The 57671-nt window shown below is 57.4% G+C and carries 48 protein-coding genes and 1 other RNA gene (1 of these 49 only partly in view); 23 read left to right on the top strand and 26 right to left on the bottom strand.

Annotation, left to right across the window (positions count from 1 at the left end; translation table 11 throughout):
* From tpiA to rlmE, 5 genes are all read right to left on the bottom strand, one after another.
* A protein-coding gene (tpiA, locus tag AC0IXA_RS20985; RefSeq protein WP_007915248.1) for a triose-phosphate isomerase crosses the window boundary here: on the bottom strand, positions 1–95 show its 5' end (the start). Its footprint begins 661 nt before the window's first position; 95 of the gene's 756 nt are visible here — the first part of the coding sequence; it begins with the start codon at positions 93–95; its stop codon lies off the left edge, out of view.
* Between the two features lie 65 nt (positions 96–160).
* On the bottom strand, positions 161–1498 hold the full coding sequence (gene glmM, locus AC0IXA_RS20990; RefSeq protein WP_073473855.1) for a phosphoglucosamine mutase: 1338 nt from the start codon (positions 1496–1498) through the stop codon (positions 161–163).
* A gap of 16 nt (positions 1499–1514) precedes the next feature.
* Positions 1515–2366 (bottom strand): dihydropteroate synthase, encoded by an 852-nt coding sequence (folP, locus tag AC0IXA_RS20995; RefSeq protein ID WP_341639058.1) that lies wholly within the window; start codon positions 2364–2366, stop codon positions 1515–1517.
* 8 nt (positions 2367–2374) lie between these two features.
* Entirely contained in the window at positions 2375–4282 is a 1908-nt protein-coding gene (gene ftsH / locus AC0IXA_RS21000; RefSeq protein WP_016771759.1) for an ATP-dependent zinc metalloprotease FtsH, read from the bottom strand.
* Positions 4283–4484: 202 nt separating this feature from the next.
* Positions 4485–5114, bottom strand: coding sequence for a 23S rRNA (uridine(2552)-2'-O)-methyltransferase RlmE (gene rlmE / locus AC0IXA_RS21005; RefSeq protein ID WP_016771760.1), 630 nt, complete (start codon positions 5112–5114; stop codon positions 4485–4487).
* A 101-nt stretch (positions 5115–5215) separates the two neighbouring features.
* Here rlmE and AC0IXA_RS21010 point away from each other — a divergent pair, with 101 nt between their 5' ends.
* Positions 5216–5524, top strand: coding sequence for a YhbY family RNA-binding protein (locus tag AC0IXA_RS21010; protein WP_016771761.1), 309 nt, complete (start codon positions 5216–5218; stop codon positions 5522–5524).
* A 9-nt stretch (positions 5525–5533) separates the two neighbouring features.
* Here AC0IXA_RS21010 and AC0IXA_RS21015 read toward each other — a convergent pair whose 3' ends face one another.
* From AC0IXA_RS21015 to grpE, 8 genes are all read right to left on the bottom strand, one after another.
* Positions 5534–5938, bottom strand: a complete 405-nt coding sequence (locus AC0IXA_RS21015) for an MFS transporter (RefSeq protein WP_130927366.1) — start codon at positions 5936–5938, stop codon at positions 5534–5536.
* 28 nt (positions 5939–5966) lie between these two features.
* Positions 5967–6443, bottom strand: a complete 477-nt coding sequence (gene greA, locus AC0IXA_RS21020; RefSeq protein ID WP_038861135.1) for a transcription elongation factor GreA — start codon at positions 6441–6443, stop codon at positions 5967–5969.
* A gap of 2 nt (positions 6444–6445) precedes the next feature.
* Positions 6446–9667, bottom strand: a complete 3222-nt coding sequence (carB, locus tag AC0IXA_RS21025; RefSeq protein ID WP_016771764.1) for a carbamoyl-phosphate synthase large subunit — start codon at positions 9665–9667, stop codon at positions 6446–6448.
* A gap of 124 nt (positions 9668–9791) precedes the next feature.
* Positions 9792–10928, bottom strand: a complete 1137-nt coding sequence (gene carA / locus AC0IXA_RS21030) for a glutamine-hydrolyzing carbamoyl-phosphate synthase small subunit (protein ID WP_016771765.1) — start codon at positions 10926–10928, stop codon at positions 9792–9794.
* 258 nt (positions 10929–11186) lie between these two features.
* The gene (gene dapB / locus AC0IXA_RS21035) at positions 11187–11990 is read right to left on the bottom strand and encodes a 4-hydroxy-tetrahydrodipicolinate reductase (protein ID WP_016771766.1); all 804 of its coding nucleotides are present in this window, start codon (positions 11988–11990) and stop codon (positions 11187–11189) included.
* A gap of 9 nt (positions 11991–11999) precedes the next feature.
* Positions 12000–13124: a molecular chaperone DnaJ gene (gene dnaJ / locus AC0IXA_RS21040; RefSeq protein ID WP_016771767.1), complete on the bottom strand. Its 1125-nt coding sequence runs from the start codon at positions 13122–13124 to the stop codon at positions 12000–12002.
* Positions 13125–13421: 297 nt separating this feature from the next.
* Complete coding sequence (gene dnaK / locus AC0IXA_RS21045; RefSeq protein WP_024011565.1) at positions 13422–15338, bottom strand: molecular chaperone DnaK; 1917 nt, start codon at positions 15336–15338, stop codon at positions 13422–13424.
* A gap of 102 nt (positions 15339–15440) precedes the next feature.
* On the bottom strand, positions 15441–16007 hold the full coding sequence (gene grpE / locus AC0IXA_RS21050; protein WP_039759570.1) for a nucleotide exchange factor GrpE: 567 nt from the start codon (positions 16005–16007) through the stop codon (positions 15441–15443).
* 240 nt (positions 16008–16247) lie between these two features.
* On the opposite strand from grpE, the gene recN reads away from it, so the two are divergent.
* On the top strand, positions 16248–17921 hold the full coding sequence (gene recN / locus AC0IXA_RS21055) for a DNA repair protein RecN (RefSeq protein ID WP_016771769.1): 1674 nt from the start codon (positions 16248–16250) through the stop codon (positions 17919–17921).
* A gap of 76 nt (positions 17922–17997) precedes the next feature.
* Here the strand turns inward: recN and fur are convergent, their stop codons facing one another.
* Positions 17998–18402 carry a ferric iron uptake transcriptional regulator gene (fur, locus tag AC0IXA_RS21060; RefSeq protein WP_016771770.1) on the bottom strand — a complete coding sequence of 135 codons (405 nt, stop codon included), beginning with the start codon at positions 18400–18402 and terminating at the stop codon, positions 17998–18000.
* A gap of 97 nt (positions 18403–18499) precedes the next feature.
* Between fur and AC0IXA_RS21065 the strand changes: the two genes are divergently transcribed.
* Entirely contained in the window at positions 18500–19027 is a 528-nt protein-coding gene (locus AC0IXA_RS21065; protein ID WP_110603496.1) for an outer membrane protein assembly factor BamE, read from the top strand.
* A gap of 61 nt (positions 19028–19088) precedes the next feature.
* Here the strand turns inward: AC0IXA_RS21065 and AC0IXA_RS21070 are convergent, their stop codons facing one another.
* From AC0IXA_RS21070 to AC0IXA_RS21080, 3 genes are read right to left on the bottom strand one after another with little or no spacing between them, the layout of a single operon-like run.
* Entirely contained in the window at positions 19089–19403 is a 315-nt protein-coding gene (locus AC0IXA_RS21070) for an RnfH family protein (RefSeq protein ID WP_471814467.1), read from the bottom strand.
* Positions 19396–19830, bottom strand: a complete 435-nt coding sequence (locus tag AC0IXA_RS21075; RefSeq protein ID WP_016771773.1) for a type II toxin-antitoxin system RatA family toxin — start codon at positions 19828–19830, stop codon at positions 19396–19398. The genes AC0IXA_RS21070 and AC0IXA_RS21075 overlap by 8 nt, the downstream gene beginning before the upstream one ends.
* Before the next feature lie 7 nt (positions 19831–19837).
* A complete protein-coding gene (locus AC0IXA_RS21080; RefSeq protein WP_016771774.1) occupies positions 19838–21241 on the bottom strand; it encodes a sodium-dependent transporter in 1404 nt (467 codons plus the stop codon).
* A gap of 119 nt (positions 21242–21360) precedes the next feature.
* On the opposite strand from AC0IXA_RS21080, the gene smpB reads away from it, so the two are divergent.
* Positions 21361–21843, top strand: a complete 483-nt coding sequence (gene smpB, locus AC0IXA_RS21085) for an SsrA-binding protein SmpB (protein WP_007953781.1) — start codon at positions 21361–21363, stop codon at positions 21841–21843.
* A gap of 117 nt (positions 21844–21960) precedes the next feature.
* Here smpB and AC0IXA_RS21090 read toward each other — a convergent pair whose 3' ends face one another.
* Positions 21961–22728: a GntR family transcriptional regulator gene (locus tag AC0IXA_RS21090; protein WP_110646639.1), complete on the bottom strand. Its 768-nt coding sequence runs from the start codon at positions 22726–22728 to the stop codon at positions 21961–21963.
* A gap of 263 nt (positions 22729–22991) precedes the next feature.
* Between AC0IXA_RS21090 and AC0IXA_RS21095 the strand changes: the two genes are divergently transcribed.
* The 10 genes from AC0IXA_RS21095 to AC0IXA_RS21140 all read left to right on the top strand — a co-directional run bounded on the left by AC0IXA_RS21095 (position 22992) and on the right by AC0IXA_RS21140 (position 35133).
* A complete protein-coding gene (locus AC0IXA_RS21095) occupies positions 22992–24686 on the top strand; it encodes a lactate permease LctP family transporter (protein ID WP_016771776.1) in 1695 nt (564 codons plus the stop codon).
* Positions 24687–24835: 149 nt separating this feature from the next.
* Positions 24836–25660 carry a (Fe-S)-binding protein gene (locus AC0IXA_RS21100; protein ID WP_016771777.1) on the top strand — a complete coding sequence of 275 codons (825 nt, stop codon included), beginning with the start codon at positions 24836–24838 and terminating at the stop codon, positions 25658–25660.
* Positions 25657–27114: a LutB/LldF family L-lactate oxidation iron-sulfur protein gene (locus tag AC0IXA_RS21105; RefSeq protein ID WP_471814431.1), complete on the top strand. Its 1458-nt coding sequence runs from the start codon at positions 25657–25659 to the stop codon at positions 27112–27114. Before AC0IXA_RS21100 ends, AC0IXA_RS21105 begins: the two co-directional genes overlap by 4 nt.
* Positions 27111–27782 carry a LutC/YkgG family protein gene (locus tag AC0IXA_RS21110; protein WP_212615288.1) on the top strand — a complete coding sequence of 224 codons (672 nt, stop codon included), beginning with the start codon at positions 27111–27113 and terminating at the stop codon, positions 27780–27782. Before AC0IXA_RS21105 ends, AC0IXA_RS21110 begins: the two co-directional genes overlap by 4 nt.
* Positions 27779–30589 carry an FAD-binding and (Fe-S)-binding domain-containing protein gene (locus AC0IXA_RS21115; protein ID WP_471814432.1) on the top strand — a complete coding sequence of 937 codons (2811 nt, stop codon included), beginning with the start codon at positions 27779–27781 and terminating at the stop codon, positions 30587–30589. Before AC0IXA_RS21110 ends, AC0IXA_RS21115 begins: the two co-directional genes overlap by 4 nt.
* 129 nt (positions 30590–30718) lie before the next feature.
* Positions 30719–30997, top strand: coding sequence for a hypothetical protein (locus AC0IXA_RS21120; RefSeq protein WP_076565773.1), 279 nt, complete (start codon positions 30719–30721; stop codon positions 30995–30997).
* Positions 30998–31095: 98 nt separating this feature from the next.
* Positions 31096–31484: a transfer-messenger RNA gene (ssrA, locus tag AC0IXA_RS21125) on the top strand.
* Between the two features lie 187 nt (positions 31485–31671).
* Complete coding sequence (locus AC0IXA_RS21130) at positions 31672–32928, top strand: integrase domain-containing protein (protein WP_471814433.1); 1257 nt, start codon at positions 31672–31674, stop codon at positions 32926–32928.
* A 952-nt stretch (positions 32929–33880) separates the two neighbouring features.
* On the top strand, positions 33881–34861 hold the full coding sequence (locus AC0IXA_RS21135) for an integrase domain-containing protein (RefSeq protein ID WP_471814434.1): 981 nt from the start codon (positions 33881–33883) through the stop codon (positions 34859–34861).
* Complete coding sequence (locus tag AC0IXA_RS21140; protein ID WP_471814435.1) at positions 34858–35133, top strand: hypothetical protein; 276 nt, start codon at positions 34858–34860, stop codon at positions 35131–35133. Before AC0IXA_RS21135 ends, AC0IXA_RS21140 begins: the two co-directional genes overlap by 4 nt.
* 327 nt (positions 35134–35460) lie before the next feature.
* Here AC0IXA_RS21140 and AC0IXA_RS21145 read toward each other — a convergent pair whose 3' ends face one another.
* The 8 genes from AC0IXA_RS21145 to AC0IXA_RS21180 all read right to left on the bottom strand — a co-directional run bounded on the left by AC0IXA_RS21145 (position 35461) and on the right by AC0IXA_RS21180 (position 44221).
* Positions 35461–36021, bottom strand: coding sequence for a hypothetical protein (locus AC0IXA_RS21145; RefSeq protein WP_471814436.1), 561 nt, complete (start codon positions 36019–36021; stop codon positions 35461–35463).
* A 14-nt stretch (positions 36022–36035) separates the two neighbouring features.
* Positions 36036–37109 (bottom strand): patatin-like phospholipase family protein, encoded by a 1074-nt coding sequence (locus AC0IXA_RS21150; RefSeq protein ID WP_471814437.1) that lies wholly within the window; start codon positions 37107–37109, stop codon positions 36036–36038.
* Between the two features lie 11 nt (positions 37110–37120).
* Positions 37121–38038 carry a diguanylate cyclase regulator RdcB family protein gene (locus tag AC0IXA_RS21155; protein WP_471814438.1) on the bottom strand — a complete coding sequence of 306 codons (918 nt, stop codon included), beginning with the start codon at positions 38036–38038 and terminating at the stop codon, positions 37121–37123.
* Positions 38035–40548: a dynamin family protein gene (locus AC0IXA_RS21160; protein WP_471814439.1), complete on the bottom strand. Its 2514-nt coding sequence runs from the start codon at positions 40546–40548 to the stop codon at positions 38035–38037. The genes AC0IXA_RS21155 and AC0IXA_RS21160 overlap by 4 nt, the downstream gene beginning before the upstream one ends.
* A 39-nt stretch (positions 40549–40587) precedes the next feature.
* Positions 40588–41904 carry a hypothetical protein gene (locus tag AC0IXA_RS21165; protein WP_471814440.1) on the bottom strand — a complete coding sequence of 439 codons (1317 nt, stop codon included), beginning with the start codon at positions 41902–41904 and terminating at the stop codon, positions 40588–40590.
* A 234-nt stretch (positions 41905–42138) separates the two neighbouring features.
* The gene (locus AC0IXA_RS21170; protein ID WP_471814441.1) at positions 42139–42426 is read right to left on the bottom strand and encodes a hypothetical protein; all 288 of its coding nucleotides are present in this window, start codon (positions 42424–42426) and stop codon (positions 42139–42141) included.
* Between the two features lie 477 nt (positions 42427–42903).
* A complete protein-coding gene (locus AC0IXA_RS21175) occupies positions 42904–43956 on the bottom strand; it encodes an ADP-ribosylglycohydrolase family protein (RefSeq protein ID WP_471814442.1) in 1053 nt (350 codons plus the stop codon).
* A 10-nt stretch (positions 43957–43966) separates the two neighbouring features.
* On the bottom strand, positions 43967–44221 hold the full coding sequence (locus AC0IXA_RS21180) for a hypothetical protein (RefSeq protein ID WP_471814443.1): 255 nt from the start codon (positions 44219–44221) through the stop codon (positions 43967–43969).
* Between the two features lie 119 nt (positions 44222–44340).
* On the opposite strand from AC0IXA_RS21180, the gene AC0IXA_RS21185 reads away from it, so the two are divergent.
* The 9 genes from AC0IXA_RS21185 to AC0IXA_RS21225 all read left to right on the top strand — a co-directional run bounded on the left by AC0IXA_RS21185 (position 44341) and on the right by AC0IXA_RS21225 (position 57500).
* Positions 44341–45213, top strand: a complete 873-nt coding sequence (locus AC0IXA_RS21185) for a BrxR family helix-turn-helix transcriptional regulator (RefSeq protein WP_471814444.1) — start codon at positions 44341–44343, stop codon at positions 45211–45213.
* Between the two features lie 406 nt (positions 45214–45619).
* The gene (gene hsdR, locus AC0IXA_RS21190) at positions 45620–49093 is read left to right on the top strand and encodes a type I restriction-modification system endonuclease (RefSeq protein ID WP_471814445.1); all 3474 of its coding nucleotides are present in this window, start codon (positions 45620–45622) and stop codon (positions 49091–49093) included.
* A 290-nt stretch (positions 49094–49383) separates the two neighbouring features.
* A complete protein-coding gene (locus AC0IXA_RS21195) occupies positions 49384–50922 on the top strand; it encodes a class I SAM-dependent DNA methyltransferase (RefSeq protein ID WP_471814446.1) in 1539 nt (512 codons plus the stop codon).
* Positions 50919–52277 carry a restriction endonuclease subunit S gene (locus AC0IXA_RS21200; protein ID WP_471814447.1) on the top strand — a complete coding sequence of 453 codons (1359 nt, stop codon included), beginning with the start codon at positions 50919–50921 and terminating at the stop codon, positions 52275–52277. The genes AC0IXA_RS21195 and AC0IXA_RS21200 overlap by 4 nt, the downstream gene beginning before the upstream one ends.
* Positions 52278–52380: 103 nt before the next feature.
* The gene (locus AC0IXA_RS21205) at positions 52381–54063 is read left to right on the top strand and encodes an AAA family ATPase (protein WP_471814448.1); all 1683 of its coding nucleotides are present in this window, start codon (positions 52381–52383) and stop codon (positions 54061–54063) included.
* 404 nt (positions 54064–54467) lie between these two features.
* Positions 54468–55157 carry a hypothetical protein gene (locus AC0IXA_RS21210; RefSeq protein WP_471814449.1) on the top strand — a complete coding sequence of 230 codons (690 nt, stop codon included), beginning with the start codon at positions 54468–54470 and terminating at the stop codon, positions 55155–55157.
* Positions 55158–55846: 689 nt separating this feature from the next.
* Positions 55847–56044: an ATP-binding protein gene (locus AC0IXA_RS21215; RefSeq protein WP_471814450.1), complete on the top strand. Its 198-nt coding sequence runs from the start codon at positions 55847–55849 to the stop codon at positions 56042–56044.
* A gap of 221 nt (positions 56045–56265) precedes the next feature.
* The gene (locus AC0IXA_RS21220; RefSeq protein ID WP_471814468.1) at positions 56266–56523 is read left to right on the top strand and encodes a Fic family protein; all 258 of its coding nucleotides are present in this window, start codon (positions 56266–56268) and stop codon (positions 56521–56523) included.
* A gap of 41 nt (positions 56524–56564) precedes the next feature.
* Positions 56565–57500, top strand: a complete 936-nt coding sequence (locus AC0IXA_RS21225; RefSeq protein WP_471814451.1) for a restriction endonuclease — start codon at positions 56565–56567, stop codon at positions 57498–57500.
* Positions 57501–57671 lie beyond the last annotated feature (171 nt).

Below are 57671 nucleotides of genomic sequence, written 5' to 3' on the forward strand. Positions count from 1 at the left end.
GGCAAGGCCAGATGACGAAGGCCGTTAATCAGCTCAGCGACGCTGGCGCGGGTACCGTGCATCTTCCAGTTACCAGCTACCATAGGGCGACGCATGCTGTACCTCGTCGGTCAAAGTGGGCGCAGATGTTACCCAACACAATCATGGCTTGCAAGCCGTATCAGGCAGAAACTTCGGTTACCAGTTTTGCCAGCTCTTCGGCATAGCCGCGGACCTGGTTTTCGTCCTCGCCTTCGACCATTACGCGCACCAAAGGCTCTGTGCCGGACTTGCGCAGAAGCACGCGACCGCGCCCCGCCATCGCCTGAGTGACACGGGCACTGGCCTCCTTGACAGCCGGATGCTCCAGCGGGCTTTCACCGCCGCCAAAGCGAACGTTGATCAGCACCTGAGGGCACTTGCGCAACGCCTGGCGCGTTTGTGCCAGACCTTCATTGCGGGATTTCAGAGCCATCAACACCTGTAGGGCAGCGATGATCGCGTCGCCCGTAGTGGTGTGATTGAAGCACACCACATGCCCGGAGTTTTCCCCGCCAACGAGCCAGTTGCGCTCTTGCAGTTCGGCAATCACGTAGCGGTCACCAACATTGGCGCGAACGAACGGGATCGACAGATCCGCCAAGGCCAGCTCGAGACCAAGATTGCTCATCAATGTACCGACGACGCCACCCTGCAACTTGCCACGCTCATGCAGATCGCGAGCAATGATGAACAGCAGGTCATCACCATCAACGATGGTGCCGGTGTGATCGACCATCAATACCCGATCACCATCACCATCGAAGGCGATACCCAGGTCCGCATGCTCAGCCAGAACGGCGGCCTGCAACGGCCCCATATGCGTGGAACCGCAGTTATCGTTGATGTTCAGCCCGTTCGGCTGGGCGGAAAGCACGACAACTTCAGCGCCCAACTCACGGAAGACGCTCGGTGCAACCTTGTAAGTCGCACCATGCGCGCAGTCGATAACGATCTTCAGACCGGCGAAATTGGTCCCGGTAGGCACGCTGCTTTTGCAGAACTCAATGTAGCGACCCGATGCGTCATTGATTCGCGACACTTTACCGATCTTGCTCGACTCGACGACGGTCATCGGCGTATCGAGCAACTCTTCGATCATCAGTTCCAATTCATCGGGCAGCTTGGTGCCTTTGCCGGAGAAGAACTTGATGCCGTTGTCATCATGCGGGTTGTGCGAAGCACTGATCACGATGCCGGCTTCAGCCTGGAACGTACGCGACAGATAAGCGATGGCAGGCGTCGGCATCGGGCCGAGCAGCATCACATCGGCACCCGCCGAGGTCAGCCCGGCCTCGAGTGCCGACTCGAACATATAGCCGGAGATCCGCGTGTCCTTGCCGACCAGCACCTTACAGGCACCCATCTTGCGAAAAGCCATACCAGCAGCCCAGCCGAGCTTGAGCATGAAGTCAGGCGTGATCGGGTATTCACCTACACGACCGCGAATGCCGTCGGTACCAAAATATTTCTTGCTCATAAGTGCTCCATCATTCTTATTCGGCTGATTCTACGGCCGCGATCATTCGCACTACATCGACAGTTTCCGCCACGTCGTGGACGCGCAATATCCGCGCGCCCTTGACCGACGCCAGCGCTGCCAGCGCCAGGCCGCCATGCAGACGCTCGCCTACGGGACGGTTCAAAGCGTGGCCAATCATACTCTTGCGCGAAACACCTACCAGCAATGGCCGCCCCAGCGCATGCAAGGCCTCCATGTGCTTGAACAAGCTTAGGTTGTGCTGCAAGGTTTTGGCGAAGCCGAAGCCGGGATCAAGAATGATCCGCTCGGCAGGAATGCCCGCCTGGGCACAATGATCCATGCGTTCGGCGAGAAACTCACCGACCTCGCGAGTGACATCCTGATACTGCGGATTGTCCTGCATATCCCCCGGCTCGCCGAGCATGTGCATGAGGCAGACCGGCAATCCGGTGGCCGCCGCCGCATCCAGCGCGCCATCGCGACGCAACGAACGCACATCATTGATCAGTCCGGCACCGAGCCGGGCGGTTTCGCGCATGACTGCGGGGGTCGAAGTATCGACCGAGATGATCACATCCAGCTCGCGATTGATCAGCTCGACAATCGGCGCGACGCGCTCGAGCTCCTCCAGAGGAGAAACCGCTCGCGCGCCTGGCCGGGTCGATTCGCCGCCGACATCAATCAGCGTCGCGCCAGCCAGCACCATGGCTTCGGCGTGGCGCAAAGCCGCATCGAGCTGGCTATAGCGACCACCATCGGAGAAAGAATCAGGAGTGACATTGAGAATACCCATGACATGCGTCTGGGCCAAATCAAGAACCCGGTTGCCGCAAGGCAACCGGGTCAGGGACTGAACAGAAGTCATTTCAAGCCTTAAACGTCAGCAGCCGGACCGCCAATCGGTTTTTCCGGACGCTCGTCCTGCACGACAGGCGGCGGAGGCGTACCGGTGCCACCCGACCAGTCGCGAGGTTCGCGAGGTGTGCGGCCAGCCATGATGTCGTCGATCTGCTCGGCATCGATGGTTTCGTACTTCATCAGCGCATCAGCCATGGCATCCAGCTTGTCACGGTTATCCGTGAGGATCTGCTTGGCGGTGCCGTAGCACTGATCAATGATGCTGCGTACTTCGGAGTCGATCAGCTTGGCTGTCTCACCGGAGAAGCTGGCAGCCTGGCCGCCACCGCCGCGACCAAGGAACACTTCGCCCTCTTCTTCGGCATACATCAGCGGACCGAGTTTTTCCGACAGGCCCCATTTCGTCACCATGTTCCGGGCAATCTGACTTGCACGCATGATGTCGTTGGACGCACCGGTGGTTACACCGTCAAAGCCCAGAGTCATTTCTTCTGCGATACGGCCACCGTACAACGAGCAGATCTGGCTGATCAGCGCACGTTTGGACAGGCTGTAACGATCTTCTTCCGGCAGGAACATGGTCACACCCAGCGCACGACCGCGCGGGATGATCGACACCTTGTAGACCGGATCATGCTCAGGCACGACGCGACCAACGATGGCGTGGCCGGCTTCGTGGTAAGCAGTGTTCTGCTTTTCTTTCTCGGACATGACCATGGATTTGCGCTCGGCGCCCATCATGATCTTGTCTTTGGCCAGTTCGAACTCTTTCATCTCGACGATGCGTTTGCCGCTACGGGCAGCGAACAACGACGCTTCGTTGACCAGGTTGGCCAGGTCAGCACCGGAGAAGCCCGGAGTACCGCGTGCGATCACTGCCGGAGCAACGTCGTCGCCCATTGGCACTTTGCGCATGTGAACTTTAAGAATCTGCTCGCGACCACGAATGTCAGGCAAGCCGACGACCACCTGACGGTCGAAACGGCCCGGACGCAGCAGCGCAGGGTCGAGTACGTCCGGACGGTTGGTCGCAGCAATAACAATGATGCCGTCATTCATTTCAAAGCCGTCCATCTCTACCAGCAACTGGTTTAGAGTCTGCTCACGCTCGTCATGACCGCCACCCATGCCGGCGCCACGATGGCGACCCACGGCATCGATTTCGTCGATGAAGATGATGCAAGGGGCGTGCTTCTTGGCCTGCTCGAACATGTCGCGGACGCGGCTGGCGCCGACACCGACGAACATTTCGACAAAGTCGGAACCGGAAATGGTGAAGAACGGCACTTTCGCTTCGCCGGCAATCGCCTTGGCCAGCAAGGTTTTACCGGTACCCGGCGGGCCGACCATCAGCACGCCGCGCGGGATACGACCGCCCAGACGCTGGAATTTGCCCGGATCACGCAGGAACTCGACCAGCTCGCCGACTTCTTCCTTGGCTTCGTCGCAACCGGCAACGTCAGCCAAAGTGGTTTTCACCTGATCTTCGGAGAGCAGGCGTGCCTTGCTCTTGCCGAAGCTCATCGGCCCGCCCTTGCCGCCTGCGCCGCCCTGCATCTGGCGCATGAAGAACATGAACACCGCGATGATCACCAGGATCGGGAAGCTGGCCACCAGGAGCTGAGTCCAGATGCTTTGCTGTTCAGGCTGCTTGCCTTCAACCACAACGTGATTGTCGACCAGATCGCCGATCAGGCCATTGTCCTGAATTGCCGGACGAATGGTCTTGAAGCTGTCGCCATCGGTGCGCTTGCCGGTAATCACATAGCCGTCAACGGCTACGCGCTCGACCTTGCCATCCTTGACCTGCTGGATGAAGTCGGAATAGTTGAGGGTCTGCGGCTCGTTAGGGCTGGAGAAGTTGTTCATCACCGTCACCAGGACTGCCGCGATGATCAACCACAGGATCAGATTCTTTGCCATATCGTTCAATTAACTACCCTCTGAAGCAAGCTCCGCTACTGGCGCGCGCTTCGCATGATATTCACCGGCCTAACTTACTACATTACCTACAACTCTGGCAGGCGCCGTCTGTAACCCTTTGTGAAACACTTTCTACACAATATTCGCTTATGCCTGCAGAGCGAAATATGAAAAACCTATCGCCCTGCCGAAAAACCTCGTTTTACGCATCACCGCCACGATAACCCCAGGCCAGCATGTACTGCTCACGGGAGCTGCCACGGGAAGAGTCTGGCTTGATCATCTGGATCTTGTCGAATTTCTTCCGAGCATCCTTCAGATAAACGTCAAACCCTTCGCCCTGAAAAATCTTGATGACGAAATTGCCACCGGGCTTGAGGATCCGTTCCGCCAGGTCCAGCGCCAGCTCACATAGGAACATGGCCTTGGGCATGTCCACTTCGGGCGTACCACTCATATTGGGGGCCATATCGGAAATCACAAGGTCAACCTGCGAATTACCCACGGCCTCCAGGATTTCAGCGAGCACCGAGTCCTCCGTGAAGTCGCCCTGGATAAAATGCACGTCCGGAATGCTGTCCATTTCCAGGATGTCCGAAGCGATCAGACGACCCTGACCGCCGATCAACCGACTGGTCACCTGGGACCAGCCACCCGGCGCCGCGCCGAGGTCGACCACGCTCATGCCCGGGCGGATGAGTTTGTATTTTTCCTGGATCTCCAGCAGCTTGTAACTTGCACGCGAGCGGTAGCCATCCTTCTGCGCCTGCTTCACATAAGGATCGTTGACATGTCTTTTCAGCCAACCAAGGCTTGTCTTGGAACGCGCCATTGGGCACCTCGATGATTAGGGTCGTGATTAGTTGGGCGGATCCACGAACCCTCGGGTAAAATGGCCGCCATTTTACAGAATCCAGACGAAAGGGTCAGATTATGCCGCTCACTCCAGAGCAGAAGAAACAGTACAAATCCATCGGCCACCACCTCAAACCAGTGTTGACGGTAGCGGACAACGGTTTGACTGAAGGTGTTTTAGCCGAACTTGAACGCGCCTTGGCCGACCACGAGCTGATCAAGATCAAGCTCAATATCCTCGATCGCGAGTCGCGCCTGGCGCACATCGCCGAGCTGTGCAAGGTCGGCAAAGCGGACCTGGTCCAGGTCATCGGCAAGATGGCTCTGGTCTACCGCAAGAACTTCAGCGCCAACAAGCAGCTGTCGAACGTTCATCGCTTCAAGTGATGCACAGGGTCAAGGGTGTGCTTCGCGCACCCTGCCACTCCATCCCGGCACCGGCTGCATGACCAGCACCAGCCCGGAAAATCCCAGCACCAGATAACTGAATACCTGCCAGCGCTGCGCATCCGGCCAGCCGACACGCACGGCGACATACATCGCGCACGCGTACAACGCCATCAACAGCACCTGCCCGCGAAAATCCCGCCATAGACTGGCAAGGCCCTCGGCCTGTACCAGCACCAAAGCCTGAAAGATCACGCACAGAGCGGCGAACCCCACCACCAGCACTTCGAATGCACTGGCGACTTCGTCGATCAACAGCGGCGCCAGACCGATCTGGCCCAACGCCGGCTGCAAACCGATATGAATCAACCATAGGCCACCGACCCAAAGCATCTGGGTCAGTTGCCAAAGCATGGCGCCCGCATGCAGCGGGCGCCTTCTTTCAGATGTGACGAACTTCGACAATCTCGTACTCGATCACGCCGCTTGGCGTTTTGACGGCGACCACGTCACCCTCTTCCTTGCCAATCAAGGCGCGGGCCAGCGGCGAACCGACGGAGATCTTGCCGAGTTTGAAGTCAGCCTCATCCTCACCCACGATGTGGTAAGTGACGCTTTCATCAGTCTCGACGTTGGCGATCTCGACGGTGGTACCGAAAATCACTTTACCGGTGTGAGGAATGGTCGTGACGTCGATGATGACCTGATTCTGAATCCGGCCTTCGATATCACGAATACGCGCTTCGACCATGCCTTGCTGTTCGCGGGCAGCATGGTATTCAGCGTTTTCCTTCAAGTCACCCAACTCGCGGGCCGTACCGATGTCCTGGCTGAGCTTCGGACGGACGACCTTGGTCAGGTGAGCATGCTCCTCTTCCAGGGCGCGAGCGCCCTGAACAGTCATTGGGTACTTGGTTATGCTCATGCCTTCAATCCTGCGTGTAGATCCTGCAAGCGGCGCACGGTCTTTTCCGGACCGAACTTCAGCGCTTCGCAGATCGCTTCGCCCGCAGCGATAGTGGTGGTGCAGTAGATCTTGTGCTGCAGGGCGTTGCGACGAATGGAGTACGAATCGGCGATCGACTGACGACCTTCGGTGGTGTTGATGATCAGCGTGACTTCGTCATTCTTGATCATGTCGACCACGTGTGGACGACCCTCGGTCACCTTGTTCACGCGGCGCACTTTCAGGCCTGCGGCTTCGATCAGCTTGGCAGTGCCGGCAGTGGCGACCACTTCGAAGCCCAAGTTGATCAGATCACGGGCCACGCCTGCAACCAGTGGCTTGTCGTCATCGCGCACGCTGATGAACGCGGTACCGCCGGTCGGCAGCACTTCGCTGGCGCCCATCTGCGCCTTGGCGAATGCTTCACCGAAGGTGTCGCCGACGCCCATCACTTCACCGGTCGACTTCATCTCTGGGCCGAGGATCGGGTCAACGCCAGGGAACTTGGCGAACGGGAACACCGCTTCTTTAACGCTGTAGAAGTTCGGGATGATTTCTTTGGTGAAGCCGATTTCCTTCAGGGTCTTACCGGCCATCACGCGCGCAGCGATCATGGCCAGGGAAACACCGATGCACTTGGAAACGAACGGTACGGTACGCGAGGCGCGCGGGTTGACTTCGATGACATAGATGTCTTCGCCCTGCAGAGCCAATTGCACGTTCATCAGGCCGACAACGCCCAGTTCCAGAGCCATTTTCTTGACCTGCTCGCGCATCTCGTCCTGGATGTGCGCCGGCAGCGAGTACGGCGGCAACGAGCAAGCGGAGTCACCGGAGTGAACGCCCGCCTGTTCGATGTGCTGCATGATCGCGCCGATCACCACGTCCTTGCCGTCGCAGACCGCATCCACGTCCATTTCGATGGCGCAGTTGAGGAAGTGGTCGAGCAGCACCGGGCTGTCGTTGGACACTTGCACCGCGTCACGCAGATAGCGCTTGAGTTCGTCTTCTTTGTATACGATTTCCATCGCACGGCCGCCCAACACGTAGGACGGGCGCACCACCAGCGGATAACCGATCTTCGCCGCAGCGCGAACAGCTTCATCTTCGCTACGCACAGTGGCGTTTGGCGGCTGACGCAGGTTCAGGCGCTCGACCATTTGCTGGAAGCGCTCGCGGTCTTCGGCGCGGTCGATCGCGTCAGGGCTAGTGCCGATGATCGGCACGCCAGCAGCTTCCAGAGCACGAGCCAGTTTCAGCGGAGTCTGGCCGCCGTACTGGACGATCACGCCTTTCGGCTTCTCGACGCGGCAGATTTCCAGTACGTCTTCCAGGGTTACCGGCTCGAAGTACAGACGGTCGGAAGTGTCGTAGTCGGTGGAAACGGTTTCCGGGTTGCAGTTGACCATGATGGTTTCGTAGCCGTCTTCGCGCAGGGCGAGCGCAGCGTGAACGCAGCAGTAGTCGAACTCGATACCCTGGCCGATACGGTTCGGACCGCCACCCAGGATCATGATCTTGTCGCGACCCGACGGCGCGGCTTCGCACTCTTCCTCGTAGGTCGAGTACAGGTAAGCGGTGTCGGTAGCGAACTCGGCGGCGCAGGTGTCAACGCGCTTGTAGACCGGGAACACTTCCAACTTCTGACGGTGCGTACGCAGGTTTTTCTCGGTGACGCCCAGCAGCTTGGCCAGACGCTGATCGGAGAAGCCTTTGCGCTTGAGCTTGAACATCAGGTCGCGGTCGATCGAGGACAGACCGAGGGTCTTGACCTTCTCTTCGTCCTTGATCAGGTCTTCGATCTGCACCAGGAACCAAGGGTCAATCATGTTCATGCCGAAGATGTCTTCGACCGACAGACCGGCGCGGAAGGCGTCAGCCACGTACCAGATACGCTCGGCGCCCGGCACGGTCAGTTCACGCTTGAGCACGCTCATGCTGTCCGGGTTGCTCAGATCGAGCTTCTCGTCCAGACCGCAAACGCCGACTTCCAGACCGCGCAGGGCTTTCTGCAAGGATTCCTGGAAGGTCCGGCCGATGGCCATGACTTCACCGACCGACTTCATTTGCGTGGTCAGGCGCGCGTCAGCCTTGGCGAATTTCTCGAAGGCGAAGCGTGGCAGCTTGGTGACGACGTAGTCGATCGACGGTTCGAAGGACGCCGGAGTCTTGCCGCCGGTGATGTCGTTCGACAGCTCATCAAGGGTGTAACCCACAGCCAGTTTGGCCGCGACCTTGGCAATCGGGAAACCGGTGGCTTTCGAAGCCAGTGCCGAGGAGCGCGAAACACGCGGGTTCATCTCGATCACGACCATACGGCCAGTGTTCGGGCAGATACCGAACTGCACGTTGGAACCGCCGGTCTCGACGCCGATCTCGCGCAGTACCGCCAGCGAGGCGTTACGCAGGATCTGGTATTCCTTGTCGGTCAGGGTTTGCGCAGGAGCTACGGTGATCGAGTCACCGGTGTGCACGCCCATCGGGTCGAAGTTTTCGATCGAGCAGACAATGATGCAGTTGTCCTTTTTGTCGCGGACAACTTCCATTTCATATTCTTTCCAGCCGATCAGCGATTCGTCGATCAGCAGCTCTTTGGTCGGCGACAGGTCCAGACCACGGGCGCAGATTTCTTCGAACTCTTCACGGTTGTAAGCGATACCGCCACCGGTGCCGCCCATGGTGAAAGACGGACGGATGATGCACGGGAAACCGAGGGTTTCGAGGACCGCGTTGGCTTCTTCCATGCTGTGGGCGATGCCGGAACGCGGGCAGGCCAGGCCGATGGATTTCATCGCCTTGTCGAAACGCGAACGGTCTTCAGCCTTGTCGATAGTGTCGGCATTGGCACCGATCATCTCTACGCCGAACTTCTCCAGAACGCCTTCGCGCTCCAGGTCCAGGGCGCAGTTCAGAGCGGTCTGGCCGCCCATGGTTGGCAGTACGGCGTCCGGACGCTCTTTTTCGATGATCTTGGCCACGGTCTGCCATTTGATCGGCTCGATATAGGTGGCGTCGGCCATGTCCGGGTCGGTCATGATGGTGGCCGGGTTGGAGTTCACCAGGATGACGCGGTAACCCTCTTCGCGCAGGGCTTTGCAGGCCTGGGCGCCGGAGTAGTCGAATTCGCAGGCCTGGCCGATCACGATCGGGCCAGCGCCGAGAATCAGGATGCTTTTAATGTCTGTACGTTTTGGCATGGTTTGTCACTCAAATCCGCAGGTCAGTCGGCAAGCCGTCTTGATCGATTTCTGAAGTCCCGAGGGGGCCGCCGGAACCGGGGCCGCCCTCGCGGGCTTCTCTCTACAGTCTCAAGGCGAACGCTTAGCGTCGCTTGGCCATCTCGTTGATGAAGCGGTCGAACAGTGGCGCAACATCGTTCGGGCCCGGGCTCGCTTCAGGGTGACCCTGGAAGCTGAACGCGCTCTTGTCGGTGCGTTCGATGCCTTGCAGGGTGCCGTCGAACAGCGATTTGTGGATCGCGCGCACGTTGGCTGGCAGGGTGGCTTCGTCTACCGCAAAACCGTGGTTCTGGCTGGTGATCATCACCACGCCCGTGTCCAGATCCTGCACCGGATGGTTGGCACCGTGGTGGCCGTGGCCCATTTTCAGGGTCTTGGCGCCGGAGGCCAGAGCCAGCAACTGGTGGCCGAGGCAGATGCCGAATACCGGCGTCTCGGTTTCCAGCACTTCCTTGATCGCCTGGATCGCGTAGTCGCATGGCTCCGGGTCACCAGGGCCGTTGGACAGGAACACGCCGTCCGGCTTCAGCGCCAGCACATCGGCGGCTGGAGTCTGCGCAGGCACTACGGTGACGCGGCAGCCGCGCTCGACCAGCATGCGCAGGATGTTGACCTTGACGCCGTAGTCGTAGGCGACCACGTGATATGGCAGCTCGGAAGCTTCGATGGTCGCGTGGCTGTCGGTTTTCAGATCCCAGACAGTCGAGCGCCATTCGTACTGGGTCTTGGTGCTGACGACTTTCGCCAGATCCATGCCCTTCAGGCCCGGGAAGCCTTGCGCAGCGGCGATGGCCGCTTCTTCGGAGATGTTGTCGCCGGCCATGATGCAGCCGTTCTGAGCGCCTTTTTCACGCAGGATGCGGGTCAGGCGACGGGTGTCGATACCGGCGATTGCCACCACGTTGTTGGCTTTCAGGTAATCGGACAGGGACATCGTGTTACGCCAGTTGCTCGCTACCAGCGGCAGGTCACGGATGACCAGGCCAGCGGACCAGACGCGGTCGGACTCGGCGTCTTCCGGCGTGGTGCCGGTGTTGCCGATGTGCGGATAAGTCAGGGTAACGATCTGTTGGGCGTAGGAAGGATCGGTAAGGATTTCCTGATAGCCGGTCATTGCGGTGTTGAACACCACCTCACCAACGGTCTGACCGTCGGCTCCAATGGCTTCGCCGCGAAAAATGCTGCCATCAGCAAGGGCGAGTATGGCTGGCTTAGTCAAGAAGACCTCCCGTAAATAACGCATGAAAGGGCAATCGCAGGTTGTAAAAAAGCGGAGTGACGTATGGACACGTCACCCCGCTTCTTCACTGAAATTATTCTGCGCGCTTTTAGTGGACACACTAAAGCTGTAGCTTACAGAAAAGGGCGTTTTTGGTCCACCGCTAAAGAGCCTTAAAGGCCGGAGAATGCGACAGGTCGTCGCCAAGCGGTAAAAACCGGCGCAAAACGGGACGTTTGCGCCGGGTTCAGCAACGACTCAACGCAGGTCGAGCACGTCTTGCATGTCGTACAGGCCCGGCTCGCGACCGTCCAGCCACAGCGCCGCACGCACCGCGCCCTTGGCGAAGGTCATGCGGCTCGATGCCTTGTGGGTGATCTCGACGCGCTCGCCATCGGCAGCGAACAGCACGGTGTGATCACCAACGATATCGCCAGCACGCACGGTGGCGAAACCAATGGTTTCACGCTCACGCGCACCGGTCTGGCCTTCACGACCGTAGACCGCGACCTTCTTCAGATCACGCCCCAGGGCATCGGCAATCACTTCACCCATGCGCACAGCCGTACCGGATGGTGCATCGACCTTGTGGCGGTGATGGGCTTCCATGATCTCGATATCGACATCGTCGCCCAGTACGCGCGCAGCGGTGTCGAGCAACTTAAGACACAGGTTGACGCCGACGCTGAAGTTGGCGGCGAAGACAATCGGAATGTCCTTGCCCGCCTCGGCCAGCAATTGCTTCTCTTCAACACTGAAACCCGTGGTGCCGATGATCATCGCTTTGCCGTGTTTGCGGCAGAACGCGAGATTCTTCAGGGTCACGGTCGGGTGAGTGAAATCGATCAACACATCGAACTCTTCAACCACACGATCGAGATCACCGGACAGCGGCACGCCGATACGGCCCAGCGCTGCCAGCTCACCGGCATCCGCGCCAACCAGCGTGCTGTCGGGACGATCGACCGCCGCCGTCAGACCGGCGCCCGGCGTCTGCTGCACCGCTTCAATCAGGGTCTTGCCCATGCGCCCGGCGGCGCCCATCACTGCAATACGTCGCATGCCGACTCCTTACAAATCGCCGAAGAAACGCTTCACACCGTCGAACCAACCGGTGGTTTTCGGCGAGTGGCTGTTGTCGTCGGCCAGGGAGCTGCGGAATTCTTCCAGCAGTTCACGCTGACGACGGTTGAGGTTGACCGGCGTTTCCACAGCGACACGGCACATCAGGTCGCCGGCACCGCCGCCACGCACTGGCGCAACGCCCTTGCCGCGTACGCGGAACTGCTTGCCGGTCTGCGTGCCTTCGGGGATTTTCAGTTTGACGCGACCGTCGAGGGTCGGAATTTCCAGCTCGCCGCCCAGTGCTGCGTCGACGAAGCTGATCGGCACTTCGCAGAACAGATGCTTGCCGTCACGCTGGAAGATGTCGTGTTCGCGCACATTGATCACAACGTACAGGTCGCCAGTCGGCCCGCCCTGAGTACCCGCTTCGCCTTCGCCGGACAGACGAATGCGGTCGCCAGTATCAACACCGGCAGGCACTTTGACCGACAGGGTTTTGTACTCTTCGACACGACCGTCGCCGTGGCAGGAGTCGCACGGATCGGAAATGATCTTGCCCTGGCCATGGCAGCGCGGGCAGGTCTGCTGCACCGAGAAAAAGCCCTGCTGCATGCGCACCTGACCGATGCCGCCGCAGGTCGGGCACGTCGTCGGCGACGAGCCTTTCTTGGCGCCGGAACCATCGCACGGTTTGCAGTTGACCAGTGTCGGAACGCGGATATTCACCGACGTACCGCGCACCGCTTCTTCCAGATTCAGCTCCAAGGTGTAGCGCAGATCGCTGCCACGCTGAGCGCCGCCACGGGCACCGCCGCGACCGCCACCAAAGAAATCGCTGAAGACATCGCCGAAGATGTCCGAGAAGTTCTGACCACCGAAACCGGCACCGCCGCCGCCCATGCTCGGATCGACGCCGGCATGACCGTATTGGTCGTATGCCGCGCGCTTGCTGGCGTCGGACAACACTTCATAGGCCTCGTTGGCCTCTTTGAATGCTTCTTCCGAAGCCTTGTCGCCGGGATTACGGTCGGGGTGGTGCTTCATGGCCAGACGGCGATAGGCCTTCTTCAGGTCCGCTTCGCTCGTGCCCCGCTCGACACCCAATACTTCGTAATAGTCACGCTTTGCCATAAGTTCTTTGCACTCTTAAGGACGTTCGGCAAACCCCTCCTGAGCCTCGCCAAACTCGTTGAGCCCCCATTAAGGCCCGGACCCAACTCACGTCAATTCAACGATCCTGGTCTTGATTGATGCGGTATTTGCGGCGTGAAAAGCAGGAGCATTTTCAGCCATACCACCAACACGCGAGCGTTGTCGCATGCTGTAAAAATTCACGTATTCCAGATACGCCAACGCGGGAGGCAAGCTCCCGCGCGGCGACATCCTACCAGTCACCGCCGCAAGGCAGTCAACCGGGCGACCAACAACTTACTTGTGGTCTTTGACTTCTTCGAACTCGGCATCGACAACGTCGTCAGCCTTCTCAGCCGATTCGCCTTGCGGGGCTGCGCCATCAGCTGGCTGAGCCTGTTCGGCGTACATCTTTTGAGCAACCGGAGCGGAGACTTTCGACAGCTCTTCAACCTTGGCTTCGATGGCAGCCTTGTCGTCGCCTTTGACGGCGGCTTCAAGAGCAACCACAGCCGCTTCGATTGCAGTCTTCTCTTCGGCGGTGACCTTGTCGCCTGCGTCAGCGACCATCTTGCGAGTCGAGTGCACCAGTGCGTCACCCTGGTTACGGGCAGCGGCCAGCTCTTCGAACTTACGGTCTTCCTCGGCATTCGCCTCGGCGTCACGCACCATGCGCTCGATTTCTTCGTCGGACAGACCGGAGTTGGCCTTGATCACGATCGACTGGGTCTTGCCGGTAGCCTTGTCTTTCGCGCCGACGTGCAGGATGCCGTTGGCGTCGATGTCGAAGGTCACTTCGATCTGCGGCACGCCACGTGGAGCTGGTGGAATGTCGGCCAGGTCGAACTTGCCCAGCGATTTGTTCTGGGCAGCTTGCTTGCGCTCACCTTGCAGAACGTGAATGGTCACAGCGCCCTGGTTGTCGTCGGCAGTCGAGAACACTTGCGATTTCTTGGTAGGAATCGTGGTGTTTTTCTCGATCAGCGCGGTCATCACGCCACCCATGGTTTCGATACCCAGGGTCAGCGGGCTGACGTCGAGCAGCAGCACGTCTTTCACGTCACCGGCCAGAACAGCGCCCTGAATCGCAGCACCCATGGCAACAGCTTCGTCCGGGTTGACGTCTTTACGCGCTTCCTTACCGAAGAAATCGGTAACTAGCTTCTGTACCAGCGGCATACGAGTCTGACCACCGACCAGAATCACGTCGTTGATCGCGCTGACGTCGATACCGGCGTCTTTCATGGCAATGCGGCAAGGTTCGATGGTGCGCTGAACCAGGTCTTCAACCAGTGCTTCGAGCTTGGCACGCGAGATCTTCACGTTCAGGTGCTTAGGACCGGTCGCGTCTGCAGTGATGTACGGCAGGTTGACGTCGGTCGACTGAGCGGACGACAGCTCGATCTTGGCTTTCTCAGCGGCTTCTTTCAGGCGCTGCATCGCCAGCGGGTCACCTTTGAGGTTCATGCCGCTTTCTTTCTTGAATTCGTCAACGAGGTAGTCGATCAGACGAATGTCGAAGTCTTCACCGCCGAGGAAGGTGTCACCGTTGGTGGCCAACACTTCGAACTGGTGCTCGCCGTCAACTTCAGCGATTTCGATAACGGACACGTCGAAGGTACCGCCACCCAGGTCATAAACGATCACGGTGTGATCGCCCTTGGCCTTGTCCATACCGTAAGCCAGAGCAGCTGCGGTTGGCTCGTTGATGATACGTTTTACGTCCAGACCAGCGATGCGGCCGGCGTCTTTGGTGGCCTGACGCTGGCTGTCGTTGAAGTAGGCCGGAACGGTGATCACCGCTTCGGTCACTGCCTCGCCGAGGTAGTCTTCGGCGGTCTTCTTCATCTTCTTCAGAATTTCAGCCGAGATTTGTGGCGGTGCCATTTTCTGGCCGTTCACTTCTACCCAGGCGTCGTTGTTGTCAGCCTTGACGATCTTGTAAGGGACCATCTGGATGTCTTTCTGCACAACTTCTTCGTCGAAACGACGACCGATCAGACGCTTTACCGCGTACAGGGTGTTGTGCGGGTTGGTTACAGCCTGACGCTTGGCCGACTGACCTACCAGAATTTCGCCATCGTTGGCGTAAGCGATGATCGACGGCGTGGTACGCGCGCCTTCAGCGTTTTCAATAACTTTGGCTTTGCCGTTTTCCAGCACGGAGACGCAGGAGTTGGTAGTCCCCAGGTCGATACCGATAATTTTGCCCATGTTCACTCTCCCGAAACTTTGGATTTTGTTGCCGCAGCAGTGGTGGCTGACTGCGGTAGCACTTAAACGCTTGACTTCTAAATGGGGGCCTTGCGGCTAATTTCAAGCCTGCTCGTCAATCGAAGGCGAAACCGGTGCCGGCGCCTTGCTGACCACGACCATCGCCGGGCGCAGCAGGCGACCATTGAGCTGGTAGCCCTTCTGGAAAACCTTCAACACGCTGTTCGGCTCGACGTCGGCGCTTTCCTGCATGGCCATCGCCTGATGGTGAACGGCGTTGAACGGTTCGCCATGCGGATCGATCGCTTCAAGCTGGTAGCGCTTGAGGGTGTCGTGGAACATTTTCAGAGTCAGCTCGATGCCCTCGCGCATCGGACGGATGCTTTCGTCGTCCGGGCTCGACAGCTCGAGGCCGCGCTCCAGGCTGTCGACGATCGGCAGCAGGTCGCTGGCAAATTTCTCAAGGGCAAACTTGTGCGCCTTCTCGACGTCCTGCTCGGCACGGCGGCGAACGTTCTGCAGATCGGCAGCAACACGCAGAGACTGATCCTGCGCGGCGGCCAATTGCTCTTCGAGCACTTGCACACGGGTCGCCAGGTCGTCACCCGAACCTTCGGGCGCCTGATTGGCATCTGGGTTTTGCGTATCTACTGTCTGTTCGTCAGCCATAGAATTCTCCTTTCAATTTCGTCCGCGAGCCTGACTCGCGCTTCTGCCCCGATATATGGGGCCGCAAAATCAGGCTTCAAGGGCTGAAAACAATTGTCCCTACAAAAAAGTGCTGAATACTCATTCTTGAATGCGCTAAGAAAACTCTCTGATCAAGCAAATCGAGCTAAGGGCGGGCATTGTCAGGCCTGAACAAAACACTGTATAAATAACCAGACCTCAAGCCTGGGAGCTGCCTTTATGCTGGTGCACCTGTCCGTACACAACTACGCCATCGTCGAACATCTCGATCTCGAACTTGATCGCGGGATGAGCGTGATCACAGGGGAAACCGGCGCCGGCAAGTCGATCATGCTCGACGCCCTGGGCCTGACCCTGGGCGATCGCGCCGACAGCGGCGTGGTTCGCCCAGGCGCTGATAAAGCCGACATTCTTGCCACCTTCGATCTTGCTGATATCCCCGAAGCCAGCGCCTGGCTGGCCGAGCGCGATCTGGAAAACGACGGGCCGTGCATCCTGCGCCGGGTCATCACCTCGGAAGGTCGTTCTCGCGGCTATATCAACGGCACACCCTGCCCGCTTGGCGACCTTAAAGCCCTCGGCGAGCTGCTGATCGATATCCACAGCCAGCACGAACATCAATCGCTGCTGAAAACCGATACCCATCGCCGCCTGCTCGACGAGTACGCCGGTGCCACCGATCTGGCGCGTCAGGTGCAACTGGCCGCACAGCGCTGGCGCCAGACTCGTCAGGAACTGGAGCGGCTGTCCAACTCCGGCGACGAACAGCGCGCACGTCATCAACTGCTCAGCTATCAACTCGAAGAGCTGGAAAACCTCGGCCTCGGCGAAAATGAACTGGAGCAACTGGAGCAGGAACACAAGAACCTGACCAACGCCGAAACCTTGCTGGGCATTTGCCGGCAAGTGGTCGAGCAGTGCAGCGAAAGCGACTCCGGGAATGTCCTGAATGCGCTGACCGCCAGCCTCAATCGTCTGTCCAGTGTGAACAGCTCGGTGGGCGCGCTGGGTGAAGCCAGCAGCCTACTGACCAGCGCACAGATCCAGGTGGAAGAAGCGGTTGGTGAGCTCAACCGCTTCCTCGATAACTTCGATGCCGACCCGGCTCGCCTGCAATACCTCGAAGAGCGCCTCGACGCGATCTACACCTTGGCGCGCAAACACCGGATTCAGCCGACCGAAGTCGGTGAGATGCAGCAGAAGCTGCTCGATGAAATCGAAACCCTCAACGCCAACGATGAATCCATCGAGCGCCTGGGTGAAGAACTGGCGTCCTATGCCCGCCACTATCAGGAGAAAGCGCGCGAGCTGAGCGACCTTCGTCATCAAGCCGCCGGCAGCCTCGCCAGTGCAGTGGAGCAGGAAATCCAGCGCCTGGGCATGCCTGGCGGCCGCTTCACCATCGAACTGAAAGCCAACAGCAGCGACGAGTTGCTGCCGAATGGTCTGGAACAGGTCGAACTGCTGGTCAGCGCCAACCCCGGCCAACCGCTCAAGGCGCTGGCAAAAGTTGCCTCCGGTGGTGAGCTGTCGCGGATCAGTCTGGCGATTCAGGTCATTACCGCACAGACCTCCCGCGTGCCGACGCTGGTATTCGACGAAGTGGACGTAGGCATTGGCGGGCCGACTGCCGAGATTGTCGGCCAGTTACTGCGCCGTCTCGGTGATCGCGGCCAGGTCCTGACCGTGACGCACTTGCCGCAAGTGGCAGCGCAAGGGCATCAACACCTGTTCGTGCACAAGGTCCGCGACGAGAAGGCGACTCACACCGCTGTCGCCAAGCTCACGAAGAACGAGCGAATCGAAGAAGTCGCGCGCATGCTCGGCGGCATCGATCTGACCAAGGAATCCCTGGCTCACGCGAAAAAAATGGTGGTGACCGCCAAGGCATAACAAATAGTAGAAAGCACGAAGGCGACCCTTGGGTCGCCTTCGTTCGTTTCGCGAATGTGAAATTCGCGCGACATGCTTACTTTTTCTTGCGTACGTACAGCACCAGGTTGTGATCAACCATCTCGAAGCCATGCTTCTCGACGATCGATTTCTGAAGTTTTTCGATTTCTTCGTCGAAGAATTCGATCACTTCACCCGATTCCACGTTGACCATATGGTCGTGGTGGCCACCGTCAGCCAGTTCGAAGACCGCGTGGCCGCCGTCGAAGTTGTGGCGGACCACGAGGCCGGCCGCTTCGAACTGGGTCAGTACACGGTAAACCGTGGCCAGACCGACGTCCTCACCAGCTTCCATCAACGCCTTGTAGACGTCCTCGGCACTCATGTGGCGCTGCTCGGTAGAGTCGAGCATTTGCAGGATCTTGACCCGTGGCAGGGTCACTTTGAGGCCGGCTTTGCGTAGTTCGCTATTTTCAACCATGGTCAGCTTTCTCGCGATGCTGCTTCGCAGCTTCTCTTAATGCGGGTATGATCGGCGTTTACGTTGTCCCAGCCAAGATAGTGGAAGTCGCCCACCGATGCAAAACACCAAGCTCTTGCTAACCAGTTTCACCTTTGTGGGACTGCTCGCACTCGCCGGTTGTTCATTCCCCGGGGTTTACAAAATCGACATCCAGCAGGGCAATGTCGTCACGCAGGACATGATAGACCAGTTACGCCCGGGAATGACCCGGCCGCAAGTACGGTTTATCATGGGCAACCCTCTGCTTGCCGACACGTTCCATGCCGATCGCTGGGATTATCTGTACAGCCTGCAACCGGGTGGCGGTGAACGCCAGCAGGAACGAATCAGCGTTATCTTCAATTCCAACGACCAGCTTGTCAGCCTGTCCGGTGACTTCATGCCCGGCGTGAGCCGTGATGAAGCCATTCTCGGCAAGGACAGCGGTACTACCGTGACCGCGCCGGCTGAAAACACCGACAAGCCAGAAGCTGAAAAACCAGCCAAACCAGGCTCCTTGCTGGATCAGATCCAGAAGGACGTCGATGGTGTGGAAACCGTACCGGTTCCGACGCCAGAGCCGCTGGACACCTCGCCGCAGTAATAGGCGAGGCAACAAAAAACCCGGACATTCCGGGTTTTTTATTGCCTGCCGTTTGGTCTGCTCAAGAATTGCGTGCTTTGGCCTCGGCAGCCTTGGCCGCGCGCAGGCGTCGAACTTCTTTGGGATCAGCCAGCAGCGGTCGATAAATTTCGATGCGATCACCCGCCTGTACAGCGCGCGAATCCGCGTCAGTCACGACCTTGCCAAAAATCCCCAGCGGACACTCCGCCAGATTCAGCTCAGGAAACTCGGCCGCGATGCCCGATGCGTGCACCGCAGCCCGAACGCTAACGCCTTCAGCGACGCTGATCGCACGCAGAACCTGGCGATCAACCGCCGCGTACACGACTTCTATCTCGATCACCGGCTTAACCATGCATCTGCTTGGCGCGCTGGCAGAAAGCATCCACCAGCTGGTTAGCCGCCTGATTGAACAGCGGGCCCAACGTAGCGCGTACCAACGGCCCGGCATAATCGAACGACAGATCCAGACTGATCTTGCAGGCCTTTTCGTTCAGCGCCTTGAATACCCAGATGCCGTGCAACTGAGTGAACGGGCCTTCTTCGAGATTCATCTCGATCGACTGCCCCGGAACCAGCGTATTGCGCGTGACGAAATGCTGACTGAGGCCGCCCTTCGCTACGCCGACACTGGCGCGCATGTGTTCTGGGGAGCTTTCCAGCACTTCAGCCTCCGAGCACCACGGCAGAAACTCCGGGTACCGCGCGACGTCGTTGACCAGGTCGTAGAGAAACTGCGCCGGGTACGGCAGGAGCGCGGATCGTTGGATATGTGTCGTCATGTAAGCGTTACTTCCAGAGCTGAGCGGCAAAGACTACAAGAATGCCGATAGGCGCCACGTAGCGCATCAAGAACAGGGACAGAGCAAACAGAACCGGGTTACGGATGGACAATTCATCCCGCACCGCTTCACGCCCCATCACCCATCCCGCGAACAGCACGAAACACAAGCCACCGAGGGGCAACATGATCCGCGAGGTGAAGAAATCGATCACGCCGAAGAAGTCGAGACCGCTCTGCGCACCCCATTGATAGAGGCTGAACGCCCCGCCTTCGTTCACGAAAAACTTGGCTTCCTTCCAGATATTGAAAGAAAACACCGTGCCCAGACCAACGAACCAGCAGGTGAACGCAAGCCAGAACGTCACCCAGATGCGGCTGATTTTAGTGCGTTCAACCAGGTAAGCCACCATCGGTTCGAGTAGCGAAATAGCCGAACTCCAGGCAGCCACCGCGACCAGCACGAAGAACACCACGCCCATCAACTGGCCGAAAAACACATTACCAAAAGCAAATGGCAGGCTGACGAACATCAGTCCCGGGCCTTCGCTTGGGTTCAGGCCAGCAGCGAACACAATCGGAAACAGCGCCAGACCGGCCACCAGCGATACGAAAGTATCCAGCAGCGCAACGCCGACCACCGTGCCCGACAGCGAGGTGTTCTTCGGCATGTAGGCGCCGTAGATCATGATGGAGCCGACGCCGACGCTCAGCGAAAAGAACGCGTGCCCCATCGCTGGCAGCAGGCCGTCGAGGACTTTTTCCGGGTGGAAGTCGAACATGAAATGCACGCCTTCCATGAAATGCCCGGTGGTCATGCTGTAACCCAGCAGCACCAGAATCATCACGAACAGCAGCGGCATCATGATCCGCAGGCTGCGTTCAAGCCCGGCGACCACGCCTTTGGCGATCACGAAGGCCGACAGCAGCATGAAAATCGTGTGCCAAAGTGTCAGGCGCCATGGATTGGAGATGACATTGCCGAAATAGGCGCCGACCTGATCGGCCGTCGCGCCCTGGAAATCGCCACGGCCCATGTCGACGATGTAATCCAGCGACCAGCCGCCGACCACACTGTAGAAAGACAGAATCAGCAGGGCCGTGATCATCCCGGCGAACGCGCCCCACGACCATTTCGCCGAGTGCCCGGCTTCCAGTGCCAGCACCTTCAGGGCATTCGCCGGACTTTGCCGGGCGCGCCGGCCGATCAGGGTTTCCGCGAGCATGACCGGGACACCGATGAGCGCGATGCACGCCAGGAACATCAGCACAAAGGCGCCGCCGCCGTAGACCCCGACCATGTAGGGGAACTTCCAGATACTACCCAGTCCCACGGCCGAACCGGTCGCGGCGAGTATGAATACCCAGCGGCTAGCCCAACTGCCGTGGACAGAAACCTTGTCTGTCGACATCGTTTATCACGCCCAAGCGTTAGAAAAAGAGGCCGCATTGTCCGGGATTCACTCAACCTGCTCAAGCACGCAGCAACACCGTAGCCGACAGCCGAACAACTCCATATAATGCCGCCCCTATGGCTAAACAGAAGAAACACCCAACAGGGACCATCGCGCAGAACAAAAAGGCGCGACACGATTACTTCATCGAGCACAAGTTCGAGGCTGGTCTGGTCCTGGCCGGCTGGGAAGTAAAAAGTCTGCGGGCGAGCAAGTTGCAGCTGGTCGACAGCTATGTGCTGCTCAAGGATGGCGAAGCATGGTTGCTCGGCAGCCACATCACGCCGTTGATGACCGCGAGCACTCACGTCATCGCCGACCCGGTGCGCACTCGCAAACTGCTGCTCAACCGCCGCGAGCTGGACAAGCTTGCCGCCGCCGTGCAGCAAAAGGGTTACGCCTGCGTCTGCCTGTCCTGGTACTGGAGCAAGCACATGGTCAAGTGCGAAATCGCTCTGGGCAAGGGCAAGAAGGAATACGACAAGCGCGACACCGAGCGCGAGCGCGATGCCGGGCGTGAATTGCAGCGTGCGGTGCGCAACAAGGGCAAGGAAGACTGATCTTTCTCCTTTAGCGCCAATTCGCGAGCAGGCTCGCTCCCACCTTGGAATGCATTTCAAAGGTGGGAGCGAGCCTGCTCGCGAAAGCTATTTCAGCATCAACCCAACCACATCTGATCACATCCCCTTGCGCCGCTCCGCCCGAGCCATGCGCTGCACCTCCTGACGCACCTCTTCCAGCACTTCCTGCACATACAGAATATGGCGGCTGGACACTTCTCGCGCCTGCTCGGCACGCCCTTCGATAATCGCCAGATACAATTCCCGATGCTGCGAGATCAGCATGTCGCGGGTTTCCGTGCGCTGTTTGTACATGCCGCCGATGTTGGTCACGACGTTGCGCTTGAGCAGATCGAACAGTCCGCGAATCGTATGCAGCAACACCGCGTTATGGCTGGCCTCGGCAATCGCCAGATGAAACTTCGCATCCGCCGCACCCTCCTCCGCCCGGCTGACTTCTTCGTGACGCGAGTAGCAATCCTGCAACTCTTCGAAAGCAGCAGTCAGACGTTCGCGATCGACATCCGTCGCGCGCAATGCGGCGTAGTAGGCGCACGACGCCTCCAGGGTGTGCCGGAATTCGAGCAAATCACGCTGCGCTTCGGGATTGCTTTCAAGCAATTGCAGCAGTGGATCGCTGAACGTCGACCCCAGGCCTTCCACCACATAATTGCCGCCGCCCTGGCGACTGACCAGCAAACCTTTGGCCGCGAGTTTCTGAATCGCCTCGCGCAACGACGGGCGTGATACGCCAAATTGTTCGGCCAGCGCGCGCTCGGCCGGCAGCCGCTCGCCCGACTTCAGCGTGCCCTCGAGGATCATCCCCTCGAGGCGCTCGACAATATCGTCAGACAAACGGCGCTGACGTATCTGATCAAAGCCCATAACTCATTTCTCCACGATCCCGACCGCTCGCCGGGGTGTCTATTCTGGCCTATCCGCGCGCCGCCGACACCTGCCAGACGGCACTTCGCCAATGCGGATCAGTTGCGCTCTGCACCGCATCTTCGACGAAAGTTTCAGAGCGGCAAATTGACACACCGCCACCAAGGCTTTTACCCTAGCCAACAGCGCTTGTAAATTGGTCTTACCAATTATCCAAGATCGCTCACAGTGCCTGACCAACAACAATTAGGGGCCACCCCACCATGCAAACCTGGCAACAGCTCTACAGTCCGCTCGGCAGCCTTGGCGTCTCCGCTCTCGCGGCCGTCATTCCCATCGTGTTCTTCTTTCTCGCCCTGGCGGTGTTCCGCCTCAAAGGCCATGTGGCCGGCAGCATCACCCTCGCGCTTTCGATTGCCGTGGCGATTTTCGCCTTCCAGATGCCAGTGGACATGGCCTTCGCCGCCGCTGGTTACGGTTTCGCTTATGGCCTGTGGCCGATTGCCTGGATCATTGTCGCGGCGGTGTTCCTCTACAAACTGACGGTGAAAAGCGGTCAGTTCGAGGTCATCCGCAGCTCGGTCCTGTCGATCACCGATGACCAGCGCTTGCAGGTGTTGCTGATCGGTTTCTGCTTCGGCGCCTTTCTGGAAGGTGCCGCCGGTTTCGGCGCGCCGGTCGCGATTACTGCCGCACTCCTTGTAGGACTGGGCTTCAATCCGCTGTACGCCGCCGGCCTGTGCCTGATCGCCAACACCGCGCCGGTGGCATTTGGCGCGCTGGGGATTCCGATCATCGTGGCGGGCCAGGTCACTGGCATCGACGCCTTCAAGATCGGCGCCATGACCGGTCGCCAGCTGCCACTGCTGTCGCTGTTCGTACCGTTCTGGCTGGTGTTCATGATGGACGGCCTGCGCGGTGTGCGCGAAACCTGGCCCGCCGCGCTGGTGGCAGGCTTGAGTTTCGCCATCACCCAATACTTCACTTCCAACTTCATCGGCCCGGAACTGCCGGACATCACTTCGGCGCTGGCCAGCCTGATTTCCCTGACCCTGTTCCTCAAGGTCTGGCAACCGCGCCGTGCCGCCGGCCAGCACATCGTCGGCGCCGTGTCGGCTTCGGTGGTCAGCGCCAGCGTCGGCGGTTTCGGCCAGAAGCGCACCACAGTGGCTTCGCCCTACAGCCTCGGGGAAATTTTCAAGGCGTGGTCGCCGTTCCTGATCCTCACTGTGCTGGTGACGATCTGGACGCTGAAGCCTTTCAAAGCGATGTTCGCTGCCGGCGGCTCGATGTACAGCTGGGTGTTCAACTTCGCGATTCCGCACCTTGATCAACTGGTGATCAAGACTGCGCCGATCGTGGCCAACCCGACCGCGATTCCAGCGGTGTTCAAACTCGACCCGATTTCCGCCACCGGAACGGCGATTTTCTTCTCCGCGCTGATTTCGATGCTGGTACTGAAGATCAATTTCAAAACTGGTCTGACCACTTTGAAAGAGACCTTCTACGAACTGCGCTGGCCAATCCTGTCGATCGGCATGGTGCTGGCGTTCGCCTTTGTCACCAACTACTCCGGCATGTCGTCGACCATGGCCCTGGTGCTGGCGGGTACTGGCGCCGCGTTCCCGTTCTTCTCGCCGTTCCTCGGTTGGCTGGGCGTGTTCCTCACCGGTTCAGATACGTCGTCGAACGCGCTGTTCAGTTCGTTGCAAGCGACCACCGCCCACCAGATCGGCGTCAATGACACCTTGCTGGTGGCGGCCAATACCAGCGGCGGCGTGACCGGCAAGATGATCTCGCCGCAATCGATCGCCGTGGCCTGCGCCGCGACCGGTCTGGTCGGCAAGGAATCGGATCTGTTCCGCTTCACCCTCAAGCACAGCCTATTCTTTGCAACGATTGTCGGTTTGATCACCCTGGCTCAGGCCTACTGGTTCACCGGTATGCTGGTGCACTAAACCTACAAAAAAGACGGAAATAACCGACGCCGGCCCGTGATCCGGCGTCAGCAATTCACCACCGGGTCTGTAAGGCTGCTGAAAGCAATGCGCTTTATATTCGGCAGCCGCAGCAGACGGATAACCGGGCCCACCCGGAGACACGCCTGATGAGCGAGCTTTTTTACAACGCCGTGCCGAACGCGACCCGCGTGGCACCGCCACTGCCCGAACCTCGGCAATACCCCAGCGAGAAACCGTCGAGGGTCTACCTGTTCGGCACGTGTGTGGTCGACCTGTTCTACCCCGAAGCCGGGATGGACGCGATCCATCTGCTGGAGCGCGAAGGGATCCGGGTCGAGTATCCGCAAGGGCAGAGCTGCTGCGGCCAACCGGCCTACACCTCAGGCTACACCGAGCAGGCGCGGACGGTAGCGCGCTCGCAACTGGCGTTGTTTGCCGGCGATTATCCGGTGGTGGTGCCGTCGGGTTCCTGCGCCGGCATGCTGCGCGAGCATTACGCCGACTTGTTCAAGGACGAGCCGGAGACGTTGAAACAGGTGCAGGCGCTCGCAGCGCGCACCTATGAATTGGCCGAGTTTCTGCTGTTCGTCTGCAAGGTGCAGCTCAAGGACAGCGGCGAACCGGTGAAAGTCGCGCTGCACACCTCGTGTTCGGCACGCCGCGAAATGAACACCCACCTGCACGGCCGCGAGTTGTTGGCGCAGTTGAGCAACGTGGAGCGGGTTAATCACGACCACGAAAGCGAATGCTGTGGCTTCGGTGGGACATTCAGCGTCCGTATGCCAGACATTTCCGGCGCGATGGTGGCTGACAAGACCCGCGCGCTGAAGGAGTCCGGCGCGCACAAGGTACTGAGTGCCGACTGCGGCTGTTTGATGAACATCAACGGCGCTCTGGAGAAACAGCAGCAAGCGTTGCGCGGGCAACATCTGGCGAGCTTCCTCTGGCAGCGAACCGGAGGTGCGCAATGAGCACCTCGACGATTATTCCTACGGTCGCCGTAGAAGAAGATTTCCGCACCCGGGCACACAATGCCCTGGGTGATCAGCAGCTGCGGAACAACTTCCGCACTGCCATGGATTCACTGATGACCAAGCGGGCAGCGGCTTTCAGCGATGCCCACGAAAGAGAACACTTGCGCGCACTGGGCAATTCGATCAAGGCCCGCGCGCTGTCCAAGTTGCCCGACCTGCTCGAGCAACTGGAACAGAACCTGACCCGCAACGGTGTGACAGTGCACTGGGCGGAAACGGTGGACGAGGCCAATGGCATCGTCTTATCGATCATCCGCGCTCACGAGGCGCGGCAAGTGATCAAGGGCAAATCGATGGTCAGCGAAGAGATGGAGATGAACCATTTCCTCGAGGCTCGGGACATTGAATGTCTGGAGTCCGACATGGGGGAGTACATCGTCCAGCTCGACCACGAGAAGCCTTCACACATCATTATGCCGGCGATCCACAAGAATGCCGGTCAGGTCGCGTCCTTGTTCCACGACAAACTTGGCGTGGAATACACCAAGGACGTTGACCAACTCATTCAGATCGGTCGCAGGGTCCTGCGGCAGAAATTCTTCGAAGCCGACATCGGCATCTCCGGCGTCAACTTCGCCGTGGCCGAAACCGGCACCCTGCTGCTGGTGGAAAACGAAGGCAACGGGCGGATGACCACCACCGTGCCCCCGGTGCACATCGCCGTCACCGGCATCGAAAAAGTCGTGGAAAACCTGCGCGACGTGGTGCCGCTGCTGTCACTGCTGACGCGCTCGGCGCTGGGCATTCCGATCACCACCTACGTCAACATGATCTCCGGCCCGCGCAAGGAGCATGAACTCGACGGCCCGCAGGAAGTTCATCTGGTGCTGCTCGACAACGGTCGCAGCCAGGCCTTCGCCGACAGTGAATTGCGCCAGACCCTGAACTGCATCCGCTGCGGCGCCTGCATGAATCACTGCCCGGTTTACACCCGCGTCGGCGGCCATACTTATGGCGAGGTCTATCCAGGGCCGATCGGCAAAATCATCACCCCGCACATGGTCGGCCTGGCCAAGGTTCCGGACCACCCGAGCGCGTCCTCACTGTGCGGCGCCTGCGGTGAAGTCTGCCCGGTGAAAATTCCGATCCCGGCGATCCTGCGCCGTCTGCGCGAGGAAAACGTCAAAGCCCCGGACGCACCGAATCAGGTGATGCGCGGCCAGGGCAGCAAATATTCGCGCAAGGAGCGCTTCATCTGGAACGCCTGGGCCAGACTCAACAGCTCGCCGACGCTGTACCGCTTGTTCGCTTTTTTCGCCACGCGCCTGCGCGCCCTTACGCCGAGCAATGTCGGCCCATGGACGCAAAACCACAGCGCGCCAAAACCGGCCGCGCGTTCGTTGCATGACATGGCCCGCGAGCATCTGGCCAAACAGGGAGAGCGTCGATGAGCGCCAAGCAAAACATCCTCGGCAAACTGCGGAAAAGTCTGACCGGCACCACGCCAATTGCCGACAACTTCGACGTCGATCTGGTCACCCAGCCCTACACCTACAGCGCCGAGCAACGCATCCCGCAACTGCGCAAACTGATGGAAGCGGTGCACACCGAAATCCACCTGACCTCGGGCGCCGAGTGGCCGGCATTACTGGCGCAACTGCTGCGCGACCGCCAATTGCCGAGCCTGCTGATCGCTCCGACAACAACTCACGGGCAACGCATCACCCAGCACTGGGCGAATAATCCCGAGCTGCCTGCACTGAAATCCTACGACCGGCCGATGGAAGAGTGGAAAGCCGAACTGTTCAACGACACCCCGGCCAGCCTCACCGGCACCCTCGGTGCCATCGCCGCGACCGGCAGCCTGATCATCTGGCCTACCCGCGAGGAACCGCGCTTGATGAGCCTGGTGCCGCCGGTGCATTTCGCCCTGCTCAAGGCCAGCGAAATCCGCGACAACTTCTATCAGGTGCAAGAGGAATTCGAATGGGCGCAAGGCATGCCGACCAACGCGCTGCTGGTCTCCGGCCCGTCGAAAACCGCCGATATTGAACAGGTCCTGGCGTATGGCGCGCATGGCCCTAAAGATCTGGTCGTGCTGATTCTGGAGGATCAATGAGTCTTCCTGCTGCTTTCCTGCGTGATGCCGAGCGACTGATTCCAGCAGACCGGCGCTTCGACGATCCGCTGTCGACCCTGGCCTTTGGCACCGACGCCAGTTTCTATCGACTGATTCCGAAACTGGTGATCCGCGTCGAGTCTGAAGACGAAGTCGTGGCGCTGCTGCAACTGGCCCAGCGCGACAAGGTGCCGGTGACCTTCCGCGCCGCCGGCACCAGTCTGTCCGGGCAGGCGATCAGCGACTCCGTGCTGATTGTGCTTGGGGATAACTGGAACGCCCGCGAGATTCGCGGCCAGGGCACGCAGATCCGCCTGCAACCGGGCGTGATCGGCGCGCAGGCCAATGCCTGGCTGGCACCGTTCGGGCGCAAGATCGGCCCGGACCCGGCGTCGATCAATGCCTGCAAGATCGGCGGCATCGTCGCCAACAACGCCAGCGGCATGTGCTGCGGCACCGCGCAGAATACCTATCACACCCTGGCCGGGATTCGTCTGGTGCTGGCCGACGGCACGCGCCTCGACACCGAGGACCCTGCCAGCGTCGCGGCATTTCGCTCAAGCCACGGCGACCTGCTCGAACGCTTGGCGACTTTAGGTCGCGAGACCCGCGCCAACGCCGAACTGGCCGCAAGAATTCGCCACAAATACCGTCTGAAAAATACCACTGGCCTGTCGCTCAATGCCCTGGTGGACTTCGACGAGCCTGTGGATATCTTGAGCCACCTGCTGGTCGGCTCCGAGGGCACCCTCGGCTTTATCAGCGCGGTGACTTACGACACCGTCATCGATCACCCGAACAAGGCCTCGGCGCTGATCGTGTTTCCCGATGTCGAGACCTGCTGCAACGCGGTCACCGTGCTGAAAAGCCAACCGGTGTCAGCGGTGGAGTTGCTCGACCGACGCAGTCTGCGCTCGGTGCAGGACAAAAAAGGCATGCCCGCTTTCGTACAGCTGCTGTCGGAAAATGCCTGCGCGCTGCTCATCGAATCCCGCGCCGCTTCGTCGACATTGCTGCAGGAACAACTGGCGCAAATCATGGCGTCCCTGCGCGATTTCCCCGTAGAGAAGCAGGTCGACTTCACCGAAGACCCGGTGGAAAACGCCCGCCTCTGGGCCATCCGCAAAGACACCTTCCCCGCCGTCGGCGCCGTGCGCAAAACCGGCACCACAGTAATCATCGAAGACGTGACCTTCCCGGTCGAACAACTGGCCATCGGCGTCAATCGCCTGATCGAGCTGTTCGACAAACATGCCTACGACGAAGCGATCCTTTTCGGACACGCACTGGAAGGCAATCTGCACTTCGTCTTCACCCAAGGCTTCAACAGCCCGGAAGAAATCGCACGCTACCAAGCGTTCATGGACGACGTCGCGCAACTGGTCGCGGTGGAATTCGGCGGCTCGCTGAAAGCCGAACACGGCACCGGCCGCAACATGGCGCCGTTCGTGGAACTGGAATGGGGCAGCGACGCCTATCAACTGATGTGGCAGCTCAAACGCCTGCTCGACCCCAACGGCATTCTCAATCCGGACGTGGTGCTCAGCGAAGATCCGCAGATCCACCTCAAGCACCTGAAACCGCTGCCGGCGGCGGACGAGATTGTGGATAAGTGCATCGAGTGCGGTTTTTGCGAACCGGTCTGCCCATCGAAAGGCCTGACCCTGAGCCCGCGCCAGCGCATCGTCATCTGGCGTGATATCCAGGCGAAAAAGCGCGCCGGCGTCGACACCACAGAACTGGAAAAAGCCTACGAGTACCAAGGCATCGACACCTGCGCCGCGACCGGCCTGTGCGCGCAACGCTGCCCTGTAGGCATCAACACCGGCGAACTGGTGAAAAAGCTCCGTGGCCGACACGCCACGCATCAGAAAACCGCTGACTGGATCGAAGGAAATTTCGCCAAGACCCTGCAAGGCGCGCGCTTCACCCTGCATGTCGCCAACGGTGCGCGGATGATGCTCGGTGCGCCGCGTCTCGCAAAGTTGTCGGCAACGCTGACGCGCTTGTCCAAAGGCCAGGTGCCGCTGTGGACCAACGCCATGCCACAACCGGAAAAAGCCATTCGCTTCAGCCCGAGCGTTTCCGACAAGCGCCCGCGCGTGGTCTATCTGGCGGCTTGCGTCTCGCGGGTCATGGGCCCGGCGGCGGGCGACAAAGAACAGATGTCGCTGTACGACAAAACCCGTGGCCTGCTGGAAAAGGCCGGCTACCAGGTAGTCTTTCCCGACAACCAGGACAACCTCTGCTGCGGCCAGCCGTTCGCCTCCAAGGGCTACGCTGAACAGGCCGAACACAAACGTCAGGAGCTGATAAGCGCCCTGCTCCACGCCAGTCGCGGCGGCCTCGACCCGATCTATTGCGACACCAGCCCGTGTACATTGCGACTGGTTCAGGACATCGGCGAAACACGACTGGATCTGTACGATCCGGTGCGCTTCATCCGTACGCATCTGCTGGATCGTCTGGACTTCACACCCCAGGAAGCGCCGATTGCCGTGCACGTGACCTGCAGCACTCAACACTTGGGCGAAAGCCAGGCGCTGATCGATCTGGCGCGCAAATGCAGCAACACCGTGGTGATTCCTGAAGGCATACATTGCTGCGGATTTGCCGGCGACAAAGGCTTCACCACACCGGAGCTGAACAGCCATTCGCTGCGTACGCTCAAGGACGCCGTGCAGCACTGCAGCGAGGGTATTTCCACCAGCCGCACCTGCGAAATCGGCCTGACCCAGCACGGTGGCATCGACTACCACGGGCTGGTTTATCTGGTGGATCGGGTGACACGGGCGAAGGCTGTCTGAAAAAAAATAGAACTCTTGAGCGAGACGGCAATCCACAGAACAGGCCCCGAAAAATCGGGGCTTTTCCTCCATTCGGTGGCTCGCCCAGCGGTCAGCGAAGCCTGGATCCCTCAGTTCAAGGAGATACACATGAAGCGTTCTGTACTGTTAGGTCTGTTCGTTACTGCCTCGATGATGGCGTCCACTTCGTTCGCCGCAGACAAGCCTGCCGATCTGTGCGATGCCAACATCCAGACAATCAACAACGCCAAAGGGCAGTTGTCGGCGAATCCGGAATTGAGCCAGCGCGCCGAAACCAGCGTGAGCAAGGCCCAAGCGCTGAAAGCCGAAGGCAAAATCGACGACTGCGTTGCCGAAACCTCGCAAACCATCGTGGAACTGCGTAAATCGACCGGCACCAACAACTGATCCATGCTGACGGGCCAACCTGCGGGTTGGCCTCGTCGGCAGATTGACGTACACTGTGCACGCTTGTTGCCCGATCAGATTCACCGGGCAATGAGTTCGGGGCCGTTTAGGATTCGACGCCGGTTGCGAAACTCTAGGTGCATGCCGACTTGGTAACAGAAGTCGTAAATCCACTGTTGCAACTACTTATAGTTGCCAATGACGACCAATACGGTGTTGCTCTCGCTGCTTAATTGCAGCTGACAATGCTCCTGGTACCTTCGGGTCCAGCAATCATCAGGGGATGTCTGTAAACCCGAAATGATTGTCATATAGAACAGAATCGCCGTGCAGTACGTTGTGGACGAAGCGGCTAAAACTTACACAACTCGCCCAAAGCACCCTGCCCGTCGGGTCGCTGAGGGTTAACTTAATAGACACGGCTACGCATGTAGTACCGACAGCGGAGTACTGGCGGACGGGGGTTCAAATCCCCCCGGCTCCACCACTTCATCATCTAAAGACGTCCATGGACGTCTTTTTTTGTGCCTGCGACCCAGCAAATACGCGGCCTCCAGCGCTTTTGCGGTCTTTTGAAAGTTTTTGAGTTCCAGCCGTTCGGGTATTCCAGGCGGTATTCCAGTCCACCCGGTGCTAATCTTTGGAATACCGAATCAGTGCTTGAGGACAATCTCATGCCTGCTCAAAACCTCCGCCTCTCCGATCGACAGCTCAAGGGAGTCAAACCCGCGTCCAAGGATTATGTCCTCACTGACGGTGATGGTTTGCAGCTTCGAGTACGCAGCAATGGCTCGTTGCTGTGGAATTTCAACTACCGCGAGCCGGTTACCAAGAAGCGCATCAACATCGGCTTCGGGACCTATCCCGAACTGTCACTGGCGAACGCACGAAAGAAGGCAGTCGAAGCGCGCGAGCTGCTCGCCCAAGGCATCGATCCGAAGGTGCAGCGCAATACGTTGAATGAAGCCAAACGGGCAGAAACGGAACATACCTTCGAGAATGTGGCCACCGCTTGGTTCGAGCTCAAAAAAGACTCGGTGACCCCGGCCTACGCCGAGGACATTTGGCGGTCGCTCACGCTGCATGTATTCCCTGACTTGAAAACGACACCACTCGCAAAAATCACCGCGCCGATGGTGATCGCATTGCTTCGTCCAATCGAAGCGAAAGGCAGCCTGGAGACGGTCAAGCGCCTTAGCCAGCGGCTAAACGAGATCATGACCTACGGCGTAAATTCCGGCCTGATCTTCGCCAACCCGCTCACCGGCATCAGGGCAGTATTCAAGAAGCCCAAGAAAGAGAACATGGCTGCGCTTCCGCCCGAAGAACTCCCCGAGCTCATGCTGGAGATCGCGAACGCCAGTATCAAACGCACCACCCGCTGCCTGATCGAATGGCAGTTGCACACGATGACTCGCCCCGCCGAGGCGGCGACTACTCGCTGGGCAGACATCGACTTTGAAAGGCGCGTTTGGACTATCCCTGCGGAGCGGATGAAGAAGCGCCGCCCACACAGCATTCCTTTGAGTGATCACGCTGTCGCGTTGTTGGAGTCACTGAAGACCCACAGCGGCCATCGCGAATACGTCTTCCCGGCCGATAGAAATCCGCGCACCCACGCCAATAGCCAGACCGCGAACATGGCGTTGAAACGCATGGGCTTCCAGGATCGCTTGGTCAGCCACGGCATGCGCTCGATGGCCAGCACCATCTTGAATGAGCATGGGTGGGATCCGGAGCTCATTGAAGTCGCACTGGCTCACGTAGATAAGGATGAGGTGCGCAGCGCCTACAACCGCGCCGACTACATTGAGCGCCGGCGTCCGATGATGGCCTGGTGGAGTGAGTACATCCAGAAAGCCGCGACCGGCAGCCTGCTCGCCTCAGCATACGGCCAAATCAGAGACAAGAACGTGGTACCGATACGCTAGCGCTATGCAGGCGCAATAACGGCAGCAACAACAACTGAGCGTTCAAGATTCAGGGCGAGCAGCCTCGCTCATCCGCTTCTCAGCGCGGGTCCATCCAAACAGGGCTGCAAAGCCGCCCTGTTTGGATGGACCTCACTTTGAAGGGCTAAAAGCGACCACTTTGTCCAGGATTTACCACGGAATTCCACCGGTGGATAACCGTTGTTCAAGTCCAAAGTGGCGCTGAATTTCGAACCTTGACCGGGTTTATCCACAGGCGTAGAACTGGCCGTGCAAGAGCTGTCGATGACAGCAACCCAGGTGGCCCGAACCTTGAAGGCCACACCGCTCCCGCGGTGGTTCCCCCCAAAAGGCGATTCGCGTCCGGCAGCTCGCCCGGTCACCTCCCCGGTGATGGATGCCTACTTCAGATCATGGCCCTCGTGCGCCAGACAACACTTTCTACTTCGCTGCTCTGCAGCAACCTATCCGCTTGGCCGAATCTTGCGCCAACCTGTGCCCGTCTCTTTCTCCTGGAAAGAGACGGGCGCTCCTACCACTGCTGCAGCCCTCATCTCACTTGGCTTTGCGGCAACTCCCCTCGTGACAATTGGCGTGACAAACGCCGATGTCACCAGCAACAGCGTTGTAGATGATGGTGCCGCAGACCACGGAATGGACTGCACCTGACTGACAGTCAGGCATGCCCCGGTCATCGCATTGCTGCGTTCACCCGGCTCAGGATCTTCAGGCGCTGGTTTAGTCAGCCAGCACTGCCTCCACCCGCCCACCGGTAACGGTGTTAAGGAGGCCAGATCATGAGATGCCCTTGCTCCCGGTTGTAAGGAGCCGTCAGTCCCGCGTAGTGGACATTCCCCACAGGTCGCAGGGGCCTTGATCCCTGATAACACTCAGCATTCTTGGCGGGATGACGTGGGGCGAGGATCGGAGATCGAAAGATGAGGTGAGCGACATGGCACTGGTGGGTAAGCGCGATGGCCGCAATTTCGGTTATGGCAGGCAATTGAGTTACGCAGGGCCGCAGGCGCTGAAAGACATGTTCGGCGGCGGTCATTACGGCACGGTCAAGGCGCACTGTGATCGGTGGCAGGCATTCGTCAAATGGTGCCGTTCCGAACTAGGGCCCTGTATCAATGATGCACGGCAGATTGATCGGAAGGTGTTGGCCGACTATGCGGCGTACCTGCGCGACGTTGTAGCGCACGGTGACCTCGCCATCAGCACTGCACAAAACCGGCTATCCAGCGTTAACAGGACCATGGCAGCGCTTCGCGGTGATCAGTGCGTGAAATTGCCAAGCCCGAGTAAGGCGTTGGGTATGCAGCGCACCGGAGTTCGCCAGTCGGTGCCTCAGGGCCAAGACCGCGAACAGATTAAGCAGATCGTCGATGCACTTTGCAGTCGTGACCAGAGACGGGCCGCCGCGATCATTCTCTTGGCGCGAGCCACCGGCATGCGCTTGCGTGAGGCTATCTTGGCCGACCTGCCACGGCTAAGTCGTGAGGCTAACGACCTAGGCAGGATCAATATTCAGGATGGCACCAAAGGCGGCCGCGCCGGTGCGTCGGCACCCCGTTGGATTGCGGTGGACGACCATGTTCACGAGGCGCTTGGGTTTGCACAGCAGGTGTCGCCTGTGGGTAGCCGCAACCTGATTGCTCCATACGAAAGCTACCTTAGTGTGCTGCAGGAAACCATCCGCCCAGCACGGGACATCCTGCATGTACACAACCTGAAAGGCTTCCATGAGCTAAGAGCGGCGTACGCTTGTGAGCGCTATGAGCAAATCACCCAACACCGCGCACCTATCAACGGTGGCCCATGTTGCGAGATAGATAAGACCCTTGATCGTGAGGCTCGCAGGCAAATCAGCTATGAGCTTGGGCACGGTCGGATCGATGTGGTCGCTGCCTACATTGGAGGTCGTAGATGAGTAAGCAATTCGATATGGAGCTGTTCTTGGCTGCGGTGCTGACGGGGTCGTACGCAACTCGGCAGCGCCATTTACGACAAGCGAAGCTCATCCAAGCTGAGATATCTGAACGCTGGCGGCTAGAAAAACCTTGGGCTTGGCAGAAAAAGCACATGGCTTGGTTTCTTGAGCATCGCCTAAAACTACGCAGCGAGGCAACGCGATATCACTATTTGCTGACCGTGCGGCTTCTCGCTCGTCGTTTACAAAAAACATGGGCTTTCAATCTCTGAGTACGCCTCTAGGGGTCATCAAGCCCTTCAGTGGACATCGGGATTATTTCTTCCCTGCTGACAGCCCCCGAACTCGCTAATCGGTCATTTAGCGTTGCACTCGTCCGCGTGAAGTACTACTACCGGCTGACTGCCCTCCTGATTTCAAAGAAAATGGGGAGGGACTGGGCTCCGGTTGCACTTGGGCAAGCGAAGTCGCAAAGCATCGGTTTGAACGTCTTAGGCCCGTGCTGACATCGTGATCGTTGAGGACCGACGGGTACGAGGGATGACAAAACCTTTCTCCCTCGTACCCGTCGGTACCGTGGCAGGCCAAGGGCTTAAGCGCTAAACCCTCAACTCTTCCAGAATGGTTCTCTGGTATACATCGTACATGGGCGAGCTTTTCATCGGCTGTACCGACCAATGAAAGCGCATGCCACGGCCAATCATGATGGCGCTGCGAATTTCGTCGATCGGGCCAAATGCATGGCTGGCTTTCTGAAACTCCATTTGCTTGTTTCGCAAAGGCGCCGAGCCATAGATGTCTCGAAATTCATGTATCAACATCGCTTCGAACTCGGAGTAAACCTTGGAGGCATTCCTCGCCCTTGGGAAGCAATAAGCAATGAGAAATTCGTAGTCGCCCTGCAAATCGGCCAGCTCAAGCAACCAGTTCTTGTGCTGCGTGATCCGTTGCTCGAAATTACCTTCGCCGATGTAAACCGTGGGTGAGATGCCTTTGGGATACTGGATCGCGAACAGACCATTGAGCCTGATCACATACACGCATCGCTCCAGGTCCTGTAGCTTCACCCCTCTACTTTGCAACTCTGGCCAAACATACTTACCCCACGTCTGATTGCAGTTCCAGTGAAGCCAATCCCATTCGATGTGCACATTCGCCATTGCCCTGGTTCCTTTCAAGACTTTTTAGTCAGGCGCGCCATCGCGTCAGCCAGCACGCTGTCGGCTCTAGCCGACTCCACGCTCATTCCTGCAAGAGCGGCCTCCGACGCTCGTAGATCATTACGACTCTTCTGCACCTCCATGACGCGCCCAACGCAATGCAGGGTGTCCCGATAACCCTGCTCGATCCAGGTGGGAATCTTATCGACATCAAAACCCAGCAAGTCCTGAGCCCCGCTCATGAGGCCAGTAGCTCGGCTCAGGCTTTGCTGGGGACGAATTTCCAGAATGGTCGCATCCGGGAATCGTTGGCGACTCCAAGGCGATCCATCACTCAGGTGAGTGACGATCACCAGGTTGCAGCCAGCTTCCAGCAATGGGGTGATTGGCGTATTACCCTGCATCGTATGCCAGCCACCTTGGCCGCCGTCCGAGTAGCGTCGCTCACCGTGTTTGCGGGAAGCGAACAATAGCGGGATCGCCGCCGAAGCCAGCAACGCCTGTTTGCGTTGGTCTTCCTTGAGGGACTGTATATGCACGAATTCCGAATCAGGTGTATTGCCCAGCCCGACCTCGGCCATGAATGCTGACGCCAAGTCCTGAAGCCCGCCGTTGCTGCGATACAACGACACATAGAGCGGCATCCCTGTCGCCAACTGCTGGCTGTCGAGAAATTCATCCATTAGCTGCTTCAACGGCTGGTCGTCCAACAAGCCTTCGTCCAGCCCATCAAGCCAGCTCGGCAGTTCGTAATCGAACGCCCCGGCTATTTTCTTTACGGCGTGAACAAGCGCCAGCACAGCGCCTGCACCCTGAACCCGCAGGCCCGCTGCAGCCAGCAGCGCAAGATACCCAGGAGCTTTCATGCTCAACGGGGATTCATTGGCCAATCGTTCCCAAACGGCCTCAAGGCGCTCGATAGCCACATCTAGTGATGGAGAAGAAGCCAGAACGCCGCCATTGAGGGCGCCAATACTGGCTCCGGAGACCACATCAATACGGGTGCCGAGCTCACGCAAGGCTCTGAGCACACCGACCTGATAGGCCCCCTTGGCCCCACCACCGGAAAGCACCAACCCGACTTTCATGGGCGCACTCATCATGAAGCCTCCAGAAACAGTTCACTAATCATGGCTTCCGTCACGCGAGGGGCGCCAATGATGCGTGGCAGATGCACAGGCAACTCTTCCGGCGTCTGCGAGGCCGCAAATGCGAACGGTGTGGAATGAGGATCCGTCCAGTCCCCCAGATAACGGATAGCATCTTCGCCATCAGCAGACACGACACCGCCAACAGGACGAGCCAGCCACCGGTCGCGAGTCGCGATACGTTCGCCCTGACTGATTCCTGCATCCTTGTTCATCTGAATGATTGCCCGATTGGCCAGACGCTCAAGCTGCTTTTGCCGTTCGTGCCCGGACACTGTCTGGCAATAGTCGCCAAACGCCCCCCAGCGCAGTTCTTCGAGCGCTGCATAGCAGCGTCCGGACAGCGTGAACGTATTGAACCGCCCAGCTCCCCACTTACCGAAAACGTCGTCCAGGTGCAGGTGCGCCTGCTGTAGCCGGTCAATCCTCGCGACATTGCGATCCAGCTCATCACAACGTTCATCCAGGCGTTGCGAAAGCAGATCAATGGCCTGACGGCTCTCTATCGAAAAGTCGACGAGGGTGGCGACGTCATGCTTGAGGGCGTTGACCCGGGCGTTGACTTGAACAATCGCATGGTTGCTTTTTGCCAGCGACTCGCTCAAATCTTTTAACCAGTTCAACGCACCTTCCACACCATCGGTGAGGCTTGCGTTAATCTCAGCCTGATTGCGATCACCCTGACCGGTAAAGCCGTCGTAAAGGCGAGCGAAAAATCCATCCCGCTTTGCCATGTAACGCTGACGTTCACGCGCGACATCAATGCCGTTGGCAAAATCCACCACGAACTTTTCGGGCAGACACGTCAGTATCTGGCAAATTTCGGCGTCGGGCGCTACTGCCGCGCTCTCACTCCTACTGTCAGTCATGCGCTTACTCCTGCGCCCGTGAGAGGTACATCACGCTTGAGTGCCTCACTGTCTTGCTGAATACCGGGAACATGGCGTTTGAAGCCTGCCAGCAGTTCACCCAGTCTTTGCTGCTGCCCTTGATCGGACTGTTTGTCGCGAATACTTTGATTCAGGTCGCTGCGAATAGACTCGACGGTCAGCCTGAGTTCATCAAAGAAGCTGTCAACGCTGGCTTCGAGTGGCTTGGCGATGGTCTCGACCGTGGCACTCGCCAAACCAGCGAACACATCGGCGACGCACTTTTCGATGGAGGCCTTCACCTTATTGACGTCGATTTCAAAGTATTCCTCTCTTGACGAGTAGGTTTCCCAACCCCAGTCATCCGTATCAAAGAAGCTGCAAATTCCACCCCACAAGCCACTGGCTCGGCGCCGACGGGTCACACTCCGCTGCTTGTTTTCGATAACCTCACCCAAAAGCTCTCCACTGGACGGGCGCATTGAAAGTGCTGGCATGGGCGGTAGTTTGATTGCAATGGAAAAGCCACTGCGGTTCAGACGCTGGTTGAGATCATTGATGATCTCACTGGCCTGAGTTGAAATGCCTTGCTCGAACAAGGCATGAAAATCTCTCAGAATGAGCTCAGTCTCCGCGACTAAACGCCTTTCATTGAGCGTGATTATTTCCCGGACGCCGTTTTCAATACCTTGCGTAATCTCTTTAGCCTTTTCCCGGTCGCTGAGTTTGATGACAGGCGTGTCTTCATCAAATTCATAGCCGTAGGTCGTACGCCGTCTCTGCAACCTCCGTGGGCTACCCGCGCCAGTAAGTATCGAGAACAGCCCGGTCAGTGACTCTCTTTTGCGCTCCTGAGTCTGTTGCTCTTCGGTTTCCTTGCCAGCTTTGAATCCCTCTTGAATTTGGGCGCTGATGGCGGCACGAATATCAGAAAAGACCTTGTCCATTTTTCCATCAATGGCTTGCAAGGCACGCTCAGCATCCTTTCGCGTCTTGGCCTCCAGGCCGCTGATACGCTCTATGTCATTGCGCAGGGAATTGATCTGCTCGCTCAACTCTTCGACGTCCTTTCCCAGCGCGGCCTCTCGAACAGAGAGAAAGTTGTTCAATCTGGTCGCGATGTCAGCGAGCTTGGCGGCAGCAGAAGCCACGGCGAGTGTCGCCGCGCCGGAGTGGGCTTTGCGAATGATCTGATCCAGAGGGCCCGCGAACAACGATGCATCCCAGAGTGCGTTGGCCGCTTTTTTCACGGTTTCCGGATCAGTCACCATGCTCGTCCAAAACATGCCGAACGCTGCTTTACCGAAGTCCGCTACCCAGGCGTTCTGCTCGCCAACAATCGTCGGCAAGCGGCCATTGAGTGCCAGCTCGCGTCGTGCACGGTTGGCAAGATCGCCGAGTTTTGACGACACGGGGAATACCTGAGAATGCTGTAGCCGGCCCTCCAGCAATGAATCAGCAACAAGGCGTTTGGTCTGCGCCTCATCATCGCTGTTGCGGTCTTTCTCATCGAACTTGTTGACGAGCGCAAACATCCGCCCTTGAGCTACATCAGCGATTCGCTCCAGCTCCTGCCTTACATGCTGATCGGCGTCGGACTTGAGCTGGGTGAAATCCAGAACGGCTAAAACGGCCGAAGCGTTTTTCAGTTGCTCGCCGAGCATTTTGCGAAGATGCTGCTGGCCAGCCTCATTCGGGCCGGGCGTGTCGAGCAATGTCAGACGCCCCAAACTTTCTGGCGTTGCGGCCAAATGGGAAAACTCGACTTCAATAGCAGGGATTTCGTGTATTTCGTCATAGCTATCAAATGGGAAGTCCACGCCCAACTCGAGCGCCACGCGCACCAGATCATTCAAGCTTCTGAGAAACCAGAAAATGGCCTCAGGCCCCTGATAGCAGTTATCGAACCGCCCATTCTCCTCAATTAGCCGCAGCAGAGACTGCATATCCTTGTCATCAATCAGCTCGTACGGCAATTGCTGCCCGGCGGGGCCACGCAACAGCTCATGCAGCTCAGCGACCACACGGTTGATCGGGCCGTTGTTTTCCAAACGCAAAATGGGTTCGGCTTGACCGGGTGTATGACGGATCAGCGTCGGCAGAGCGGTCATCGGACGATTTCGATTAGGCAGCACCTCTGTGCCGACAATGGCGTTAATCGTGGTCGACTTGCCTGCCTTCATCGTCCCGACAACGGCCAGCACCATCTCCAGACGCTGAAGCTTGTCTGCTTCGCCCCGGAGCATTTCCAGATCTTTCTGGATACTGGCCTGGGTAAAGGTTTGGTGCTCATGGCCATGCTCGTCGACCACTACCCCGTCTGCGCCCTTCATTCGTTGCAACAGATCGATTTCCACTTCAAGCAAACGAAGGGATTCTTCCCGCAGCAGTTCGATATTTTGCTCGTACATCTGATCTCCTTGAAAATTAGCGGCCCGGATTGTGGCCCTTGAATCTGCCAATGCTTTATCCACAGCTGCTGCCAATGCATCACTTGACGAACGGAACATGGCTAACACCTCAGGAACTTCAAAACTCACTGCGCGCTATTAGCGGACGTCATACCCCAACATGAACAGCGAACGCTCCAACATGCCTAATGTCACGGTGTAGCCTTGAGTACCCAGTATTTCTCGCGTAGCCCCCAGCAGGCGACTGCTCATCCGCACAAGTTCAGCCCACTCCCTGTTGCGTGCAGGAAGTTCACTGGAGGCGGTATAGAGATTCGTAAAAATGAGGCGATCTTTCGAAGGATTTCTCGTTTCATCCTTTTGGTTCTTGGTCTTGGTATTCGGGCCCCAGCGAAATGCCAAGTCCGCAGGAACTGTGCGTTCAACGTTTGCCATGAGCCAACTGCGCGTCAACAACCCCAATGCGGCACCCACACGACCGTCATAAATGATTAAGCTGTCCGGCGCCGCGGCGGAATAGATCTTGGTCATCGCCGAATTCATCAACAATGTTTCTCCGTTGAAGTCTTTCAGTGGCTCTGCGGATCGAGGGTTAAGCAACTCAACGGATTTCAGGATTGAACGGCACAAGGTTTTGGCTGCCGCTTGTGACTGGACCCACAGCAAAGAAGCATCATCAGCCTTTCGCGCAACGCCCCCCCAGGCAAAGATCGCCTTGCACGCGACCAACGCAGCAGCATCATCATTGGCGGCCAGGCTCTTGCGCAGCTCAGCTGCGATGCTCGCAAAATCATGCGGTGCTGCTTTTTCAGGCCAGCAATAGTGCTCGTTTGCCTGGCTCAAGCTCTGACACCACCATTCGCTGACGCCGTGCCGAGTTTTCCAGTCTTTCCAGGAATGGTGCCTACTCACCTTGTAACGATGCGAAAACGAACCTGCCGCGCCTGTCCACAACCCGCTCAGATAGTGCGAAAAGTCAAATTGTCGGGCAGTGAGCAAGCCTTTCTCGACCCGTCGTACCGGCGTCGGCAATGAAAGATCATTGGACGCAAGTGGCGTGCCGAGCCAGACGGAATTAGGCGTCGAGGTTCGGATATCGACCAGGCCGAGTGCTTTCAGAATTGGCACCACGTAATTGATATTTCGCGGGCCATACGCCCCGGTCAACGTGACTCTACTGGCAAGGCAGAGCGGGCCGGATAGCGTCGGGTCATTGTTTGACTTGATCAGACACGGATTTTCAATCCCATGGCCGTTTTGGTGGAGGTAATTCAGTGCAGCTTCGAAGGCCGACCTGAGTAGGACGTGGCGTTTGGCGGCTACCAATACAATCACCAGGTCATCGGCGAAATCTTCAACGATGTATTCGCAGCGTTGAGAAGGGGTCCGAAGCCGACCCAGCTCTCCCATGCGCGACCAGGCACGAGATATCGTGTGCACCACCAACTGCGTCATGCTGATTCCTTTCGATTTCAGAGCTACTCGCGACGGACTCGTCCGGCGCTCTCGGGGGAAAATGCGCCGCCTTTAAACTCTCAGGCGTAGTAGCACTCCGGTAAACGGCGAGCCGGGCAATGTACACACCTTATGTGCTGATACACCGAAAACCTTTAGGCAGAGCCTTTCTGTCGACATGAATGAATCACCTGCAAACCCATAAAGAGAATCGGGCAAAGCTCGGTGTTCAGCTCAGCCGGCAACAAAAAACCGTTTTGCAATCACAATGATCAATTGCAGGCACACAACGACCCCGGTGAATACCGCAACGCCTTTGGCGACCATGAAGAAGTAGTCTTCAACGCCACGGAACATGGTGCCCAGCACTAGGCCCATGCCGGCGATCAATCCGGCGATCAGTAACAAACCGATATAGGGACGGAGTACGCGGGAACTGGCACCTTGAGCGCCTTTCTCGACAAGGCTGATAACGGCGCCCAGTGCAATCAGGAATACGAAAACACCAACTATTACACCCATCTTTCACCTATATTCGCTCAGACGAAGCCCGCGCAGGATCTGCTCGGGTACAACTCGCCCAAGTCATCATTTGAAAAAGCGTGAAACGTGCAGGCCGATCCACGTCCGGGAGCCAAAGGCATGTGTTCGCCTGTGGTTCCAAGACCATCAATCTGGCATAGGGAAGGATGCCGCAAGCGCTTCCCTGTGCATGAATCACTTCAATCTGCTTTGGCAGCGGCGGTCCGATTATGCCCAGGCAGATACCAAAATGCCATCACACCAGACATCGACCAACGTTCTAACAACGCGGCCAGAGCTCAAGCAGAATCCTCTCTAGTCCGCTGGCCGTACGCATTCTCAGCGCTTCGTTCCCACATTTCGGACACCGCTCGAACCAATCCCCCGGCCCCAGGCAATCACTCTTGGGCGCCACTGTCTTTTTCCAGCCACAATCACCGCACTCAAAGGTGAATGGATGAGGTCTGATCGGCATATTCAGCTCCCTGGATATTGCATTTCGATGGACTGATCAAACTCTCCCCCATACCCCGAATAATCCCTTGGCACCCTTTCAATATCCTCCGCCACTTTCTCGATCACCCCGCGCAACTCCAATCCATCCAGCCAACGAGCAGGAATCGCTGCCGGTCCGTATTGGATGCCAAGCAAGTGCCCGGCAATTAAGCCAGTGCTGTCGCTGTCGCCACTGTGGTTCACCGCATTGGTCACACCCTGCTCAAAAGATGGCGCCGTCAGTGCGCACCAGATGCCAATCGCCAGGGCTTCTTCCGCAATCCATCCACCGCCAAATTCGTCGATGCGTTCCGGGGTTGGGCGGTAGCCTTCGTAGTAGTAGAAGAGCACGCGTTCAATAAGGGCGCGGGTTTCTTCCATACCAGGTTTGTCGCCGTGTTTGGCCAGGCTTTCGGTGATGGCGTGTTCCAGGCTGTCTTGTCTGTCGGCCATGCGCTGGAGAATGTCGGCGGAAAGGCCGGCTGCCATGTAGCCGGTTGGATGGCCATGGGTCAGGCGACCGGAGTCTGCGGCGTAGTCGAATGCGTTACCGAAGAAGGCGCACGGCGCAACTCGCATGACTGCACCGCAGCCTTTACTGTTGTTTTCGGCCAACTGGCCGAAGTGTCTGCTCGCCTTCAATGCGCTGAGGCAGGTGTTGCTCGGTGCGCGGTGAGACCACAGTGCGCGCTCTTTAACCAGCCAGCCATCGAGACTGACGTGGGTGTTCGGCGAGTAATCCTGGGTCATCAACCAACGCAGCAGCGCATGGTGGATGACACTGGGTACGTGGCAGATGCCCCGCGAGCTGCCGCGCACATAAGCGCGCAGCAGACCTTCGGCGGTGAAGAGCATCATTTGTGTGTCGTCGGTGATGGCGCCGAGTCGGCCAGAGGCCGGTGCGTAGTCGACAATACCTTGCGCGCCGAAGGTGGCGCGGATGGCGTTCCATTCAAGAAACTCAACAGGAGCACCCAATGCGTCACCCACTGCGCCGCCAAGCAGGCAGCCTTTGATCCGTTCGATTCTGTTCATCTGTGTGTCCTTACGAGGCCGGAATCAGCGCTTGCAGCAGGTCCAGCTTTCTCCTGAGTTGCTCGACATGGGCCTTTTCCGCTCGCAACGCCGAACGCAGCTCCTTGTTTTCCGTTTCCTGAATCTGCGCCCAGCGCATCTTGCTCTTGCAGTCGACGATCAACTGCCAGATGTTCTGCAACTTCAGATACTGGACCAGCAGCACCACGGCAATCGCTGCCATCGTCACCATAACCCCTGTCGAAACTGCATCCGACGTTGTCATTTCCACTTCCTTTCGTAAATTCGATTCGTCTCGAAGACGGAGCCAGAATATGTAGTGTTTTCTTACACGTATAGAATGTAGACTTATACAGGTAAACAAATCACGCACATGGAGAGGGCATGAAGCGCACACAAGACATCGAGCAGGTTCGCTGGGATCTGGCACTTCGCTACCGTTTGATCGAAACGGTTGCATGGTGGGAAGGCCGCCTGACCACGGGACACTTGATCCAGAGCTTCGGGATCAGCCGTCAGCAGGCGTCGAAGGACATCAACACCTACATCAACGACCATGCGCCTGAAAATCTTACATATGACAAGAAAGCCAAGGGCTACGTACCCAGCGAAGGCTTCGCTCCGCGTTTCATCGACGACAGTGCCAGCGCCTATTTGCACCTGCTGAACCAGACCCACTCCCGCGCGCCACATGTCGAAGGGCTAGCCCTGGCGTATGCGCATACGAAGGTGCTGGAAGTGCCGGACCGCACGATTCGCGCCGAAGTCCTGCGGCCACTGCTCAAGGCGTGTCGTGATAGTGAAGTGATCGAAGTCGAGTACGTTTCATTGTCCAACCCGACACCGGAAGTCCGTCTCATCGCCCCCCACACACTCATCTACACCGGCATGCGCTGGCACGTGCGGGCGTACTGCGAGAAAAACCGCAAGTACCGGGATTTCGTGCTGAGCCGCTTGCGTGGCGAACCCTCCTACGAGCGCAAGACCGAGAATCTGATCGACAAGGACGAGGACTGGAACAGCGAGGTGGCGGTCGTCATCGCACCCGACTCACGCCTTTCGCTCGAACAGAAAGCGATCATCGAAGCCGATTTCGGGATGCAGAATGGTGTACTGGAAATCCCTACCCGCAGGGCACTGGTCAAATACGTGCTACAGCGCTTTCAGATCGACCCGAAAAAACTCGAACCCAAAGCCGCGGCGCAACAGATCGTGGTGAGCAATCTGGATGAGTTGAAGCCTTGGTTGTATGAATAATCCGCCACTGCATTCTCTTAGATCTTCTGGGCATCAATAACTCGGAGCGGCCAATCTGTATCCGGCAACTGGCTGGCGGACGAGGTCCTGAAAAGCCGGCCTCGGTGATGGCTGCATCCAGGCCTCGCAAATGCGAGGCCGTTTATGCGTTGCGTAGCGCCTCCACCCCTTGATTTCAGGCATGCACCATGTGCTTGGCTACGTCTCGCCAGGCGGTTAATACTTCGCAGCTTCTATTACCTCTTTTCCTACCGAGACGGCAGACTCACATAGTCCCCAGCATCTCCCCAGTCGAATGGCACTCTGCCATGGCCAAACCCACACTACCTTGGTTAAGCTAAAGCCATTTACGCACTCGCACTGCAAGACTTGCGCATAGAGTGGCCACGAAACCGAAGGAACGACCATGGCAGCAAGCAGCAACTTTGCCTTTCTCCAAGAACACGATCCCGTGTTTCTTCAACTTGCGCGCACGGCCGAGCAGGCATTCGCCAGCGATCCAAACACCACTCTAATCAAACTGCGCCAGCTCGGCGAAGCTTTGGCCCAGGATCTGGCCAGCCGTGCCGGTATTGAATTCGATGCCCACACTACCCAGTCCGACTTGCTGTACAAACTCAGCCGTGAGATCCAACTGGATCAAAACATTCGTAGTCTGTTCCACACCTTGCGCGTGGAAGGGAACAAAGCCACTCACGAGTTTCGTACGCAGCACCGCGAGGCCATGGATGGGCTGAGGGTGGCGCGTGCCCTGGCCATCTGGTACCACCAGTCATTTGGCAAGAACACCAAATCTTTCAAACCCGGCCCCTTCATCACGCCCAGTGACCCAAGCACTTCGCTACGCGACCTGCAAAGCCAGATTGAACAACTAAAGGCGCAGCTCAGCGAGTCCAGCCAGCAGCTGGAAACCAACCAGCAACTCGGCACGCTGCTCAAGCGCGAAGCAGAGGAATACGCGGTCCTCGCCGAGCAGATGGATGCCGAGTCGCAAAATCACAAGCAGTTGGCAGCAGAGCACGAAGCGGCGTTGATCAAGTTGCGCGCAGAACATGAGCAAAGTCTCAAGGCACTGCAACAGCAACTCGCCGCGCAGCCGCAGGCCAGCAAGCAAGTTGCAGAGAAAACCAAGAAGGCCAGCAGCAAGTTCCAACTTTCGGAGGATCTTACCCGTATCCTCATCGACCAACAGTTGAACGACGCTGGCTGGGAAGCGGACTCCTTAGAGCTCACTTACAGCAAAGGTGCGCGCCCGGAGAAAGGCAAAAACAAGGCTATCGCCGAATGGCCCACCAGTAGCCCGAAAGCCTGCGCCGACTACGTACTGTTCGCCGGCCTGGTACCCGTCGCCATTGTCGAAGCAAAACGTCAAAGCATCAATGTTGCCGACCGGATTACCCAAGCCGAGCGGTACGCCCGCGAATTCAGGCTTTGCGCTGAACATCTGCAGCCTTGGCCATTGGCGGGTCAATCCCAGCCCTGGAATGACGGCAGCAGCGGTCACTTCCAGGTGCCCTTTGCCTTTGCCTGCAATGGTCGCCCCTATATCAAGCAACTTGCAGAACAATCCGGTACCTGGTTCCGCGATTTGCGGAGCCCTGCCAACACCCGACGACCACTGCAAGATTTTCACACGCCTGGTGACCTCCTCGACCTGCTCAAACGCAGCAAGGCAGAGGCTGAGGAAAAGCTGGCAAAGGAAGGCTTTGGCTATCTGAAGTTGCGCGACTACCAGGAAAAAGCCATCAAGGCCGTAGAACAGGCGCTGGCAGGCAATCAGCGCAACTGCCTGCTGGCGATGGCGACAGGCACGGGCAAGACCCGCACCATCATTGGCCTGATGTACCGCTTTCTCAAAGCCGAGCGTTTCAAACGCATTCTGTTCCTGGTCGACCGCAGTGCCCTTGGTCAGCAGGCGATTGATTCATTCAACGACACCACGCTTGAGCAGAATCACACACTGGCCCAGATCTACGACATCAGAGCGCTGGGCGACATGGCTGCCGAAGCGGAAACCCGTGTTCAAGTGGCCACGGTGCAAGCCATGGTCAGCCGTATTTTCCGCTCGGACAACCCACCGCCTGTGGGAGAGTTCGACTGCATCATCGTCGACGAGGCCCACCGAGGGTACACCCTCGACCAGGAGATGACCGAAGGCGAACTGGTTGTGCGCGATGCCAGCCAATACCTCTCGCAGTACCGTCGCGTGCTCGATTATTTCGATGCTTGCCGTATCGGTCTCACGGCTACACCGGCGAAACAGACCAGCGAAATTTTCGGCAAGCCGGTGTTCACTTACAGCTACCGGGAGGCCGTGGCCGACGACTGGCTGATCGACCACGAGCCACCGATCCGCTACGAAACCCAGCTTACCCAGCGTGGCATCCGCTTTGAAAAGGGCGAGTCTGTCAGTGTCATCAATACCCAGACAGGTGAAGTCGATACAGCGGAACTGGACGACGAGCTCAACTTCAATATTGAGTCGTTCAACCGCCGCGTCATTACACCCGCCTTTGACAAGGTCATCTGCGATGAACTGGCCAAGGAACTGGACCCCTTCGGCGAAGAGAAGACCATGATCTTCTGCGTCAGTCAGGCTCACGCGGAGCGCGTGAAAAACCTGCTGGATGATGCCTTCAAGGCCGCTTACGGGGAGCAGTACAACGAAGCAACAGTACGCATCATTACTGGCCAGAGCGACAAGGTCGAGCAACTTATTCGCCGCTACAAGAACGAACCGCACCCAAGTATCGCCATCACCGTTGACCTGCTGACCACCGGCATCGACGTGCCGACCATCTGCAATCTGGTGTTCATGCGCCGCGTGCGCTCGCGCATCCTCTATGAGCAGATGAAAGGCCGAGCTACCCGCCGCTGTGACGAAATAGGTAAAACGGTATTTCGCATCTATGACCCCGTCGACCTCTATGCCAGCCTGGAGGAAGTCGACACCATGAAGCCGTTGGTCAAGAACCCGAATATCTCCCTGGAGCAATTAGTGGGTGAGCTTACCGACGACGCCAGCCACGACGCCCCTGGCAGCCAGGAAGACAGCAGTCACGCCCATGACGTGCTCGACCAATTGAACCAAAGGGTCATGCGCATTCTGCGCAAAGCCGAGCACAAAGCCGAAAGCAACCCGGCCATCAAACAGAAGCTCGACGAGTTGCAGGATGCCTGGGGAGTCGCCCCTGGCAAACTGCACACCCATTTGCATGAGCTCGGACCGCAGCAAGCCGCCCACTTCGTTCGCCAACATAGCCAATTGATCAACCAGTTGGCTGCTGTCAGTGTCCTGCTTGGATCGGAGCGGTATCCGATCATCTCCGCGCACGAAGACGAGCTCGTGGTACGTGAGCAAAACTATGGTAAGTATCAGAAGCCGGCTGACTTTCTGGAAAGCTTCCACCAATTCATCCACAACCAGTTGAACCAGTCCGCCGCGCTAGGCGTAGTGGTCAACCGCCCCAAGGATCTGACTCGCGAACACTTGCGCGAGGTGCGGTTGTTGCTGGATCAGAACGGTTTCAGCGAAGCCAGCTTGAAAAGCGCCTGGCGGAGCCAGACCAACCAAGAAATCGCTGCCAGCATCCTCGGCTATATTCGCCAGGCTGCTATTGGTGAGGCGCTGCTGCCGTTCGATCAACGCGTTGCAGAGGCCATGAAACGCATCTATGTCATGCAGGCTTGGACCCCAGTACAGCGCCGCTGGCTAGATCGCCTTGCCAAACAGCTGGTGCATGAGGTGGTGATAGACCCGCAGCAAGTCAACGACGCATTCCGGACCGATGGTGGGAGCAGAGTCCTGGATCGTTATCTTGGCGGAAAACTGGATGCGGTGCTGGAAACATTGAACGACAATTTGTGGTCTGCGGCATGATCTGACGTACTCACACGAAGATCAGTCAGCAGGTGTCCATCCGAATCCTGGTCGAGCGGAAACCCGAGTTATCCGCTCGTTGGCCGGCGTCCAAATCAGCTTGCAAAACAGATCCGCCGTGCATAACCTCCCCTGCAACACACCCGCCATGCCTATGGTTGCTCCAGCAGCTATGCACAAATTGAGCGGTTTTTTTTTGCCCTGTAGGCAAACCCGGCATCAATATTTCTTTGCAGTTGGCGCTGCTCAGCCAGCGTGGGCTCGCATTCAAATCTACTTTGAGAGTTACCATGACCAACTCTGACATCGTCCAGAAACTCTGGAACCTGTGCGACGTACTGCGCGACGACGGGATCAACTACAGTGACTACGTTACAGAACTGGTGCTGCTGCTGTTCATCAAGATGGAATACGAGCAGGTACAGAACAACGATGCCTTCAGCCACAAGCTACCAGCGGGTGCACGCTGGCCAGACCTGGCTGGTAAATCCGGGCTCATTCTGCTCGACTACTACCGACAAATGTTGCTTGACCTAGGCAAGAACAGCGACCCGCTGATCGCGGCCATCTATGCCGACGCCCAGACACGGCTCAAGGAGCCACGTCATCTGGAGCAACTGATCAAAAGCCTGGATGTCATCGACTGGTTCAGCGCCCGCGAGGACGGCCTCGGCGATCTCTACGAAGGCCTGCTGGAGAAGAATGCCAGCGAGACCAAGTCCGGAGCTGGCCAGTACTTCACTCCGCGCCCGCTGATCGACAGCATCATCCGCTGCATCAGGCCGCAACCCGGCGAGACCATCCAAGATCCTGCCGCTGGCACCGCAGGCTTTTTGATTGCCGCTGACGCTTACATCAGAAGCCAGACCGACGACCACTACGACCTCGACGAAAAAGCACGGAGCTTTCAGCGCAATCGCGCCTTTGTCGGCGTGGAGTTGGTGCCCGGCACCCGTCGCCTAGCGTTGATGAACACCTTGCTGCACGGCATGGAAGGTGACGAAGAAGGCGTGGTCCACCTCGGCAACGCCCTTGGCCAGGCCGGCGCCAGCTTGCCCAAGGTCGACGTGATCCTCTCCAACCCGCCCTTTGGCACAGCCAAGGGCGGTGGCGGCCCAACCCGAGAAGATCTCACTTTCAAGACCAACAACAAGCAACTGGCATTTCTCCAGCACATTTACCGTGGGCTGAAACCGGGCGGCCGCGCCGCCGTAGTCTTGCCTGACAATGTGCTGTTCGAGGCTGGGGTGGGCACTGAAGTGCGTCGCGACCTGTTGGATAAATGCAACCTACACACCATTCTGCGGCTGCCAACAGGAATCTTCTACGCTCAGGGTGTGAAGACCAACGTGCTGTTCTTCCAGAAAGGCACTCCTGATAACCCACGCCAGGATCAGGGCTGTACCCAACGCGTATGGGTCTATGACTTGCGCAGCAATATGCCTAGCTTTGGCAAGCGGACGCCTTTTGGTACGCAGCACCTACAAACCTTTGAAGACGCCTATGGCCAAGATGCGAACGGCAATAGCCCGCGCGCCGAGAATATAGAAGGTATTGGAGAAACCAGCCGCTTCCGCGTGTTTACCCGAGCGCAAATTCGCGAACGTAGCGACTCATTGGATATCAGCTGGTTAAAGGATGCAGGCAGCGTGGATGCCGCCGATCTGCCCGCTCCTGAGGTTCTGGCCTGCGAAGCCATGGGGGAATTGACTGAAGCGCTGCGTGAGCTGGAAGAGCTGATGAAGGCATTAGGGGCGGGAGACGAAGTGGCGGCCCAGAAGCAATTGATGGCAGAAGTAATGGGGCTGGAAGTGGGGTCCGGAGAATGAGTGGCGAACTGCCGGCAGGCTGGACGAGCTTCACTTTGGCACATATTGGCGGTGTTACAGGCGGCAAGACCCCTTCAAAAGCAAATCCTGAATTCTGGTCTAGCCCTGATGTGCCTTGGATATCACCCAAGGACATGAAGAAAAACCTGCTGGAGAGCTCCGAAGACAGGATTTCTCAAATAGCGGTAAACGAGGCCGGAATGACGCTCTATCCAGCCGGAGCAGTCTTGATAGTTACCCGTAGCGGTATTCTTCAGCATACGCTTCCAGTTGCTCTGGCGGGTGTCGAGTTGACAGTCAATCAAGACGTCAAGGTTATCCGTCCCATTGAGGGCATAGACCCTAAATTTTTGTTTTATTTAATCAAAAACTTCGGTGGAAAAATTCTATCAGCGTGCGTCAAAGAGGGAACGACTGTTCAGAGCATCGACTCTTCCAAGCTAGAAGCCTTCCAGCTCCCCTTACCGCCAGCTATTGAACAAAGCCGAATCGTCCAGAAAATTGACGAACTACTAGCACAGGTCGACACCCTTAAAGCACGCATCGACGCCATGCCTGCCCTCCTCAAACGCTTTCGTCAATCCGTGCTCGCTGCTGCGGTTTCCGGACGGCTGACGGAAGAATGGCGCAAAGAGCAAAACCTCTCCTGCCCCAAAAGTAAAAAATTCGAAGACTTACTCAAAGACAAGAACAAGCTCTCTTATGGAGTATTAAAACCCGGCGACACGGCTTCTGACGGCGTCCCCATGGTTAGAGTTATGGACATTGGTGAGTGGGGACAAATAGATCAATCCAACATCTATAAAATATCAAAACCCCTTGCAGATGAATTCAAAAGAACCATACTAGAAAAAGGCGACATCTTGCTTTCGGTAATGGCGACCATTGGGCGAGCTGCTATTACTCCAGAGTCCTTAGTAGGCGGCAATGTCAACAGGGCCATTGCCGTTATAAAACTAGGCCACGAAATAACCTCAGAATTTGCTTTCTTCCAGATAATGTCACCCCAATTCCAGTCTGCATTTGTTGAGAAACAATTGGGATCTGCACAAAAACGTATAAACCTATCGGACTTACGTGAATTTATTGTTCCGCTACCGGAAATTTCGGAACAACATGAGGTCGTACGCCGCATCCAGCAACTATTTGCATTCGCCGATCAACTGGAAGCCCGAGTCGCCTCAGCTACGATTTATATCGACAATCTGACTCAGAGCATTCTATCCAAAGCTTTCAGCGGCAAGCTGGTACCGCAAGACCCGTGCAACGAGCCCGCCAGTGAACTGCTCGCTCGCATCCAAGCCCAGCGTTCCGCCGCAAAGGCTAAGGCCATTCGCGGAAGGATTAATATCTGATGTATATCAATCGGGCGCATCTTAGTAGTAGCTTTCACTCTGCCCTATCGAGCAGCCCTGAAGTCCAAATTAAGAGGCATAAGGCCAGGGTAGGTATTCCAGAATGAAGCTTCTGCAATTTGAGCTATTAGGCGAATACAAAGGATTAGCCAATCAACGTTTTGACTTTTCTAACGCGCCCGGAAAAGTCATCGCACTTATTGGATTGAATGGATCCGGAAAGTCGCAACTAATGGAACTAATCGCAGAAGCCTTTGCGTATTTAGAGCGAAGGAAGCGATCCGACTTCAGCACTCGTAAACCTCTTAAATATTGCTTTTCCCTGAGCTATGAATGGTCAGGCGATGACGACAATATAAAACCGCCAAAGCGATTTACGGTGCGACTCGAAGCTGATCAGTCAATTCTGATCTCTAGCAGCATCCAGACAGGCTCTATTGCAAGCGGCGTGAGCGACAGCACGGCTTATTGGTCAATTGAAACGAGCTGCACATTGGGAAATCTACCCTTGCCGCGCGTCATAGGTTATGCCTCAGGCCTCAACGAAAACCTGCAACGCTCTTTTATGCGAAACGCATTACAGTACTTTGATGTTATGCGCACAAGGTCTCGGCGCCGCGTAGAGCTAGCACAGCCCAGTGTCGACGCGGAAAGCTATGAACAAATAAACATTAAGTACAAAAAACGTTTCCCAGGCATATTTGGCGCACCTACAGATAGCGCCATGGACGATCCACTTCGCACACTAGAGGCTGACACCCCTCTACCAAACTCACTATTCTTAGACTACGATTGCACAAACTTACTGATTACAGCACTTGGACTTTTAAGCGACGCAGAGCGAAACCTACTGTGGCCGGAGGTCAGCTTTAGGCACCCGCGAAGAGTCACTTTACAGTACGATATGCGGCGCGCTCCCGTTGAGCAAGACAGTATCGAAGATCTCAAACAGCTCATCCATGCGGTGGGAGAAGGGAACATACGAGGCCTATCCAGCCGCACTACGGATGAGCAGTACGAAATTTACGAACTTAACTATCTGCGAGCCGAACTCACGATAGACCTCTTGGATCCATTAGTAATCAACAGACTCAGAGATACATATTTCGATCCAGTCCGTCTTTTTTGGAAGCTTTATAAGCTGCAATTACTAGGCGTAGGATGGTGGCCTACAGATATCCGCAAAGTTTTGCGAAACGACTCTTTAAATGGGAATGTAAAAAAGCCACTTAAGAGCAAGCTACCACTTACGGTGTCCGAGCTAGTGCTTTCTGATGGTGAAAGCTTTGCACCAGTCGACGATTTGAGCGATGGTGAAGCTCAGCTGCTTCATACGATCGGTGCCGTAAAGCTATTTGCCGATACCGAGTCATTGTTCCTATTTGACGAACCCGAGACGCATCTGAATCCTAGCTGGCGTACTCGATATCACCTTGACTTTGAACAAGCAGGCCGCAGCCTAACTACATCACAGGCATTAATCTCATCGCACTCACCGTTCTTGATTTCATCCCTGCATCGCGAAGCTGTCTTTCACTTTGAAAAAGTTGATGATCAGTCAACCATGTCATCACCAACTAGCGAGACTTTCGGTGCTTCATTCGAAGTACTGATAAAAAAATTTTTTGGCCTGCGCTCTGCAATATCGCAAACCGCAGTTGATGAAATAAATCGACACTTGCATGACCAAAGTGTGGATAACAATCACAAGCGGCACTGGATTGAGGCGCATTTAGGCGAATCGATGGAGCGTGCTTATATACTGCAAAAATTGCGGAACCCATAAACCTGATGTTACTTCCTCTAAGAGTCGGACTTCCACCTAGTGCAGTCTTCACTGGACTTAACTTGCTAATGCGAGAGACTCTTCTCTCTAGCTGCGCAGGGAGGCCCTTCGACGACTCCACTCTTCCCCTAGGACTTTGGGATGCTGCTCAGGCTAATGAACCGACCCGGACACGCGTCCAAGCGGTTATAAGTTCCATAGAGGCCCTAGATCCGCAGATAAGGGATGAGCTATATCTCGCTTTCTCCGGAACAGTTAGCGCACGCCTACTATTCAATGATCCGACATCAGCCATACCTGAACCTCCCGAATCCGTTACAGCTGAGCTGAAGAAGTTAGCCTCACATCTTTTCGAAAACACGTCAAAGCTTATCGGAGTCACCCGCTCATGTGGAGAAACCGTCATGGATCACTACAGCCGCTATAGCTCCGATCCCCCCCTAGGTAACGGGAATGTATGTGGCATGTGCGCGGCAGAACTACTCGCACAACGACAACATCTAGTTGCTGCAGAAGATCAATGGCGTGCACCTTACGATCACCTACTGGCCAAAGAAAAGTATCCGCAGTTCGGAGTAGATCCCGACAACCTGCTGCCTACCTGTCACACGTGCAACTCAAAAGCGAAGCTTGCCAAAGACCTTTTGCGAAGCCCGGAGGGGCTCAGACGCACATGCTTCGATCCTTGGAGCGAAAGCGCCCACGAGCAAGTGGCGTTGCAAATCGACTTCCTTGGTATTCTGCCAATGGCTACTTGGGCAATAAGACCAATAGACCCTACAAACCAGCGTAAATTAACGACTTGGAATGAGATCTATCGAATCAAAGAGCGTATTGAAGGAGAGTTCCTATCTCTGCGCGAAAAGCTAGCCGAAGACTTGGACATTAGAGACCTAACGGCGTTCAAAAACTCAATCGAACAAAAGGCAAGAGTAAGGCTTAGCTATGCGAGATTAACACCCTACAATTATTGGCGCGGCTTACTCTATAATTCGCTACAATTATTGCCAGACCAACTCCTAGAAACGCTACGCGAATTTTGTCTTGATGGACTTGATCCAAATGGCGATGCTGCAGCCATATATGGAATATGAAAAAACAATCCAGTACACTGCAGATTTCGCACCACTAATTAGGGCGTGCGCCCTGAGAACTGTTGACCAAGTCCGGTAAAATTCCTTGCCAAAGCCCAACGAGCCATGGAACTAATTTGGGGCCTAGGCCTTTGAATGTTTCTAGATAATTAATCAGAGACCAAGATCGATTAAAATCCAACCAAAAAAGAACACCATGCAGAACAGCCCAAAATGGACGATAGGCAATTGGACCTTTCGACTAATAAGAAGCGCCGAGCCCCCCCACAGCGTTGCCGAATTTTTGGTGGCCATTTCCGGTCCCGTCTCAAGCAATTCGATGCCAAACCTAGTCACGAAACCGGTGCACTCGGTGATCAGATCGTATGTAAAAAGAAGCCGCACGGTATTCCAATCGGTATTCCAAGTTTGAAAGTTAACGAAACATTAACCATACAAATCAACAGCCTACCGCTCAGATTCAGATCACCCCGGCCCCACCAACTCCAGCGAGACGACACCTTACTGCGTCTTTTGGGACTTAGCTTGACTGAATTTAGGGTTTCTCTGGTTTGAGATCTTCGGCATACAACAATTTCCAAAGCGGTCGGGAAAGGGTGAGACGCAACCCACGTCTGTGCGCTCAGACGAAATGAATCCGCAATGCCCTGATCCACCGCGACTACTTTGTCAGCGCCTCGATCCGGATCATGATCTTCGCTGATCGAATAGAATTGATCAGCCCTGGGCACCTGCCTGACGTACTCGACACTGAAAAAATTCGATTCGGCCTGTCCAATCGTCGTAACCCGACGCTCACCTCCCCATGCTGTGCACATCCTGCCCTATCGCGGTTTAGGCACAGGTATCCCGCGCGCAATCGACGCTTGGCCAATGATCACTCTTGACGATGATCGGCCGAGTAACCAATTCAGGGTGGTGATTCAGCGGACCGTTGAGAAAGGGCCTCTTTCGGGCCCAAGCGGGGACCAAGTAGGGACTAAGTCGGGACCAAGCAAGGACTGAGTCCGTTGTCGACGGAGAACAAGCCGTAAATCGCCTGTCTTTGCAGCCAGAGCAGGTAACTCTGCTAAGCAGGATGACAGGTGAGCACACTGTGCTCGAGCTGATGACCTTCGTCGGACGCAGCAACCGCAGCAAGTTTCGCGAGCAGGTCTTGGCCCCACTACTGGCGAGTGGCGTGGTCGAGATGACCGTTCCAGACAAGCCCAACAGCAGCAAACAACGATATCGCCTGACAGCGGTCGGCCGAGCGCTGAAGGCTGCCCCCCCCCCTCGAACGACTGACCCCGGGCCAAACACATTTTGCGCCAGCGCAATCTGGCGCTTTGTACACTCCGCCAAAGGTAAGCGCGGCCGTCGATAGGCTACATTGAGTTAAGCCTTCAAAAAGGAATAGAAAGAACCATGTCCGTCCCGACCTACGACCAGTTCATTGAGCCCATCCTGCGGTTTCTCTCGGTTCATCCGGAAGGTGCCACCGCATCCGAGGCCCACGAAGCGGCCGCACAGGCATTGGGCCTGAGCGAAGCACAGCGGCAAGAGACCATCGCCAGCGGTCAGGCTACCTACAAGAACCGTTCAGGCTGGGCGCATGATCGGCTGAAGCGCGCCGGCTACTCCAGCAGCGCAAAGCGTGGCTATTGGCAGTTGACCGACACCGGCCGCGCATTTGCTCAGGCCAACCCTGCCCCGTTGAGCGCAGAACTGGTCGAGCATCTGGCCGTGAATTTCATGAGCGTGAAACTGAAGACGGCACCGGATGCGGCCTCACTGGATGAGAGCACCGACACTTCAATGCCGATTGCATCGACAGAGCTAGCTACGAGCAGCCCACAGGAACGCCTGAACCAAGCCATCCTTGAGCTGCGCACGAGCGTAGCGGGCGACTTGCTGGACAGCCTGCTGCAAGCGAGCCCGACCCGCTTCGAACATATCGTGCTCGACGTGCTGCACAGCTTGGGCTACGGCGCCAACCGTCAGGCGCTGCAGCAAGTCGGTGGCAGCGGCGATGGCGGCATTGATGGCGTGATTTCGCTGGACGCGCTCGGGCTGGAAAAGGTTTACGTGCAGGCCAAGCGCTGGCAGAACACCGTCGGCCGTCCCGACCTGCAGGCGTTCTATGGCGCCCTCGCCGGACAAAAAGCCAAACGTGGCGTATTCATCACCACTTCCGGCTTTACCGCTCAAGCCGTTGACTTCGCGCGCTCGGTCGAGGGGTTGGTGTTGGTCGATGGCGAACGACTGGTCAACCTGATGCTTGACCACGACGTGGGCATCAGCTCGCAGCTTTACAAGGTTCCCAGGCTCGACAGCGATTACTTTGACGAATCGCTCGGATGAGTAAAAATTAGTGCCTGCCAAAACAGCCACTCCGGGCGTACCGCCCGTAAACAATGAATTTTTCTTCACCACGCTGAATCCGCTCACGCTGTAAAGTCCATCCCGCTCATTCAAGAAACTACGGTTCGCCCGCGCTCCTAGCGGGCTTTTTTTCGCCTCGGCTTCTCCATA

The sequence above is a fragment of the Pseudomonas sp. AC083 genome (genome assembly GCF_979253165.1).

What these genes read in the sequence shown, in the direction of transcription:
- glmM (WP_073473855.1), bottom strand. Translation starts at nt 1,498, where the DNA reads ATGAGCAAGAAATATTTTGGTACCGACGGCATTCGCGGTCGTGTAGGT.
- folP (WP_341639058.1), bottom strand. Translation starts at nt 2,366, where the DNA reads ATGACTTCTGTTCAGTCCCTGACCCGGTTGCCTTGCGGCAACCGGGTT.
- ftsH (WP_016771759.1), bottom strand. Translation starts at nt 4,282, where the DNA reads ATGGCAAAGAATCTGATCCTGTGGTTGATCATCGCGGCAGTCCTGGTG.
- rlmE (WP_016771760.1), bottom strand. Translation starts at nt 5,114, where the DNA reads ATGGCGCGTTCCAAGACAAGCCTTGGTTGGCTGAAAAGACATGTCAAC.
- AC0IXA_RS21010 (WP_016771761.1), top strand. Translation starts at nt 5,216, where the DNA reads ATGCCGCTCACTCCAGAGCAGAAGAAACAGTACAAATCCATCGGCCAC.
- AC0IXA_RS21015 (WP_130927366.1), bottom strand. Translation starts at nt 5,938, where the DNA reads ATGCTTTGGCAACTGACCCAGATGCTTTGGGTCGGTGGCCTATGGTTG.
- carB (WP_016771764.1), bottom strand. Translation starts at nt 9,667, where the DNA reads ATGCCAAAACGTACAGACATTAAAAGCATCCTGATTCTCGGCGCTGGC.
- dapB (WP_016771766.1), bottom strand. Translation starts at nt 11,990, where the DNA reads ATGCGACGTATTGCAGTGATGGGCGCCGCCGGGCGCATGGGCAAGACC.
- dnaJ (WP_016771767.1), bottom strand. Translation starts at nt 13,124, where the DNA reads ATGGCAAAGCGTGACTATTACGAAGTATTGGGTGTCGAGCGGGGCACG.
- dnaK (WP_024011565.1), bottom strand. Translation starts at nt 15,338, where the DNA reads ATGGGCAAAATTATCGGTATCGACCTGGGGACTACCAACTCCTGCGTC.
- grpE (WP_039759570.1), bottom strand. Translation starts at nt 16,007, where the DNA reads ATGGCTGACGAACAGACAGTAGATACGCAAAACCCAGATGCCAATCAG.
- recN (WP_016771769.1), top strand. Translation starts at nt 16,248, where the DNA reads ATGCTGGTGCACCTGTCCGTACACAACTACGCCATCGTCGAACATCTC.
- fur (WP_016771770.1), bottom strand. Translation starts at nt 18,402, where the DNA reads ATGGTTGAAAATAGCGAACTACGCAAAGCCGGCCTCAAAGTGACCCTG.
- AC0IXA_RS21065 (WP_110603496.1), top strand. Translation starts at nt 18,500, where the DNA reads ATGCAAAACACCAAGCTCTTGCTAACCAGTTTCACCTTTGTGGGACTG.
- AC0IXA_RS21070 (WP_471814467.1), bottom strand. Translation starts at nt 19,403, where the DNA reads ATGGTTAAGCCGGTGATCGAGATAGAAGTCGTGTACGCGGCGGTTGAT.
- AC0IXA_RS21075 (WP_016771773.1), bottom strand. Translation starts at nt 19,830, where the DNA reads ATGACGACACATATCCAACGATCCGCGCTCCTGCCGTACCCGGCGCAG.
- AC0IXA_RS21080 (WP_016771774.1), bottom strand. Translation starts at nt 21,241, where the DNA reads ATGTCGACAGACAAGGTTTCTGTCCACGGCAGTTGGGCTAGCCGCTGG.
- smpB (WP_007953781.1), top strand. Translation starts at nt 21,361, where the DNA reads ATGGCTAAACAGAAGAAACACCCAACAGGGACCATCGCGCAGAACAAA.
- AC0IXA_RS21090 (WP_110646639.1), bottom strand. Translation starts at nt 22,728, where the DNA reads ATGGGCTTTGATCAGATACGTCAGCGCCGTTTGTCTGACGATATTGTC.
- AC0IXA_RS21095 (WP_016771776.1), top strand. Translation starts at nt 22,992, where the DNA reads ATGCAAACCTGGCAACAGCTCTACAGTCCGCTCGGCAGCCTTGGCGTC.
- AC0IXA_RS21100 (WP_016771777.1), top strand. Translation starts at nt 24,836, where the DNA reads ATGAGCGAGCTTTTTTACAACGCCGTGCCGAACGCGACCCGCGTGGCA.
- AC0IXA_RS21105 (WP_471814431.1), top strand. Translation starts at nt 25,657, where the DNA reads ATGAGCACCTCGACGATTATTCCTACGGTCGCCGTAGAAGAAGATTTC.
- AC0IXA_RS21110 (WP_212615288.1), top strand. Translation starts at nt 27,111, where the DNA reads ATGAGCGCCAAGCAAAACATCCTCGGCAAACTGCGGAAAAGTCTGACC.
- AC0IXA_RS21115 (WP_471814432.1), top strand. Translation starts at nt 27,779, where the DNA reads ATGAGTCTTCCTGCTGCTTTCCTGCGTGATGCCGAGCGACTGATTCCA.
- AC0IXA_RS21120 (WP_076565773.1), top strand. Translation starts at nt 30,719, where the DNA reads ATGAAGCGTTCTGTACTGTTAGGTCTGTTCGTTACTGCCTCGATGATG.
- AC0IXA_RS21130 (WP_471814433.1), top strand. Translation starts at nt 31,672, where the DNA reads ATGCCTGCTCAAAACCTCCGCCTCTCCGATCGACAGCTCAAGGGAGTC.
- AC0IXA_RS21135 (WP_471814434.1), top strand. Translation starts at nt 33,881, where the DNA reads ATGGCACTGGTGGGTAAGCGCGATGGCCGCAATTTCGGTTATGGCAGG.
- AC0IXA_RS21140 (WP_471814435.1), top strand. Translation starts at nt 34,858, where the DNA reads ATGAGTAAGCAATTCGATATGGAGCTGTTCTTGGCTGCGGTGCTGACG.
- AC0IXA_RS21145 (WP_471814436.1), bottom strand. Translation starts at nt 36,021, where the DNA reads ATGGCGAATGTGCACATCGAATGGGATTGGCTTCACTGGAACTGCAAT.
- AC0IXA_RS21150 (WP_471814437.1), bottom strand. Translation starts at nt 37,109, where the DNA reads ATGAAAGTCGGGTTGGTGCTTTCCGGTGGTGGGGCCAAGGGGGCCTAT.
- AC0IXA_RS21155 (WP_471814438.1), bottom strand. Translation starts at nt 38,038, where the DNA reads ATGACTGACAGTAGGAGTGAGAGCGCGGCAGTAGCGCCCGACGCCGAA.
- AC0IXA_RS21160 (WP_471814439.1), bottom strand. Translation starts at nt 40,548, where the DNA reads ATGTTCCGTTCGTCAAGTGATGCATTGGCAGCAGCTGTGGATAAAGCA.
- AC0IXA_RS21165 (WP_471814440.1), bottom strand. Translation starts at nt 41,904, where the DNA reads ATGACGCAGTTGGTGGTGCACACGATATCTCGTGCCTGGTCGCGCATG.
- AC0IXA_RS21170 (WP_471814441.1), bottom strand. Translation starts at nt 42,426, where the DNA reads ATGGGTGTAATAGTTGGTGTTTTCGTATTCCTGATTGCACTGGGCGCC.
- AC0IXA_RS21175 (WP_471814442.1), bottom strand. Translation starts at nt 43,956, where the DNA reads ATGAACAGAATCGAACGGATCAAAGGCTGCCTGCTTGGCGGCGCAGTG.
- AC0IXA_RS21180 (WP_471814443.1), bottom strand. Translation starts at nt 44,221, where the DNA reads ATGACAACGTCGGATGCAGTTTCGACAGGGGTTATGGTGACGATGGCA.
- AC0IXA_RS21185 (WP_471814444.1), top strand. Translation starts at nt 44,341, where the DNA reads ATGAAGCGCACACAAGACATCGAGCAGGTTCGCTGGGATCTGGCACTT.
- hsdR (WP_471814445.1), top strand. Translation starts at nt 45,620, where the DNA reads ATGGCAGCAAGCAGCAACTTTGCCTTTCTCCAAGAACACGATCCCGTG.
- AC0IXA_RS21195 (WP_471814446.1), top strand. Translation starts at nt 49,384, where the DNA reads ATGACCAACTCTGACATCGTCCAGAAACTCTGGAACCTGTGCGACGTA.
- AC0IXA_RS21200 (WP_471814447.1), top strand. Translation starts at nt 50,919, where the DNA reads ATGAGTGGCGAACTGCCGGCAGGCTGGACGAGCTTCACTTTGGCACAT.
- AC0IXA_RS21205 (WP_471814448.1), top strand. Translation starts at nt 52,381, where the DNA reads ATGAAGCTTCTGCAATTTGAGCTATTAGGCGAATACAAAGGATTAGCC.
- AC0IXA_RS21210 (WP_471814449.1), top strand. Translation starts at nt 54,468, where the DNA reads ATGGATCACTACAGCCGCTATAGCTCCGATCCCCCCCTAGGTAACGGG.
- AC0IXA_RS21215 (WP_471814450.1), top strand. Translation starts at nt 55,847, where the DNA reads ATGATCTTCGCTGATCGAATAGAATTGATCAGCCCTGGGCACCTGCCT.
- AC0IXA_RS21220 (WP_471814468.1), top strand. Translation starts at nt 56,266, where the DNA reads ATGACCTTCGTCGGACGCAGCAACCGCAGCAAGTTTCGCGAGCAGGTC.
- AC0IXA_RS21225 (WP_471814451.1), top strand. Translation starts at nt 56,565, where the DNA reads ATGTCCGTCCCGACCTACGACCAGTTCATTGAGCCCATCCTGCGGTTT.